The 57187-nt window shown below is 62.3% G+C and carries 57 protein-coding genes and 2 riboswitches (2 of these 59 only partly in view); of the genes, 35 read left to right on the top strand and 22 right to left on the bottom strand.

Annotation, left to right across the window (positions count from 1 at the left end; all coding sequences use genetic code 11):
* Positions 1 to 447, top strand: partial view of an AraC family transcriptional regulator gene (locus QM609_RS15720; protein ID WP_003940556.1) — the 3' end only. It extends 564 nt beyond the left edge of the window; 447 of the gene's 1011 nt are visible here — the last part of the coding sequence; its start codon lies beyond the left edge, outside the window; it ends in the stop codon at positions 445 to 447.
* Here QM609_RS15720 and QM609_RS15715 read toward each other — a convergent pair.
* Positions 444 to 869 carry a VOC family protein gene (locus QM609_RS15715; RefSeq protein ID WP_003940409.1) on the bottom strand — a complete coding sequence of 142 codons (426 nt, stop codon included), beginning with the start codon at positions 867 to 869 and terminating at the stop codon, positions 444 to 446. The two genes, QM609_RS15720 and QM609_RS15715, sit on opposite strands and share 4 nt — an antisense overlap.
* A 57-nt stretch (positions 870 to 926) precedes the next feature.
* The gene (locus QM609_RS15710) at positions 927 to 1367 is read right to left on the bottom strand and encodes an Lrp/AsnC family transcriptional regulator (protein WP_020970517.1); all 441 of its coding nucleotides are present in this window, start codon (positions 1365 to 1367) and stop codon (positions 927 to 929) included.
* A gap of 79 nt (positions 1368 to 1446) precedes the next feature.
* On the opposite strand from QM609_RS15710, the gene QM609_RS15705 reads away from it, so the two are divergent.
* The 3 genes from QM609_RS15705 to nicT all read left to right on the top strand — a co-directional run bounded on the left by QM609_RS15705 (position 1447) and on the right by nicT (position 3792).
* A complete protein-coding gene (locus QM609_RS15705; protein WP_003940360.1) occupies positions 1447 to 2184 on the top strand; it encodes an AzlC family ABC transporter permease in 738 nt (245 codons plus the stop codon).
* Positions 2177 to 2506 carry a branched-chain amino acid transporter permease gene (locus QM609_RS15700; RefSeq protein ID WP_003940007.1) on the top strand — a complete coding sequence of 110 codons (330 nt, stop codon included), beginning with the start codon at positions 2177 to 2179 and terminating at the stop codon, positions 2504 to 2506. Before QM609_RS15705 ends, QM609_RS15700 begins: the two co-directional genes overlap by 8 nt.
* Before the next feature lie 140 nt (positions 2507 to 2646).
* The gene (gene nicT, locus QM609_RS15695) at positions 2647 to 3792 is read left to right on the top strand and encodes a Nickel transporter NicT (RefSeq protein WP_082238952.1); all 1146 of its coding nucleotides are present in this window, start codon (positions 2647 to 2649) and stop codon (positions 3790 to 3792) included.
* A gap of 22 nt (positions 3793 to 3814) precedes the next feature.
* Here the strand turns inward: nicT and QM609_RS15690 are convergent, their stop codons facing one another.
* The gene (locus tag QM609_RS15690) at positions 3815 to 4183 is read right to left on the bottom strand and encodes a hypothetical protein (protein ID WP_050654738.1); all 369 of its coding nucleotides are present in this window, start codon (positions 4181 to 4183) and stop codon (positions 3815 to 3817) included.
* Between the two features lie 136 nt (positions 4184 to 4319).
* Here QM609_RS15690 and QM609_RS15685 point away from each other — a divergent pair, with 136 nt between their 5' ends.
* Positions 4320 to 4694, top strand: coding sequence for a hypothetical protein (locus tag QM609_RS15685; RefSeq protein ID WP_050654739.1), 375 nt, complete (start codon positions 4320 to 4322; stop codon positions 4692 to 4694).
* Positions 4695 to 4747: 53 nt separating this feature from the next.
* Here QM609_RS15685 and QM609_RS15680 read toward each other — a convergent pair whose 3' ends face one another.
* A complete protein-coding gene (locus tag QM609_RS15680) occupies positions 4748 to 5212 on the bottom strand; it encodes a hypothetical protein (protein ID WP_042921731.1) in 465 nt (154 codons plus the stop codon).
* Positions 5213 to 5295: 83 nt separating this feature from the next.
* Entirely contained in the window at positions 5296 to 6087 is a 792-nt protein-coding gene (locus QM609_RS15675; RefSeq protein WP_050654740.1) for a MerR family transcriptional regulator, read from the bottom strand.
* Between the two features lie 248 nt (positions 6088 to 6335).
* Between QM609_RS15675 and QM609_RS15670 the strand changes: the two genes are divergently transcribed.
* Positions 6336 to 6563, top strand: coding sequence for a hypothetical protein (locus QM609_RS15670; RefSeq protein WP_020970523.1), 228 nt, complete (start codon positions 6336 to 6338; stop codon positions 6561 to 6563).
* 94 nt (positions 6564 to 6657) lie between these two features.
* Here QM609_RS15670 and QM609_RS15665 read toward each other — a convergent pair whose 3' ends face one another.
* Positions 6658 to 7074 carry a DUF7144 family membrane protein gene (locus QM609_RS15665; RefSeq protein WP_007733561.1) on the bottom strand — a complete coding sequence of 139 codons (417 nt, stop codon included), beginning with the start codon at positions 7072 to 7074 and terminating at the stop codon, positions 6658 to 6660.
* 147 nt (positions 7075 to 7221) lie between these two features.
* Here QM609_RS15665 and QM609_RS15660 point away from each other — a divergent pair, with 147 nt between their 5' ends.
* Positions 7222 to 7854 carry an alpha-ketoglutarate-dependent dioxygenase AlkB gene (locus tag QM609_RS15660; RefSeq protein WP_029256052.1) on the top strand — a complete coding sequence of 211 codons (633 nt, stop codon included), beginning with the start codon at positions 7222 to 7224 and terminating at the stop codon, positions 7852 to 7854.
* Here QM609_RS15660 and QM609_RS15655 read toward each other — a convergent pair.
* Together QM609_RS15655 and QM609_RS15650 are read right to left on the bottom strand one after the other, a co-directional pair.
* Positions 7847 to 9385: an AMP-binding protein gene (locus QM609_RS15655; protein ID WP_050654741.1), complete on the bottom strand. Its 1539-nt coding sequence runs from the start codon at positions 9383 to 9385 to the stop codon at positions 7847 to 7849. The two genes, QM609_RS15660 and QM609_RS15655, sit on opposite strands and share 8 nt — an antisense overlap.
* Positions 9382 to 10209 (bottom strand): crotonase/enoyl-CoA hydratase family protein, encoded by an 828-nt coding sequence (locus QM609_RS15650; protein WP_050654742.1) that lies wholly within the window; start codon positions 10207 to 10209, stop codon positions 9382 to 9384. Before QM609_RS15650 ends, QM609_RS15655 begins: the two co-directional genes overlap by 4 nt.
* Before the next feature lie 105 nt (positions 10210 to 10314).
* Between QM609_RS15650 and QM609_RS15645 the strand changes: the two genes are divergently transcribed.
* Positions 10315 to 11088 (top strand): hypothetical protein, encoded by a 774-nt coding sequence (locus QM609_RS15645; RefSeq protein WP_050654743.1) that lies wholly within the window; start codon positions 10315 to 10317, stop codon positions 11086 to 11088.
* A 22-nt stretch (positions 11089 to 11110) separates the two neighbouring features.
* Here QM609_RS15645 and QM609_RS15640 read toward each other — a convergent pair whose 3' ends face one another.
* Positions 11111 to 11803: an SDR family NAD(P)-dependent oxidoreductase gene (locus QM609_RS15640; RefSeq protein ID WP_050654835.1), complete on the bottom strand. Its 693-nt coding sequence runs from the start codon at positions 11801 to 11803 to the stop codon at positions 11111 to 11113.
* 134 nt (positions 11804 to 11937) lie between these two features.
* Here QM609_RS15640 and QM609_RS15635 point away from each other — a divergent pair, with 134 nt between their 5' ends.
* The 8 genes from QM609_RS15635 (at position 11938) to QM609_RS15600 (ending at position 21758) form a co-directional block, all read left to right on the top strand.
* Complete coding sequence (locus QM609_RS15635; RefSeq protein ID WP_050654836.1) at positions 11938 to 12855, top strand: LysR family transcriptional regulator; 918 nt, start codon at positions 11938 to 11940, stop codon at positions 12853 to 12855.
* 139 nt (positions 12856 to 12994) lie between these two features.
* Complete coding sequence (locus QM609_RS15630; protein WP_047270985.1) at positions 12995 to 14371, top strand: MFS transporter; 1377 nt, start codon at positions 12995 to 12997, stop codon at positions 14369 to 14371.
* A 63-nt stretch (positions 14372 to 14434) separates the two neighbouring features.
* On the top strand, positions 14435 to 15316 hold the full coding sequence (locus tag QM609_RS15625) for a shikimate dehydrogenase (RefSeq protein WP_050654837.1): 882 nt from the start codon (positions 14435 to 14437) through the stop codon (positions 15314 to 15316).
* Positions 15317 to 15366: 50 nt separating this feature from the next.
* Positions 15367 to 17319, top strand: coding sequence for an oxidoreductase (locus QM609_RS15620; RefSeq protein WP_050654838.1), 1953 nt, complete (start codon positions 15367 to 15369; stop codon positions 17317 to 17319).
* Complete coding sequence (locus QM609_RS15615; protein WP_050654744.1) at positions 17316 to 18140, top strand: aldo/keto reductase; 825 nt, start codon at positions 17316 to 17318, stop codon at positions 18138 to 18140. Before QM609_RS15620 ends, QM609_RS15615 begins: the two co-directional genes overlap by 4 nt.
* Entirely contained in the window at positions 18140 to 19234 is a 1095-nt protein-coding gene (locus QM609_RS15610; protein ID WP_050654745.1) for a Gfo/Idh/MocA family protein, read from the top strand. Before QM609_RS15615 ends, QM609_RS15610 begins: the two co-directional genes overlap by 1 nt.
* Positions 19231 to 20958, top strand: coding sequence for an FAD-dependent oxidoreductase (locus tag QM609_RS15605; RefSeq protein WP_007733576.1), 1728 nt, complete (start codon positions 19231 to 19233; stop codon positions 20956 to 20958). The genes QM609_RS15610 and QM609_RS15605 overlap by 4 nt, the downstream gene beginning before the upstream one ends.
* Positions 20955 to 21758, top strand: coding sequence for a sugar phosphate isomerase/epimerase family protein (locus QM609_RS15600; RefSeq protein WP_050654746.1), 804 nt, complete (start codon positions 20955 to 20957; stop codon positions 21756 to 21758). Before QM609_RS15605 ends, QM609_RS15600 begins: the two co-directional genes overlap by 4 nt.
* A gap of 54 nt (positions 21759 to 21812) precedes the next feature.
* Here QM609_RS15600 and QM609_RS15595 read toward each other — a convergent pair whose 3' ends face one another.
* A complete protein-coding gene (locus QM609_RS15595) occupies positions 21813 to 22901 on the bottom strand; it encodes a 3-deoxy-7-phosphoheptulonate synthase (RefSeq protein WP_030535319.1) in 1089 nt (362 codons plus the stop codon).
* Between the two features lie 373 nt (positions 22902 to 23274).
* On the opposite strand from QM609_RS15595, the gene QM609_RS15590 reads away from it, so the two are divergent.
* The 3 genes from QM609_RS15590 (at position 23275) to QM609_RS15580 (ending at position 25278) form a co-directional block, all read left to right on the top strand.
* On the top strand, positions 23275 to 24324 hold the full coding sequence (locus tag QM609_RS15590) for an ABC transporter substrate-binding protein (RefSeq protein ID WP_050654839.1): 1050 nt from the start codon (positions 23275 to 23277) through the stop codon (positions 24322 to 24324).
* A gap of 166 nt (positions 24325 to 24490) precedes the next feature.
* Positions 24491 to 24781: a CD225/dispanin family protein gene (locus QM609_RS15585; protein ID WP_003940575.1), complete on the top strand. Its 291-nt coding sequence runs from the start codon at positions 24491 to 24493 to the stop codon at positions 24779 to 24781.
* Between the two features lie 50 nt (positions 24782 to 24831).
* Positions 24832 to 25278, top strand: coding sequence for a DUF2752 domain-containing protein (locus QM609_RS15580; protein WP_047270995.1), 447 nt, complete (start codon positions 24832 to 24834; stop codon positions 25276 to 25278).
* Positions 25279 to 25289: 11 nt separating this feature from the next.
* Here the strand turns inward: QM609_RS15580 and QM609_RS15575 are convergent, their stop codons facing one another.
* From QM609_RS15575 to QM609_RS15565, 3 genes are read right to left on the bottom strand one after another with little or no spacing between them, the layout of a single operon-like run.
* Positions 25290 to 26390 (bottom strand): DNA alkylation repair protein, encoded by a 1101-nt coding sequence (locus tag QM609_RS15575; protein ID WP_050654747.1) that lies wholly within the window; start codon positions 26388 to 26390, stop codon positions 25290 to 25292.
* Positions 26390 to 26707 (bottom strand): nuclear transport factor 2 family protein, encoded by a 318-nt coding sequence (locus QM609_RS15570; protein WP_007733586.1) that lies wholly within the window; start codon positions 26705 to 26707, stop codon positions 26390 to 26392. The genes QM609_RS15575 and QM609_RS15570 overlap by 1 nt, the downstream gene beginning before the upstream one ends.
* Complete coding sequence (locus QM609_RS15565; RefSeq protein WP_047270998.1) at positions 26704 to 28374, bottom strand: PucR family transcriptional regulator; 1671 nt, start codon at positions 28372 to 28374, stop codon at positions 26704 to 26706. Before QM609_RS15565 ends, QM609_RS15570 begins: the two co-directional genes overlap by 4 nt.
* A gap of 195 nt (positions 28375 to 28569) precedes the next feature.
* On the opposite strand from QM609_RS15565, the gene pruA reads away from it, so the two are divergent.
* Positions 28570 to 30231: an L-glutamate gamma-semialdehyde dehydrogenase gene (gene pruA, locus QM609_RS15560; protein WP_047271001.1), complete on the top strand. Its 1662-nt coding sequence runs from the start codon at positions 28570 to 28572 to the stop codon at positions 30229 to 30231.
* Entirely contained in the window at positions 30231 to 31196 is a 966-nt protein-coding gene (locus tag QM609_RS15555) for a proline dehydrogenase family protein (RefSeq protein ID WP_047271002.1), read from the top strand. Before pruA ends, QM609_RS15555 begins: the two co-directional genes overlap by 1 nt.
* Here QM609_RS15555 and QM609_RS15550 read toward each other — a convergent pair.
* Both QM609_RS15550 and QM609_RS15545 read right to left on the bottom strand, forming a co-directional pair.
* Positions 31193 to 32491: an NtaA/DmoA family FMN-dependent monooxygenase gene (locus QM609_RS15550; protein ID WP_050654749.1), complete on the bottom strand. Its 1299-nt coding sequence runs from the start codon at positions 32489 to 32491 to the stop codon at positions 31193 to 31195. The genes QM609_RS15555 and QM609_RS15550 overlap by 4 nt on opposite strands.
* 113 nt (positions 32492 to 32604) lie before the next feature.
* Positions 32605 to 33150, bottom strand: a complete 546-nt coding sequence (locus QM609_RS15545; RefSeq protein ID WP_003939872.1) for a CGNR zinc finger domain-containing protein — start codon at positions 33148 to 33150, stop codon at positions 32605 to 32607.
* Between the two features lie 68 nt (positions 33151 to 33218).
* On the opposite strand from QM609_RS15545, the gene QM609_RS15540 reads away from it, so the two are divergent.
* From QM609_RS15540 to metE, 7 genes are all read left to right on the top strand, one after another.
* Positions 33219 to 34166 carry an EamA family transporter gene (locus tag QM609_RS15540; protein ID WP_283337306.1) on the top strand — a complete coding sequence of 316 codons (948 nt, stop codon included), beginning with the start codon at positions 33219 to 33221 and terminating at the stop codon, positions 34164 to 34166.
* A gap of 45 nt (positions 34167 to 34211) precedes the next feature.
* The gene (locus QM609_RS15535) at positions 34212 to 35168 is read left to right on the top strand and encodes an ABC transporter ATP-binding protein (protein ID WP_283337305.1); all 957 of its coding nucleotides are present in this window, start codon (positions 34212 to 34214) and stop codon (positions 35166 to 35168) included.
* Positions 35168 to 35962: an ABC transporter permease gene (locus tag QM609_RS15530; RefSeq protein ID WP_019745005.1), complete on the top strand. Its 795-nt coding sequence runs from the start codon at positions 35168 to 35170 to the stop codon at positions 35960 to 35962. Before QM609_RS15535 ends, QM609_RS15530 begins: the two co-directional genes overlap by 1 nt.
* The gene (locus QM609_RS15525) at positions 35963 to 37087 is read left to right on the top strand and encodes a sensor histidine kinase (protein ID WP_050654751.1); all 1125 of its coding nucleotides are present in this window, start codon (positions 35963 to 35965) and stop codon (positions 37085 to 37087) included.
* The gene (locus QM609_RS15520; protein WP_003940330.1) at positions 37084 to 37713 is read left to right on the top strand and encodes a response regulator transcription factor; all 630 of its coding nucleotides are present in this window, start codon (positions 37084 to 37086) and stop codon (positions 37711 to 37713) included. Before QM609_RS15525 ends, QM609_RS15520 begins: the two co-directional genes overlap by 4 nt.
* 219 nt (positions 37714 to 37932) lie before the next feature.
* Positions 37933 to 38370, top strand: coding sequence for a helix-turn-helix domain-containing protein (locus QM609_RS15515; protein ID WP_030535308.1), 438 nt, complete (start codon positions 37933 to 37935; stop codon positions 38368 to 38370).
* A gap of 81 nt (positions 38371 to 38451) precedes the next feature.
* Positions 38452 to 38676, top strand: a riboswitch (cobalamin riboswitch).
* 159 nt (positions 38677 to 38835) lie between these two features.
* Entirely contained in the window at positions 38836 to 41100 is a 2265-nt protein-coding gene (metE, locus tag QM609_RS15510; RefSeq protein ID WP_047271199.1) for a 5-methyltetrahydropteroyltriglutamate--homocysteine S-methyltransferase, read from the top strand.
* Positions 41101 to 41158: 58 nt separating this feature from the next.
* Here metE and QM609_RS15505 read toward each other — a convergent pair whose 3' ends face one another.
* Both QM609_RS15505 and QM609_RS15500 read right to left on the bottom strand, forming a co-directional pair.
* Positions 41159 to 42757 (bottom strand): ABC transporter substrate-binding protein, encoded by a 1599-nt coding sequence (locus QM609_RS15505; protein ID WP_050654752.1) that lies wholly within the window; start codon positions 42755 to 42757, stop codon positions 41159 to 41161.
* 173 nt (positions 42758 to 42930) lie between these two features.
* A complete protein-coding gene (locus QM609_RS15500) occupies positions 42931 to 43545 on the bottom strand; it encodes a TetR/AcrR family transcriptional regulator (protein ID WP_003939912.1) in 615 nt (204 codons plus the stop codon).
* A gap of 104 nt (positions 43546 to 43649) precedes the next feature.
* On the opposite strand from QM609_RS15500, the gene QM609_RS15495 reads away from it, so the two are divergent.
* From QM609_RS15495 to QM609_RS15475, 5 genes are all read left to right on the top strand, one after another.
* A complete protein-coding gene (locus QM609_RS15495) occupies positions 43650 to 44201 on the top strand; it encodes a MarR family winged helix-turn-helix transcriptional regulator (RefSeq protein WP_007733603.1) in 552 nt (183 codons plus the stop codon).
* A gap of 108 nt (positions 44202 to 44309) precedes the next feature.
* Positions 44310 to 45509 (top strand): homogentisate 1,2-dioxygenase, encoded by a 1200-nt coding sequence (locus QM609_RS15490; RefSeq protein ID WP_050654753.1) that lies wholly within the window; start codon positions 44310 to 44312, stop codon positions 45507 to 45509.
* Positions 45506 to 46375: a hypothetical protein gene (locus QM609_RS15485; RefSeq protein ID WP_050654754.1), complete on the top strand. Its 870-nt coding sequence runs from the start codon at positions 45506 to 45508 to the stop codon at positions 46373 to 46375. The genes QM609_RS15490 and QM609_RS15485 overlap by 4 nt, the downstream gene beginning before the upstream one ends.
* The gene (gene fahA, locus QM609_RS15480; protein WP_283337304.1) at positions 46372 to 47562 is read left to right on the top strand and encodes a fumarylacetoacetase; all 1191 of its coding nucleotides are present in this window, start codon (positions 46372 to 46374) and stop codon (positions 47560 to 47562) included. Before QM609_RS15485 ends, fahA begins: the two co-directional genes overlap by 4 nt.
* 78 nt (positions 47563 to 47640) lie before the next feature.
* A riboswitch (SAM riboswitch) is annotated at positions 47641 to 47734 on the top strand.
* Between the two features lie 4 nt (positions 47735 to 47738).
* Positions 47739 to 49631, top strand: coding sequence for an FAD/NAD(P)-binding protein (locus QM609_RS15475; RefSeq protein ID WP_228232233.1), 1893 nt, complete (start codon positions 47739 to 47741; stop codon positions 49629 to 49631).
* 50 nt (positions 49632 to 49681) lie between these two features.
* On the opposite strand, the gene QM609_RS15470 is transcribed toward QM609_RS15475, so the two are convergent.
* The 4 genes from QM609_RS15470 to QM609_RS15455 form a co-directional block, all read right to left on the bottom strand.
* The gene (locus QM609_RS15470) at positions 49682 to 52105 is read right to left on the bottom strand and encodes an ATP-dependent Clp protease ATP-binding subunit (RefSeq protein ID WP_007733608.1); all 2424 of its coding nucleotides are present in this window, start codon (positions 52103 to 52105) and stop codon (positions 49682 to 49684) included.
* Between the two features lie 114 nt (positions 52106 to 52219).
* Entirely contained in the window at positions 52220 to 52735 is a 516-nt protein-coding gene (locus tag QM609_RS15465; RefSeq protein ID WP_037128543.1) for an Rv2253 family sensor-like surface protein, read from the bottom strand.
* 12 nt (positions 52736 to 52747) lie between these two features.
* A complete protein-coding gene (locus tag QM609_RS15460) occupies positions 52748 to 53947 on the bottom strand; it encodes an MFS transporter (RefSeq protein ID WP_050654756.1) in 1200 nt (399 codons plus the stop codon).
* Positions 53944 to 54846: an NAD(P)-dependent oxidoreductase gene (locus tag QM609_RS15455; protein ID WP_050654757.1), complete on the bottom strand. Its 903-nt coding sequence runs from the start codon at positions 54844 to 54846 to the stop codon at positions 53944 to 53946. Before QM609_RS15455 ends, QM609_RS15460 begins: the two co-directional genes overlap by 4 nt.
* Before the next feature lie 102 nt (positions 54847 to 54948).
* On the opposite strand from QM609_RS15455, the gene QM609_RS15450 reads away from it, so the two are divergent.
* Positions 54949 to 55533, top strand: coding sequence for a CGNR zinc finger domain-containing protein (locus tag QM609_RS15450; protein WP_076948419.1), 585 nt, complete (start codon positions 54949 to 54951; stop codon positions 55531 to 55533).
* Here QM609_RS15450 and QM609_RS15445 read toward each other — a convergent pair.
* Positions 55530 to 56159, bottom strand: coding sequence for a TMEM175 family protein (locus QM609_RS15445; RefSeq protein WP_003940262.1), 630 nt, complete (start codon positions 56157 to 56159; stop codon positions 55530 to 55532). The genes QM609_RS15450 and QM609_RS15445 overlap by 4 nt on opposite strands.
* A gap of 216 nt (positions 56160 to 56375) precedes the next feature.
* Here QM609_RS15445 and QM609_RS15440 point away from each other — a divergent pair, with 216 nt between their 5' ends.
* Positions 56376 to 57187, top strand: partial view of an MFS transporter gene (locus tag QM609_RS15440; RefSeq protein WP_047271024.1) — the 5' portion only. 439 nt of this gene lie beyond the right edge of the window; the window shows 812 of its 1251 coding nt (coding positions 1-812); its start codon is at positions 56376 to 56378; its stop codon lies beyond the right edge, outside the window.

Raw genomic sequence — 57187 nt, 5'->3', positions numbered from 1 at the left:
GCGCCGGTCACCTTCGGCGCGAAGCGCGCGGCACTGGAGTTCGACAACTCGGCCATGCGTGCACCGATCATCCAAACCGAGGAGACGTTGGAGGAGTACCTCCGAGAATCTCCGATTCAGCTCATGTCCGAACGTGATTACGACAGCACTGCGTCGGCGCAGGTACGACGGGTCCTGGAGCTCGGGGTGAAGGGGCGAACCTCCACTGCCGAGGAGATCGCCGAGATGCTTTCGATCAGCGTTCCCCATCTGCGTCGACTGCTGCGGCGTGACGGAACATCACTGAATCAACTGCGCGAGGAAGTGCTCCGCGACGTAGCCATCGCTGGTTTGCGGCGCGGAGAATCCGTCGAAGTACTCTCGGCGCGATTGGGGTTCTCCGAGCCCAGCGCCTTCCGTCGGGCCTTCAAACGATGGACCGGCGACACTCCGAGTTCGTACCGCTAGCTGACGCAGAACTCGTTTCCTTCGGGATCGGTCATCGTGATCCACACGCTCGGCCCCTGCGCTCCTCGGTGCAGGATCGTCGCCCCCACCGTCTCGAGGTGCGCTGCGACATCCTCGCGCTTGTCGCCCACTCGTATGTCGAAATGGAGCCGGTTCTTCACCGTCTTCGATTCCGGAACCAGTTGGAACAGAACGCGGGGACGTTCGGGATGCTCCGGATCGCTGATGGCCGCACCTTCGCGCCAGACGAGGACTCCCTCGAATGTCGTGGTGTCGGATTCCTTGGCGTGACCAGCGGCGACGAGGCCCCTGATGAAGTCTTCGTCGCTGGGCTCCGCTGCCCACCCGAGTGCTGCGGCCCACCACTTCGCCTGTTCGTGCGGATGTGCCGAATCTACTGTGACTTGAAATTCGTATCCCATGTTCCGACGTTAACGCCGACCACCGACACCTAGTGAAGGTTCAGCCGAGCCCGGGAGTCAGTCGACGCTCTTGATGGTCTTCATGGTGATCAGCGATGTCACCCGCGAGACAGCCGGAAGCCCGCTGAGCTTGGTGACCATGAAGTTCTCGTACGTCGCGAGATCTTTCACCGCGACGCGAATGAAGTAGTCGGGAATTCCGAACAACCGCCGACATTCGATCACTTCGTCGAAGGCGGCGACCTGGGATTCGAAGTCCTCGATGGTGGCCTGGTCGTTGACTCCGATCTCGGCGGTGACGATCACCTGAAATCCTCGACCGAGCGCTTCCTGACTGACGATCGCCCGGTACCCGGTAATGATTCCGTCGGCTTCGAGCTTCTTCACCCGACGCAGGCAAGGTGAGGGTGTCAGACCCACCAGATCCGCCAACTCGGTGTTGGTCAAACTCGAGTCCTGGCGTAGGTGAAACAAAATTGCGTCATCCATGGCATCCATCGCACTATTATTGCGCACTGTTCAATATGTGGGCATTCTGAGCAATCGATCACCTCGATCTTTGTTATAGATTTGCGTCGTGATCGAACCAGCATCGTCGACGGCCGCACCCGCCGTCGAACTCCCACCGCGAACCCCGGCGTGGCGGCACGCCTTCCAGCTGTCGCTACCGGTTGGATTCGGCCTGCTCCCACTCGGGATCGCACTTGGCGTTCTTGTGGTCCAACAAGGGCTCAGCCCTTGGTGGGCAGTCGCTTTCACCTCGCTGATCTACGCCGGATCGCTGGAGTTTCTCGCGGTCGGAATGGTCGCGGCCATGACACCGCTGCCGTACGTCGCTCTGACCGCACTGCTGGTCAACTTTCGACATGTGTTCTACGCCTTGAGTTTTCCGCTGGAAAAGATTCGCAACCCCTTCGCCCGCTTCTACAGCATGTTCGCGCTGACCGACGAGGCCTATGCGATGTCGGTAACTGCCGATCCCAAGGCACTCACCGGACGCGTCATCGTCTACTCCCAGCTGTACCTGCACGGCTACTGGATCGGTGGCGCGATCCTGGGCGCGACGGCAGGACAGTGGATTCCGGACTCGATCGTCGGCCTCGACTTCGCCCTGACGGCGTTGTTCGTCGTCCTCTCGATCGAAGCGATTCGCGCACAAAACGGATTCGCGGTGCCGGTCGCCGCGGTCACCTGCGCTCTGGTCGCCCGGCTCGCAGCGCCGGACCACATGCTGCCAATTGCGATGGGCGCCTTCGTGCTCTTCCTGATCGGGCGCTTTGTCTACGACTCACGAAAGGCGAAGATCGATGCCTGACACCTCGTACATCTTTGCGGCGGTCGCAGTCATGGCCGTGGTCACCTTCGCGCTGCGCGCAATCCCCTTCGCCGCGCTCATGCCGCTGCGCTCCTCCGCCCTGGTCGGCTACCTCGGCATCTACATGCCGGCAGGCGTCATGTTGATCCTCGTGATGTATTCACTCAAAGGGGTGTCGATCACCGCCCCTTCTCACGGCCTACCCGAACTGATTGCAGTGTGCGCCACGATCGCCGCGCACCTCTGGCGAAAGAATGCCGTCCTGAGCATCGTCGTCGGAACGACGATCTACGTCGCGCTGGTCAATACCGTGTTCGCCTGAGCATTTCCCATCCGGGAGCAAAGCAGTTTTACCCCCGGATGGGTGATTTGTAACCTCCAGGCGCTTATCTGAACAGTTGAACACTTATACGATTTCAGTAGCGTGGCCGCCGGCCGCGACTGAAGGATCGGTGAGGTTCGATGTCCACGACAATGACCACGACGGGCACTCGAATCGCCGGTGCTTGGCACAGTCTGGATCGAGGCCAGCGTCGAAGCATCATCGGGATGACCGTCACCGTCGTAGCGCTCAACGTCGTCGGGTGGGCAGTTCTTCTCGGCCTGGTTGTCCCCGGCCACTACACGATCGAAGGCAGTGTCTTCGGCGTCGGACTCGGCGTAACGGCGTACACGCTCGGCATGCGCCATGCTTTCGACGCCGATCACATCGCCGCTATCGACAACACCACTCGGAAGTTGGTGGCGGACGGCAAGAAACCGATGTCCGTCGGGTTCTGGTTTTCGCTCGGACACTCGACCATCGTCTTCGTACTCGTCGCCCTCTTGGCTTTGGGTGTGCGGCAACTGGCCACCAGCCTTTCCGACGACAACTCCGATCTGGAGAAGTGGACCGGCTTGTTCGGCACCACCATTTCCGGCACGTTCCTGATTTTGATCGGAATCTTGAACCTTGTCTCTCTCATCGGGATTCATCGGGTGTACACGAAGTACAAGGCCGGAACCTTCGACGAGGAACAACTCGAGAAGGAACTCGACAGCCGTGGCGCCCTGAACAAGATTCTGGGCCCGGTGATGAAGATGGTTCGCAAGCCCTGGCACATGTACCCGGTCGGCCTACTGTTCGGATTGGGATTCGACACCGTCACCGAAGTCGGGCTGTTGGTGATCGCCGGCGGCGCGGCGGCGACAGGGCTCCCGTGGTATTCGATCCTCGTTCTGCCGATCCTCTTCTGCGCCGGGATGTCGCTTTTCGACTCGATCGACGGATCGTTCATGAACTTCGCCTACGGTTGGGCATTTGCTCAGCCGGTCCGAAAGATCTACTACAACATGGTGATCACCGGACTCTCGGTGGCAGTGGCACTGCTGATCGGGTCCCAGGAAATCATCTCGATTTTCACCGACAAACTCGACATTCACGACGGGTTTCTCGGCACCATCGGGAACTTGGATCTCGGCGCGATGGGCTTCATCATCGTCGGACTCTTTGTCGCCACCTGGCTGATTGCTCTACTCGTGTGGCGGTACGGCCGCATCGAAGAACGGTGGCAGGCTCAGTCCGGTGCAGCAGTAGCACGACGAGCGACACCAGACGAAGCGATGTGAATTCGACTCGGTCTACGCAGAATCATGGGCCACCCGAAAGCGAATAGCTGATGTACGTCTCGCCCCATTTCAGGTACGCGCTCGACGTCGCCTGGCCGCGGATCTGGTCGTTCTGCCACTGGTAGACAGCGCGCCACGGAAATACGGAACTCACTTGTTCCAAGGTGTACTGCTCACGATGGCCCTGCGCGAATCGCTGTTCGAGATCTTCACGAGTGCGCGGCGGGAAATTGCTGATCAGGTAGGTCGGGCCGAGAGACTCGATGCGCCCTGGCGGCGCAAAGACATCAGCGCTGCGATAAGTGAAGGCCAGATACAGGTAGGCCGCCACCACAATCGTTGCCAGCGCTACCGCGCCGGTCTTGAATGCACGTCGAAGCAGGGTCGGCATGGCTCACAGTACAATCCAATTCTCCTGTCGAGCACATTCAGTGCGTTTCCCACATTTATCGAAAGACGCATCCCGCGGAGTTGGCGAGATGCAATAGTGGAGTTCGAACGGGGTGAGCCCCGGCTAGGAGAAAACGGTGCGGATACGTCATGCGGTAGTGGGTGTGGCAATCACGGGACTTGTTCTTGCAGTGGCAGGCTGCGGTAGCGGCGACGGCGAAGCTGCCGAAGGACCAGGCATTGCCGTGGCGGCGGAAACCAAGCAAGTTCCCGACCGGGTGACCGTGCATCGACCTGGCCTCATCGACACCAGCATTTCCCCGTTCGACGTGCCTGCATGGCCAGGGCCGCACCCCTCCGAATTCCTCGAGCCCAACCCGCCGTCGGGTGAGAGCGGTGAGATCGCCGGCGACCAAGCTGCGGCAACGTACGCGGCCTCGCTCGACAACCCCGATGCACTATGGAATGTCGGTGGCACGGTGCAGTGGCTGGTTGTCGAGCCGATTCCCTGAAGGTCTTCCATCTAGGTCTCCGCTCTGACCGACTCCAGACGATCTTTGCGAGTTCAGTCCCGCGACAACGCTGCACAGAATTCACCGGGTTGATCGACATGCAACCGCAACCCACCGATCAGAGTGGAGCGAGATCCCTTCGACAGCCGTTTCGGGAGCGTGACCGAGAGCGGCCGATCGAAGTCTATGTCCACGACAGTGCCGTCGGGCCCCGGCAGAACCAAGCGATCGTCGACAATCACATTTGCTGTCTCACCGAACCTTCGGACCATGCTCGCCCGCGAAATCCGTGATCGGTCCACCTCGACTCGAATGCCCGTGCCGGAACGAAACACCACCGTTCGAGCCGAGACGAGATGCGGGTGCACGACGCGTCCGGCAAGCCAACCGCCAATCGCAATCAGCGACAACACCGTTGCAACGAGCAGCACGACGCGAAGCCACTGCCACGGCACCAGGAAGTGAATCGCCACGGCCTCGATCACACTCGCCGCAACAAATGCCACCGGTATCGACATTGTCCCCCTCGCGTAGCCGAAAGTCGCTGTATCACTGGAACCTCCGTCTCTCCGACCCGTCGAGAGCAACCACAGTGATCGGATCACGCCGTACCGCCTGACATGAGACGTGTTGCGACGCACGCGACCACTTCACGTTGCGCTGAATCAGGCACCAGATCCGCGATCCCAACCGAGAATCCCACGCCTGCGGAGTCTCCGTCTGCGTACACATCGCCGAGCACCCCGTCCAGTGATTCCTCCAGTTCGTCCGACAAGTACGCGATCTCGTCTGCAACCTCGGCTACCTCGCGCCCAGCCAGAGCGGCGAAACGACGGTACAGATCGACAATTCTCTTCCGGTCGCCCTCGTCGGACAGCAATCGCGCAGCCGTGGAGAACAGTTCGTGTGGCGCTGCTCCCGAGATCGCCACCAATTCCCACATGTCGCGTTCGCGCTCGAACAAGCGTCGCACCGAACCCGTGGGGGACGACGCGATCAACTCGTCGAACGCCGACAGCAGCTCCATCGGAAGCGGCGAGACCACCCTCCCAGCACCTCGCGCCGTGAGCATTTCCTGGAGGCGCACTCGCTGGTCTGCGAGGACGCGCTGCTTCCGGTCTATCTCCGCGATCAGGGAGGAAAGATCTTCGGCGAAGTCGTCCGGTTCTCGTGCATCGATCGGCGTCGGTTCGATCATCGCGGCAATGGATCCGAGTGGAACGCCGGCGGCGGTGAGCCAACGAATGCGCATCAGCCTGACCAGATCGGGAAGTTCGTAAGTTCTGTAACCGTTGGACAGTCGTCTCGGCTCGGCCAGCAACCCCAGTCGGTGATAGTGCCGAACGGTCCGCGGAGTGGTGCCTGCCGCACTGGCCACGTCGCTGATTCGCATACGAACAGCATTAACTATGACGCTACGTCATAGTCAAGGCCCGGCATGTCGGGCCTTGAGGCATAAGGTCCTGTTCTTCCTGTGTGGAGTTTCGCAGACGAATTTCGCGGGTATTGATCACTTGCGGCGGCGATTTCCAGAGCGAGGGGTCAGCCGCGCAAGGTCTGCCCCCGGCTGTCACTCGCCGGGCGGCGGGCCGCCAAAACCAGCGGGCCGCCAGAAACTATCTGTGCCAGGCGATGATTTCGATGCAAACGACACGACTCGACACCATCCTGATTCTGATCGTCGGGACGGCAATCGGACTGAGCGTCTGGCTGGCTACGCAGGAACCATTCGCGTCGATCGGACTCGGAATCGCAACGGTAGTGATCTGCTGGATCTCTTGCTCGATGATCCATGGCTTCCCACACCGATCGACGAAGGACATGCGTCCGCGCGAGAACCAGGATCGCGAGTCACCGAAACGGCGCTGACGCCGCGTAGGGATGAGGCCAACCGTGGAGGCCCGGACACAGCGAAGTGAGTGGTTCACCTACCGCAGGTGAACCACTCACTTCGGTCAGAGGATCACACCTCGTCAGGTCGCCAGGTCGCGACGGCCCAGATCACAGCGACGTCGAGGGCGATGATCACGATCGACCACAGCGGGTAGTACGGCATCCACAGGAAATTCGCCACGATCGAAAGTGCCGCGATGACGAATGCCATCCCGCGGGCCCACGCCATGCCGACGAACAATCCCAGCGACACCGCGATGCCGATGATTCCGAGCACGATGTGGATCCAACCCCATGTCGTGACATCGAATTCGAAGGTGTAATTGACTCCGACGATCAGCAGATCGTTGTCCGCGAGAGCCGCGATGCCCTGCAGCAACGCGACGATTCCCGCGACGAAGAGCAGGCATGCTGCCGCCACCGTGGTCCCGATGGCAAAGCCTTGTCGGACAGGGTGGTTCGCATGAGATTGGTGCGGAGCAGTCATGACATCCCCTTCTTCGGCGAAATAGCGTGAGAACAGTATTCAAACGTTCACGCCGCCGGACATCACCCAGCAAGGATGAACAGCCGTCCAGCACTGCAATCAAATTTCATGGGAACATATGTTCGATTTCGGTGTACGGTGGAGTCTATGACCGCCACGATGCAACCGTCTCTGTTCGACAACGGTGACCTCGGCGTTTCTTTGGCCGATCTCGACGGCACGGTGCAGCGACGTATTCTCACCGCCGGCGCATGGGTCGACCATCGCCCGGCCTGGCTCACCGGATCGGAGGCCGTGTTCGACAATCTGGAAGCCACGGTGCCGTGGCGTTCCGAACGGCGTCAGATGTACGACCGCGTTGTCGACGTCCCTCGTCTGGTGTGTTTCTACGCAGAGAATCAACCACTGCCGGACGCACTTCTCACCGAAGCCAAAGACGCGCTGAGCAGTCACTACTTCGACGAACTCGGTGAACCATTCGCCACGTCGGGTCTGTGTTTCTATCGCGACGGTTCCGACAGCGTTGCCTGGCACGGGGACGATACGGGACGAAGTCGCACCGAGGACACGATGGTGGCCATCCTGTCTCTCGGTGCGGCTCGCCCGCTCCTATTGCGCCCTCGTGGGGGCGGCGAATCCATCCGCTTCAATCTCGGACACGGAGATCTACTCGTCATGGGCGGATCCTGCCAACGCACGTGGGAACACTGTGTCCCGAAGAGTGCGCGGGCCCTCGGGCCGAGAATCAGCGTTCAATTCCGCACTCGCGGAGTTAGATAGCGTCGCGAAGTTCGTCTCGCAGCGCCTTCCGATTGAGCTTGCCGACGGCCGTCTTCGGTATGGATTCTGCAAAAACAACCCGACGCGGCTTCTTGTACGACGCCAGTCGCTCGCCGACGTGCGCGACCAATGATGCTTGCAGTACGTCGTTTTCGACGGTCCCGTCCTCGAGTACCACCACAGCCGTGACCGCCTCCACCCACTTGGCGTCGGCGGTACCCACCACGGCGACCTCACGGACAGACGGATGCGTCAGGAGTGCATCCTCGACTTCACGGGGGTAGACGTTGTATCCGCCGCTGATGATCATGTCCGAAGCTCGGTCCTTCAAGAACAAGAATCCTTCGGCGTCGAACTGACCGATGTCACGGGTGTGAACCCAGCCGTCTTCGGTGAAGGTGTCCGCATTCAGTTCCGGTGCATTGAAGTATCCGGCGATCGCCGATGGCGAGCGGATCACGATTTCACCCGGTTCTCCCTGGGGCACTTCGTTTCCCTCGCCGTCGAGCAGCCTGATCTCGACGTCGATGGCCGGCTGACCACAGGACAGCAGGCGATCTTCCGTGTGATCTTCGGGCCGTAAGACTGCAATACACAGCGGTGCCTCGGTCTGCCCGTAGTACTGGAGAAAACGGTGTTGCCCCCACGCCTGCATCGCCCGTTCGATGGTGGCCAGCGGCATCGGCGACGCACCGTAGATCACGGATTTCAGACTCGAGATGTCTGCGCTCGCAAAATCAGGGCGTTCGAGGAGCATCTGAATCATCGTCGGCACCAGATTGATTGCCGTAGCCCGATGCTCGGTTATCGAGTCCAAGAAGGTCGACGGGTCGAAACCGGGGAGGATGACGGTCTTACCGCCACGGAGCCAGAATGGAAGCACGAAGACACCGCTGGCGTGAATCAGTGATGCTGCGTGCAACATCGTGTCGTCCTGAGTCGCCGGAAGCAGATTGAGCAGAACATTGCGGCAGATTCCGGCGTAGCTGCGCTGAGTGTGCTGCGCGGCCTTCAGCGTTCCCGTGGTCCCGGAAGTGAACAGCGTCAGGATCACGTCGTCGGGATCTACCTCGACGTCCGGAGTGGCCGAAGACATGCCCTGTGCTCGATCCAACAGCGAAAGCTGCCCCTCCGCACCTGTTTCCAGCCCGACGAACATCCGATCCGGGAACCTGGCGGACAGTTCAGCAGCTCGGCCGGCAAGGTCAGTACCGAAAACGACGTGCGAGGTGTCGGTGTCCTCGAGCATTCTCGCGTGCTCGTCGAGCGAGAGACGCGAGTTGAGCGGAACCCTGTTGATGCCGGCTTTGACACACGCAAAATCGACAGGCACGCTGGCAAGAGAGTTGTTGACCAGCAACGCAACCCGTGCGCCACGCCCGATACCGAGCGCGATGAATGTATGCGCCAATCGGCTGCTGAGTTCGTCCACTTCCGTGAACGTCATCGATCGATCGCCGAAGACGACGGCTGTTCGCGGTCCGTGCTGTCGCGCACCACGGGCGATCAGATCTCGGGTTACGGGCATCATGGTTCAGTTTCCTCGTTCGAATTCGGGTTGTTCTCGAATCGGCCGTGCCGGCCGGCGCCCGCGGCGAACGCAGCAGCGCCGCGCACACCTTCGGCGATGACAATGGGATTTCCTGCGACACCCTCGGCGCGCAGTGCTTCGGCAAGTGGTAGATCAAAAGATCGGTAGGCCGATGCGCGATCCGCGAGCATGCAGAGTTGTGGGAAAGCGGTCAACTGGTGCGCAAGCTCCTTGGCTACCTGGAGTGACTGCCCCACTGGAACAACACGATTGGCCAGTCCGAAGGCCAACGCCTCCGAAGCGTCGACCGGGCGACCGGTCAAGATCATGTCGAGCGCTCGCCCCTGCCCGACGATTCGCGGCAGTCGCACGGTCCCGCCGTCGATGAGAGGAACTCCCCAGCGCCGGCAGAAGACTCCGAACACGGAATCCTCCTCGCAGATCCTCAGGTCCGCGAGCAATGAAAGCTCGAGCCCTCCGGCCACTGCGTATCCACTGACGGCGGCGATCAACGGTTTGGACAACACCAACCGACTCGGCCCCATCGGGCCGGTGCCGCCGCCTTCCGGATGCAACTCGTGCACGCGCGCGGGGTCGGAGACTGCGGTCAAATCCGCACCGGCACAAAATGTGCCGCCCGCACCCCACAGAATTGCCACCTTCTGACTCTCGTCCGACTCGAATTCCAGGAAGGCATCACGCAACTGCGCCGCCATCGGCCCGTCCACCGCATTCTTGCGATCAGGGCGATTCATCACGATGACAGTGACGCCACCGTCACGCTCCACATAGACATCGCCACCTGGTCGATCGGAGTCGGTCACGATATTTCCTCACTGCTCGCGGATAAGGTTTCCCGGTACCAACCATGCCACTTGTAACAGAATTTGTCAGGAGTTGTTCAAAAGTTGTTACAAACTGATCGAGGAATGTCCGCAACCCGAGTTGTGCTGGACCTCGCAACAGCGAGCCCGGACACCGAGTTCAGCACCGCTGTGCTGACCCGGGCCGGCGAGATCGTCGGCGTCAGCGCATCGAGCATTCGCGTGGCAACGGGCCGCCTGTGCCGAGAGAACAAACTGCGTCGTACCGCTCGTGGAACGTACGTCCTCAACCCGGACGGCATCCCCACCTACAGCGAGGTCGAGGGGTGGCGAACTCGTACCGATCGCATACGCCCCTGGGACGGCACCTGGATCGCCGTCGAGCACTCGGGGCTCAAACGAAGCGACCGCACTGCCGCCCGCCGGCACGATCAAGCGCTGCGACTGGCGGGTTACGAGGAGTGGAAGCCCACACTCGCAGTCCGTCCGAACAATCTCCTCGGCGGCACGGACAGCGCCCGCCGCACTCTCCGCCGACTCGGCGCCGCCCCCGAATCGGCCGTCATGGAAATCGCTCACCTTGCCCCCGAGGATGATTCGACAATCCGCACACTCTGGAACTCGGAAGCACTGTTGGCCGACATCGCCGAGGCCCGTGAAGCACTCACACAGGCGCAAACACGCCTGGCGACAATCAGTCGCGAGGAGGCGGCCCGCGAATCACTTGCTCTGGGCAGCGCGGTGATCGCGGTCATCGTGCGCAATCCGCTCCTTCCGGAAGAACTCGAACCGACACAGCCACTGCGCGAACTGATCTCGCACATGCTCGAGTACCAGGACGCATCTCGCGAACTGTGGCAGTCACTGCTCGAGTTCTGATCGATTTCTCCCAGAAGGTAATTCAGTATGTTGCGCGGCCGCCGCTGGCGTCGTACACGGCGCCGGTCGAGTAACTCACCGCCGACGACGACAGCCAGGAGATCAGTTCGGCGATTTCGTCCGCCTTCCCCATCCGTGCCATCGGCGTCAAAGACTGCGAACGGGCGAGGATGGCCGGATCGGTGCCGGCATTCATAGGACTTTCCACCGCCGCCGGAGCTATCGCGTTGACCAGCACACCGGTGGTGGCGACCTCTTTGCCGAGTGATTTCGTCAGCGCGACGACGGCCGCTTTGGACGCGGAATATGCACTCTGATTCGGGTTTCCGTCCTTGGCCGCAATACTTGCGAGGTTGACGACCCTCCCCCACCCCGACGCAACCATCCCCGGCACGAACGCCCGGCACATCAGGAATGTCCCTTCGACGTTGATGCGGAACGTACGCTGCCAAGCCGCGAGGTCGACGTCGACGAGTGGCGCTGATGGTCCTACGATTCCCGCACTGTTGATCAAGATGTCGACTCTGCGGAGCCTGGTTCGAAGCGCATCGACTGCTGTCGGATCACTCACGTCGAGTTGTTCGTCCGCGCCTTCGGCAAGATCTGCCGTTACCACCCGAACTCCCCTCTCCGTCAACAGCTTTGCACTGGCGGCGCCGATTCCGCTCGCACCGCCGGTAACGAGCGCTGTGACACCCTCTGGGTAACCCTGCATCGCATTCACTCCTGAGTTTCTGTGCGCTACGCACTCAATTTATGTTGCAAACAGGCATAATTGCCGTCACACTGTGTAGAAATTCTGAATATATGGCGTTTGTTGTCAACGTCAAATACCTGGAGGCCTTGCCGATGGAAACCCGCTGGTTGCACGCGTTTGTCGCGGTTGCGGAAGAACTTCACTTCGGGCGGGCCGCATCACGGCTCCAGATGGCCCAGTCGCCGCTCAGCCAGATGATCCGAAAGCTCGAAAAGGACATCGGCGTCAAGTTGTTCGAACGAAGCACTCGCAGCGTCGCACTCACATCCGGCGGACATGCCTTTCTCCCCCACGCCTATCGCGTCATCGAGAACATGGAGACGGCACGACACGCTACGCGCGCGTCGTCGGGAGGCGTCTACGGACGAGTCACGATCGGGTTCACCGGAGTGCTCAACTATCAAGCACTTCCGCCACTGACACGCGCGTTGCGTCAGCGTTATCCGGAAGTCGAACTGACACTCCTCGGCCGGATCATGACGCGCGACGCGGTCATCCAACTCGAGAGCGGCGCCCTCGATCTCGCCTTCGTCGGACTACCCGTGGAATCCGCATCACTGTCTACCCGACTCATCCGACGGGAGGCATTCGGCGCTGTGCTTCCGATCGACCATCCCCTCGCAGAGAGAGACGCGATCGACCTCCGCGAATTGGCCGACGACGGATTCGTGACCACCCCGCTCTCGGCCGGCTCGGCCCTCCAGGAAACCGCGATGCGCGCCTGCATGAACGCAGACTTCAGGCCTCGCGTCGTCCAGGAGATCACCGATCCGTACATGATCCTGATGCTCGTTGCCGCCGGCGTTGGTGTAGCGCTGATGACGTCCGGCATGGCTGCTATCACCCCACCTGGCAGTGTGTTCGTCCCACTCACCGGCGAGCCGACGTTCATGAATCACGGAATTGCCTGGTCACCGCGGCACATGTCCGATGCGCTCGCCGTCGCATTGGAGACATCCGAGGAAATTCTGCCGACGCCGGAGATTGAGACCAAAAACGTCATTATCTGAGACTCATTTAGTGTTGGACGCGCCATAGTCCTTCGTGGCACTGTCGTCTCAGCCGCCGAAAGGTGAGAGACGTCACCGATGCGTGGTGCATCTCCAAACGTGCCGCCACGGCCGGCCCATCGGGACGAAAGGACTTCACATGGCACCTCCGATCACCTCCACCGGATCCACGAACTCGACCGAGGAACATCCGAATGCGAACGCGCGCCGCGCCGCCGTTTCGGGCTTCCTCGGCAGCACCCTCGAGTACTACGACTTCTTCATCTACGGCTCCGCGGCCGCGCTGGTGTTCCCCAAGATCTTCTTCCCCGGCGGCGGATCAACGGCAACCCTGCTCTCGATCAGCACCTTAGGTGTCGCCTACGTCGCCCGCCCGCTCGGCGCGGTGCTTTGGGGACACCTCGGCGATCGGTACGGACGCAAGAACGCGCTTCTCGCCTGCCTGCTCCTCATGGGTGTTGCGACGGTCATCGTCGGTTGCCTGCCGACCTACGACCAGATCGGCATCGCCGCGCCGATCATTCTCGTCTTGCTTCGCCTTCTTCAAGGGCTCTCTGCGGGCGGTGAATCACCCGGCTCTTCGGCACTGACGCTCGAACACGCACCTGATCACCGTCGTTCGTTCTTCACCTCGTTCACCATGAGCGGGATCATGTTCGGCATCGTCGTCTCCAGCCTGGTATTCATCCCAGTGGCGAGCCTGCCCGACGAAGACCTCTACTCGTGGGGTTGGCGAGTTCCCTTCTGGCTCAGCATCATCGTGACCGTCGTCGCGCTGTGGCTACGTCGCGCCCTGGATGAGCCGGAGGTATTCGAGGAACTCAAGGAACAGGACGAGACGGCCGGAATTCCCGTCGTCGAGATGTTCCGCTCGCACTGGCGCACCGTGATCCGTATCAGCATGAGCTCGACCTTCGCGATGATCAACACCATCGTCAACGTCTTCGCCCTGGCGTACGCCGTCGAATCCGGCTTCGAGCGCTCCACGATGCTGTGGGCAATCGCGACCGCCAATTTTGTTGCCGTACTGACTCAGCCGCTGTTCGGCATCCTCTCGGATCGCTACGGACGCAAGCCCATCTTCGTCGTCGGCGCGATCGGAGCCGGCCTGATGATCTTCGTCTTCTTCCATTCGATCGGAACCCAAAGCGTCCCCATGGTCTTCGCTTCGGGAATCGTCATGATCGGAATCTTCTACGCGATGCCCAACGGCACGTACCCGGCGTACTTCCCGGAGCAGTTCCCCGCGAAGGTCCGATACACCGGAATGGCCGTCAGCCTCATGCTCGGACTCCTTGTTGCCGGCTTCACACCGGCTATCGCTCAGGCGATTTCAGCCGGAGACAAGAGCAACTGGACACCGGTTGCCTGGATGTGCCTGGGCTTCGCCGTCGTCTCCGCCATCGCGGCAATGACCGGACCGGAAACGTACCGCACGCCCACAGCAGAACTGGGCCAACCGAAGCCGAGCCTGCCGATCAAGCAGGACTCGGAGCTCACCAGCAACAACGCTTGACCGGACCGGCCCCTCGCGCTGAATTGCCGCGAGGGGCCGTCCCCACTTATGCAGGAGAATGTCATGACCACCGAATACACACGTCACCGTATCGGCCTTGTCGGGTCGGGTATCGCCACCTCACTCTCGCCCGCGTTGCACGCACACGAAGCAGCAGCACTGGGACTCGACGATTACAGCTACGAACTGGTAGACCTCGAGAACCTGAACATCTCGGTCGAGAAAACCGGTGAGGTGGTGCGTGGCGCCGTCGCGGGCGATTTCACCGGACTGAACATCACCCACCCGTGCAAGCAGGTTGTCGTGGACGCGCTCGACGAGCTGTCCGGCAACGCGCGGTTGCTCGGTGCCGTCAACACGGTGGTCGTCCACAACGGCCGTTTGATCGGCCACAACACAGACCACAGCGGATTCCTCACAGCACTGCAGCGCGGTTTGCCCGACGCCGCCTTGGACCGAGTGGTGCTTGCCGGGGCAGGAGGGGCGGGTTCCGCTGTGGCATACGCACTCGCCGCCGCCGGCACCACGGATCTTCGCATCGCAGATATTGATCCCGCTCGCGCTGCCGATGTGTGTTCTCGCGTCGCCTCGGCCTTCCCTGGCACGCGCACAACGGCTTTGGCGATCGATGAGATCGCCGTCAACCTGACGACGTGCGACGGCGTCGTCAACGCATCTCCGATCGGGATGGTCGGCCATCCCGGAACTCCGTTCGACCCCGCGGCGCTCCACGCGGGCTTGTGGGTCGCGGACATCGTCTATCGGCCGATGCGCACCGAATTGCTCGACGCTGCAATTACTCTCGGATGTCGAGTCCTCGACGGTGGCCAGATGCTGGTGGCTCAAGCCTCTGACACCTTCACACTCCTGACGGGTGTCGAAGCCGATACGGATCGCATGCGCAGCCATCTGAGCGAGCTGCTCTCCGAGACGGCACGCGCATGAGCATGAGCACAACCGAACACCTACTTTCTCGCGAAGTACCAGGAGCACTGATGAACGTGACTGCGCCGTTCGCCGAACCCCTCGACATGGGCAGCGTCCGCCTCCGGAACCGGTTCGTGTCCGCCCCGATGGAACGCAACTACTGCGAAGTCGACGGCACCATGACGGACGAGTACATCGCGTACCTCGCCCGCCGCGCCGAAGGTGGTGCTGCACTGATCTTCACCGAAGCGAGCTACGTGCGTGCCGACGGCAAGGGACGCATCCGGCAGATGGGCGTCGACGTCGACGAACGGATTCCCGGCATCAAGAAGATGGCCGACGCGATCCACGCTCACGGCGCCCTCGTCGGAGTCGAACTCAACCACGGTGGACGTACGGCGCAAGGTTCTGTCAGCGGGTTTGTTCCCGTTGCCCCGACACCGATTCCGTGTTTGGTTGTCGGCGGCGAGATGCCAGAACAACTCGACGGCGACGACATCGAGCACATCATCGAATGTTTCGGTGAAGCCGCGGCACGCTGCCAGCAGGCCGGCGTCGACGTCATCTCCCTGCACGGTGGCCACGGGTATCTGATCCACCAGTTCCTCTCCCCTGCTTACAATCACCGCGACGACGAGTGGGCCGACCCCACCTTGTTCGTCAACAAGGTCATCGCCTCCGTCCACGAGCACGCACCGGGAATCACTCTGGGACTCCGATTCTCAGCCTTCGAAGGCATCGACGGCGGACTCGACGCCGAGATGACTCGCGCTCGCATCGGCGCCATCGACACCGACCGACTCGATTTCCTCGACGTCTCGGCCGGCAACTACGAAGCGGGACAGTGGATCATCCAGCCCGGTGAATGGTCGCGCGGTCTCCTCGCGCCGTACTCCGAGCAGTACCAGCGCGACTTCGACATCCCGGTGGGAGTGGCCGGACGCATCACGTCGCCGGAGATCGCTGCGCGGATCATCGAATCCGGGCAGGCGAACTTCGTCAGCATGGCTCGTACGCTGCACGCAGATCCGGACTTCCCGAATCGCGCCATCGACGGTGGCCGGTACCGCCCTTGCATTGCCTGCAACTACTGCATCGACAGCCTGGCCGCCGGCCCCATTCCCTGCTCCGTCAACCCGTGGGTCGGCCGCGAACTGGATCAGCCTACAAAGCCGGCTGATGCCACCGTGCGGGTCGCCGTCATCGGTGCCGGGCCGTCGGGAATGGCCGCTGCCCGCGACCTCGCACTTGCCGGTCACCGCGTCGACCTGTACGACGAGCGACCCAGCCTCGGTGGCGACTTCGCTCTGGCATCGAAGCTGCACGAGTATCCCGAATATGGACGGATCGTGGACTGGTACGCCGCGGAACTGGCTGAACTCGGGGTCCACTGCCACACCTCGACCCGGGCAGATGCTGCTTTGCTCTCCGGTGTCGATTTCGACGCCATAGTTCTTGCCGCCGGCGGCGTCGGCCCCGTGGTCGATCTCCCCGGAGCAGCAACCCGTACCGTTCGCGACGTCCGCGAATTCCTCGTCTCCGGCGATCCAGCTCCTGCCGCTGTCACCATCTTCGGCGCCGACCGTGAGGCTGCGGCCGTCGCCGACGATCTCCTTCAGAAGGGCACCCAGGTCGTGATGATCGGCCCGCAGGAAACCATCGCGCACGACGTCGGACGCCGCGGAAAGATCGTGCTGCTGCCGCGCCTGGCCGCAAGTGAGAACCTCACGACCTACCTCAGCTCGATCGTCACCACAGTCGCCGCTGACCGCGTCACGATTTCGACGGCCGGTGTGCTGAGCGAGGTCGATGCTCCGGGCGAACTGCTGATCTCGCAAGGCGTCGAGCCGCGTTCGGAACTTCTTGCCGAACTCCGTTCACTGGCACCACGACTCGGAGTACATACCGTCGGCGACGCGAGCGGTGACGGCGGGTCCATCCATGCCGCACTCGTGACCGCAGCCGACGTTGCCGTCGCGATCACCGCCGCCGCTGCGGCACGTCAGGAGGTTCACGCATGACCACACAGGCAGCCACACCCGTGGCAACTGCATTGCCGCCCATTGGACTCGGAACCTGGCCCCTGGTCGGTGCCGACGCCACGAACTCGGTTCTCTCCGGCATCGAGGCCGGGTACCGCCTCATCGACACCGCCGCGATCTACGGCAACGAGGGCGCCGTCGGTGTGGCGCTGGCGGAATCAGGTGTGCCGCGAGAAAAACTGTTCGTCACCACCAAACTTCGTGGCAACGACCAGGTTTCCGGCGACATTCGGGGCGCCCTCGAGCAGAGTCTGGAACTACTGGGACTCGACCAGCTGGATCTGTTCCTGATCCACTGGCCACTCCCGCGAATCGATCGCTATGTCGCGTCGTTCGAGTCGATGCTGGCCTGCCGCGACGCCGGACTGGTTCGGTACGTGGGTGTGTCGAACTTCCTGGAGCTCCACCTGCGCCGCGTCGTCGCCGAAACCGGCGAGGCACCGGCAGTCAACCAGATTCAGATGGACCCGTCGCTCGCTCGGATCCCGGTTCGCCGCGCAAACGACGAACTTGGCATCTTCACTCAGACGTGGAGTCCGCTCGGCCGGGGTGACGTGCTCGACAACGCCGTTGTGAGCGAGATCGCCGGTCGAATCGGTTGCACACCAGCTCAAGTGGTCCTCGCTTGGCACGTCGCGCAGGGTGTGGTTCCGGTCGCGCGATCAGCGAACCCGACGCGTCAGGCCGAGAACCTGGCAGCACTCGACGTCACCCTCACCAGCGAGGACATCGAAGCACTGAACAGTCTCGACCGCGGCGAGTCTGCCGCGCGGGACGTCGAAGCAGAGGAACATTTCTGATGACGTTGAAAGTCGGAATCGTCGGCTGCGGCAAGATCGCCGGCAACCATGCCCGCGCGCTGCAACAAGTCCCCGGTGTCGAGGTGATCGGCTGCTGCGATCCCGATCTCGGACGCGCCCAGGAGTTCGCGGCAGCGCACGGCATTCCCGCAGCCGTGAGTTCAGTGGAGAAACTTCTCGCCCTCGGACTCGACGCCTGCACCGTTTGCACGCCGCACCCGGTACATGAAGAGGTAGTCGTGGCCGCTACCGAAGCGGGTGTACATGTTTTGTGCGAGAAGCCCATCGCAGTCGATGTTGCTGCCGCCGACCGCATGATCGAGGCCGCCGACCGCGCCGGTATCACGTTCGGGGTGCTCTTCCAACGCCGATTCTGGCCGGCAGCACGTCGGATCCGCGACGCCATCGACGACGGGCGGATCGGACTACCCATGCTCGGTGAGGCGTCGGTGATCCTGCATCGCCCATCGAGTTACTACTCGGCCGACGCCTGGCGCGGACGCTGGGACACCGACGGCGGTGGCGTGCTCATGACACAGGCCGTGCACCAGATCGACATGCTGGCCTGGTTCATGGGCGAGGCCGTCTCGGTCAGCGGCTTCATCCGCACCCACACCCACGGTGAGCACATCGAGACCGAAGACAGAGCGTCAGCTGTGATCTCCTTTGCCTCGGGCGGCACCGCCACCGTCACCGCGACTACCGGTGCCAATCACAATCTGGGTAACCGCGTGACGGTGATCGGGCGCACCGGCGCCATTGCCAGCGTCCTCGAATTTCCTGAAGGGCACGAGGGTGTCAACGAAATCTGGACCGTGCCGGGCGAAGTCGAGTTCCAGTCGCCGTACTCCGCCGACATCGACGCCAATCTCGATGTGGGAGCGGTCAATGCGGCACTGACCGACTTCCACACCCTGCAGGTTCAGGACTTCGCCGACGCGGTCCTGACCGGGCGCGAACCCGCCGTCACCGGTCGAGACGCCCGCGCGTCACTTGCCATCATCGCCGCAATCTACGAATCGTCACGAACGGGCAAGGTTGTCGAGCTGACATCGACACCGACCCTCGCAACAACTGCCAAGGAGCAGAAATGAGTAGCAGTACCCCCCTCACCTACGACGTGGTTGTCGTGGGCTCCGGCGCAGGCGGGCTTTCCACAGCAATTGCCGCAGCACATGGCGGCGCGTCGGTACTCGTTGTCGAGAAGGCCGACACCTGCGGCGGCGCAACGGCCTGGTCGGGCGGGTGGATGTGGACCCCACGCAACATGTTTGCCATCGCCGACGGGGTTGTCGAGGATCGTTCGGCGCCGCGGACGTATCTGGAAAACCGACTCGGCGACAACTTCGACGCCGCCAAGGTCGATGCACTCCTCGACGGCGCCCCGGAGATGGTCGAGTTCTTCGAACGCACGACTGCTCTGAAGTTCGTGCCCGGAGCCAAGATCGCCGATATTCACGGTGACACACCGGGCGCCGGCACGGGTCACCGTTCCGTCGGACCGAAACCGGTGAGTCTGCGAAAGCTCGGACCAGATGTCGCGGCGCTACTGCGTCGGCAGCTGTACGAAACGTCGTTCCTCGGTATGGGCATCATGGCCGGGCCCGACCTGCAGGCTTTCCTGCACTCGACCCGCTCACCAAAAGCCTTTGTGCACTGTGGTGTTCGGGTGACTAAGCACATGTTCGATCTCGCCACCAAGCGTCGTGGCCAGCAACTCGTCAACGGCACCGCGCTTGTCGGCATGATGCTGCGCTCGGCACTCGATCTGGGCGTCGAGTTTCGGGTGAAGACGTCCGCGACCGCGTTGCAGACCGATGACGACGGCCGCGTTGTCGGCGTCCGCCTCGAAGGTCCGGATGGCGCGTACTCGGTAACTGCCACGCGCGGCGTCGTACTAGCCACCGGCGGCTTCGCCCAGGACATCGACCGCCGACGTGAACTGTTCCCCCGTACCCCCACCGGAAACGAGCACTGGTCACTCACTCCGAAGACAACCACCGGCGACGGCATCACCCTCGGCGAATCCGTGGGCGGCCGACTCGACCGCACCCTCGCCTCCCCCGTCGCGTACTGCCCCGTCTCCATCGTTCGCTACCGCAACGGCAAGGAAGGTGTGTTCCCGCACATCCTCGATCGCGGAAAGCCCGGTGTCATCGGAGTTCTCGCGAACGGCAAGCGGTTTGTCAACGAAGCACTCGGCTATCACGACTACACACTCGCGATGGTCGAGCAGGTTCCCGAGGGCGAAGAGGTGTGCTCGTGGTTGATTGCCGATCAACAGTATGTGCGATACCTCCCGCTGGGCATGGCGAAGCCCTTGCCGATCCCGATCCAGCCGTACCTGCGCTCGGGGTACCTCACGCGTGGGCGCACTCTTCGGGACTTGGCCGAGAAGATCGGCGTCGACCCCGTGCAGTTGGAGAAAACCGTCGCAGCTTTCAATATCGGGGCCGTGGCCGGTGAAGACCCCGAGTTCGGTCGCGGTACAACACCGTTCAACCGAGGTTCCGGAGATGCTTCCAATCCGTGGCCGAACCCGTCGCTCGCGCCCTTGCAGAAGGGCCCGTACTACGCGGTGAAAGTCGTGCCAGGGAGTTTCGGCACCTTCGCCGGACTGGTCACGGACTCGTCGTCGCATGTGCTCGACGACAACGACCGCCCCATCGAGGGGTTGCTCGCCGTCGGCGTCGATCAGGCGAGCGTGATGGGCGGGCACTACCCGTCCGGGGGCATCAACCTCGGACCGGCCATGACATTCGGTTACCTGGCCGGCCGGGAACTGGCCGGAGCCGAGACAGTTGGAGCGCACGCATGACACTCTCACTCGGACTGGCAGCCCTCACAGTGCTCGACACCGCACCGATGCAGCACGTCGACTTAGCTGAAAAGCACGGCTTCGACACCATCGGTATCCGTCTGATGCCCGCGGCACCAGGTACGACGGCCTACCCTCTGCACGAGGACAAGCAGTCGTTGGACGAACTGGTGCGTCGACTGGGCGATTCACCGGTCGAGGTATTCGACCTCGAAATCATCCGTCTTGCAGCCGACTTCGACCCCACCGACTACGCTCCGCTGCTCGAAGCCGGAGCACAGCTCGGAGCCAAAGCCGTTCTGGTGGGCGGCGACGACCGCGACCGCGCTCGGCTCACGGACTCCTATGCCCGCCTCGCTGAACTGTGCGCGAACTACGGCATCGTCGCCTCGCTCGAATTCATGCCGTGGACTGCGGTGCCCGATGCGCGTGCGGCCATCGAGATCGTCTCGGCGGCAGACGGTCCGGCTCGCAGTGTCCTCGTCGACGCATTGCACACCGACCGCTCGGCGACAACGCTCGAGGATCTTGCGTCCATCCCGCGCGAGTGGTTGCACTACGCCCAGATGTGCGACGGTTCGACCCCCGCTCCCACTGGGGACGCAGAGCTGATCCGTCAGGCCCGCGAGGAGCGTCTGGTGCCCGGCACCGGCGGCATAGCCCTGGCCGACATCTGGTCGACTTTGCCTGCCGGACTGCCGGTCAGCATCGAACTGCCCAACGAGCCACTGCGCCGCGCCGTCGGCACCGACGCCTGGCTGGAGCGCCTGGTCGAGGCCACGCGAGAAGTGTTGGCCTAGCGGCCCTGTGCGCCTTTTTGGTAGTTGGCGCTACCAGAAAGGCGCACGGGGGCGTCAGCCCCTCCGAGCCGCAACGGCCTGCGCCAGACGATCCAACTGCGCTGCGGTGGTGGACCAGTCGATGCACGCGTCGGTGATCGACTGGCCGTAGGTGAGCTCGTCCGCCTTGCCCAAGGTCAGGTCCTGACGGCCGGCCTCGATGAAACTCTCCAACATGACGCCGGCGATTCCCTGCTCGCCCTCGGTCAGACGTCGGGCAATGTCGTCGAGCACGATGACCTGACGCTCATGGTCCTTGCTGCTGTTACCGTGGCTCGCGTCGATGACCACGCGCTCGGGCAGGTTCGACTTACGCAGGCGGGCAAGGGTGTCCGCGACTGTCTCGGCATCGTAGTTCGGTCCGTCGCTACCGCCACGAAGAATGACATGGCAGTCGGGGTTGCCCGCGGTACGGATCAAGGCAGCCTGGCCGTCGAGGTCCGTTCCGGGGAACACGTGGCTCGCTGCCGCGGCGCGGGTGCCGTCGACGGCTACCTGCACATCACCTTCGGTGGAGTTCTTGATACCGACGGGCATGGACAGCGCGCTGCACAGCTGACGGTGAACCTGACTGGCGGCGGTCCGGGCGCCGATCGCACCGTAGCTGACCAGGTCGGCAATGTACTGAGGCATGATCGGATCAAGGAACTCGCAGCCGACAGGCAGGCCCAGGCTCGACACGTCGAGAAGCAACTTGCGGCCGATACCGAGCCCGGTGTTGATGTCGAACGTGCCGTCGAGGTGGGGATCGTTGAGCAGGCCCTTCCACCCGAGTGTGGTGCGCGGCTTTTCGAAGTAGACGCGCATGACGATGTGCAGATCGTCCCGCAGTTCGTCGGCCTTGGCGGCCAACCGGCGGGCGTAGTCCATCGCCGCTTCCGGATCGTGCACAGAGCACGGACCGACTACGACGATCAAACGATCGTCGTCACCGTTGAGGATGTTGATGGTGTCGGCCCGACCGGTGCGCACAGTGGCGGCGGCGACCTCGTCCGGAGCGTGCTGAGCACGAACAGTCGCCGGTGACACGAGCGGACTGATACTCACAGTGCGCTGATCGTCGAGGCTGTCCGAAGCTGTGGTGGTGTCGATGGTGACAGTCATGGGGTTTTCGGTTTCCTGTTCTCAGGCCGACCCCAGAGATGAAGAGAAACTCCAGCGAGCCGGTCTGTAGTCCGGCTCTTGGGTGGAGGTTGTCAGCGCGTGGTTACGCCGGCAGGCCCACCCGGGGCCGGCCTGCTAAACCAGAAATAGACGCGCTGCATGTCGGCCACGATACCTCGAGTTCGGATCAGATGGGCGCGCCCCTCCACGACGAGCCGAATCCGAGGGGAGCGTCCCGTGGCACGAATCCGTGACGAATGGCCAAATCCGCTGAGCGATTGGCGCTTTCGAGCAAGGCTCCGGCTACGGAATTCGAATACGTTGGTCAGGCACCTGCCAATGCCCGGAACATCAGATGGAGCTGCGCCTTCTCATGCCTGTGATCGAATCGACCGAAACCTTCCACCCGACGGTGTCCCCTTTTGCGACCGATACCCCCTTGCAGTCGACAAGAGATGTGGACGGCGAGTTCACCCGTCTGATCGATTCCTTGACACGACGCGGATTCCTGGCCGGTGCGGCGGCGCTCGGTACACTAGGCGCACTCTCTGCATGTTCGGGCGAATCCAGCGGCACCGAAGCCTCCGACGAGTGGGTCGACATCGTCGTCGCGGACCAGGCCTACCGCCTCCCGCGGGACCCCAAGCGCGTCGTGGTGCTCGAAGCTCGAGGCGCCCTCGATTTTGCACTACTTGCCGAGTACCCGATCGTCGCGACCAATTGGGATCCTAAGTCTCAACTCATGCGCCAGGTACCCGCCGGCGCGGCTCGCCTCGGTGGGACGAACAACGAACCGAATGCCGAATCGATACTGAGCCACGACCCCGATCTTTTGGTCGTCGGGAAAGGCTGGTGGAATTACTACCAGGACAAGGGCCTGCTCGGCACTGACATCGCACCGGTGCTCGTCGTCGACGAGGGCACGACGAGCTCGTCGTGGAAGCAGGCCATGACCGCGCAGCTCACGGCTCTCGATCGCCGCGAAGTCGCCGAACGCGTCATCGCCCGATACAACGCCGAACTTGCGCAAGCGCGGGCCAAGATCGGTGGTCTCCTCGAAGGCAAGTCGATTGCGATCGCCGGCGCAGACAGCGGTCAGATCTGGCTGCAGAACAACACGTTCGCCGTCTCGGTTGCGCAGGACCTCGGCTTGAACGTCTTGACCGACGCTGCCCATGCCGCACCTGATCGGAAGGATTCGACTTTCTACAGCCTCGAGGAGCTTGCGATCTTCGACCAGGCCGACTTCGTCTTGCTACAGAACCCCGACGCTGTGGAAGCCGAGTCGCCCACGTGGAAACGAGTCCGCGCTGTCCAGGACGGCCATGTCGGGCATCTGCGATACGACCTCAACAACGGCCTCGCTCTGACTGCGATGGCCCTGGCCGCTGACATCGCCGAGCAGGTACAGGTCATGCGCTGACGTCTTCGGGATCGCCTTCCGAATCAGAAATCAACCGGATTCTCTGTCATACGAACAGTCGATACTGACTCACTCGGAAACGGATTATGTTGTCACCTGCCCGTGCTCTTCGCACGTCAGAGGGTGTTTCTCCGAACGCCCTGTTTCTCCGAACGCTAGGTGACCAATGACGCAGAACCCGTACTACGGCCAGCAACAACCGGTCGGCCCTCCGCCGGACAACAATCTGGTCTGGGCGATTCTCGTGACAGTGTTCTGCTGCCTCCCGCTCGGCATCGTCTCGATCGTCAAATCAAGCCAGGTCAACACTTTGTGGGCGCAAGGTCAGTTCGACGCTGCGCGAAAATCAGCTGACGATGCCAAGAAGTTCGCCTTGTGGTCAGTCGGCGCAGGTGTTGCCGTCGCTGTTCTGTACTTCCTTTTTGTCGTCGTCCTTGCCGGATCGAGTTCCCTGTGACCGCCGACGCCGACCGGCGACACTGATCGACGGCCAAACACCGAACTGCAATGACACCGAATTGTGGTGACACCGAGAACGATGACATATCACGACTCGCCGCACTGAAGGCGCCAGCGGCAGTTGCGTTCACGGCAATTGCGCTGTGCGCCTTCATCTCCTGGAGTGACCCCACCACACCTGGTGGGGTCATTCCCGTTTGTCCGACCAAAGCGCTGTTCAACGTCAATTGTCCCGGTTGCGGTAGCACTCGGATGGTGTACAGCCTCATCCACGGCGATTTCGGTGCAGCGATGCGTTTCAATGCCTTTGGCCTCGTGATGCTGCTTGCACTGGCGTTCACGTACGTCTCGTGGACGACCGCCCGCACCCGTGGAAGACCCGTCATGCTCTGGCATCAGTTGCGCTGGTCACCGGCTGTGATCTTGACACTCGTGTTGATCTGGACGACGGTCCGCATAGCCCCGATCCCGATATTTGCCGGTCTCCGCGTCTAGGCCGGATCTCCTCACACGTCCAAACGGAATACACCTCGCACCTGGCGTACGCCGTTGATCTGCACCTCGACGGCATGTTCGCCGGCGTAGTACTTCCGGATGCTGATCGGTTTGAAGGAATGCCTCTTCGCGATACGGGCCGGCACCCCGGGTTCCAGCGTTCGTGTTGTCAGTTTGAAGACCTTGGGCGTCGTGGTCCCGTTGGCCTTCACGTGGTGGACGATGTAATCGATCACGACGGTGACGGACTCGCTGCCGTTGTTCGTGACGGCGAAGTCGAAGGTGAGTTCTCCACCCGCATGAACTGTTTCGCGGTCGATGACGAACCCCTCGAGCACGACGTCGGTGGGCGGCGAGAACCCCAAGAGGGACAGAGCATCTGGATCGCCGGCCTTGATCAACGTCCGCAATGCATGTTTGACGATTTTCAGTGTGTTGGAATCCGGTGTCTGCAGCCAACGCTTCGCAGTCGATACTGCGAGCGCAGCGTCAGCACGACTGAGATCGTTGAGATGGTTTGCGACCGAACGTCGTACATATTCCGAATCATCCCGATACAGCTCGTCGAGAATGACGATTGTCGACTCGGGACGCGCCGTCAATTCTTTCACTCGTCTTCCCCAGGGCAAACGAGTACGAGTGCCTTCGGTCGCCAAGCGCCGGACGTGTTCGTCTTCATGGCCGGTCCAGGTGAGTGCGATCGCCAGCGAACGGTCAAGGTTCGTTTCGAGAAATGAGCGAATTGCGAATTCGGCCGTCAGACGCGACGTCAACTCGGCAAGCAGAGCCATTCCCTCGTCGAAATCCGACTCGGAGCCACTTCGTGTCGCCGTGACGGCGACGGCTTCGGTCACCGGCCAGATCATCCAACCGGTGAAGGTCTCTTCTGAAAGCGCACGGCGGATGATCTCGGCGAAGGCCGGAAGATCCTGAGGCAGTTCGGCAGTCATCGCGTCCCGCACAACGCGCGTACGTTCGCCGAGACTCATACCGTCGAATTCGGATGTACTACCCCGAACGAGGGCGAGGCGTGTGTGACCGGAGGCTCGCTCTAGACAGCCTGCCAGATCGGCGACGACGGATTTCCCGAGCAGTTCGTCAGCGGTGGGCATCAGGGGCACACCGTGAGAGCGGAAATCCGATCACCGTCGAGAGTGAAATGGTGATGTAACTGGACGGGGCTTCCGGGAAAATCACCCTCGACCTTCACCGACACGACAACGGCCGAGCCTGGGGTGTTGACCGACTCGATCTTCTGGGTGAAGGTGAACGCCGTCGACACGGCCGACTTCCACGCCACGATTTCTTCGATCCCGACATACGTCCGGCCGTCGTCACGAACCACTGCGTCTTCGGTGAAAACGCCGCGGACGTCGCCGCCGTCGAAATACGCGCGCGCTGCGCCTGGCACCTTCGCTGAGTCGATCATTCGCGAAGAGTACTGCTGGGGTCCGACAGGTTCGGCGAACTCACTGCCCGAGCAGACGCCGCCAACTGAATCTCCATCAACAGCCTGGCCGACGGCTCGGAGAGGTCGGTATCCGTGATCTCCTCGACCCTCTTGATCCGATACCTGAGGGTGTTCGGGTGAATCCGAAGCTGCTCGGATGCACGTCGGACATCGCCCGAATGTGCGAGGTAAACGGAGATGCTTTCGCGCATGTTCGACCCGTTGCGTCTGTCGTAGACGTCCAGGGCGTCGACTCTCGGATCGTGCAGTTGCTCGTCGGCCGCAATGGTGTCCATGATTTCGCCCAGCAGCACCGGTGTGCGCGAGTCCGCGAGGGTGGTCACACGAACATCCCCCGACGTTCCGTCCAAGACCCGATCCACTTCGGCCCGAGCCTGGGCCACCTCCGCAAGCGTCGAAACCGGCGACGAGACCGCGGCCCGTAGCCCCGAAGGCGACACCTTGTCCAAACGCGCGACAACTTCGCGGGTCCACGAGACTGTGGATTTCACGGATTGGGTTCGCGGAAACAGCACATAGATCCGGGTGCCGACGGCACTCACCAGCGATTCACGCTGAAAGGCGCTGGCGTGCAGTCGCAAAGACGACACGAGTTCGCCCGAAGACGGCAGCCCACCGTTTCCGATACTCGCCACTCCGACCACCATCGCCGGTCCGGACATCGGGATGGTCAACGAGGCCGCGAGCGAAGGAACGTCGACACCGCCGCCGCGAACCCCGAGCAACCGCTGAATCTGTATCGCCTCGTTACTCGGCGCGTCTCGGATGCGCGAAATCAGCCGAGCAGCAACGGCCGCGGCACCGCGGAGCACGCTGTCGGCATCGCCGGCAATGGGAACCGGGCCTTCCTGCACCCAGATCGTGCCGAGAAGATCAGAGCTGAAACCGCTCTCCCCCTTGACATTGTCGGATATTCTCCGAATCGGAACCACCAACCGTCGCCTGATCGCAAGGTCGTCGTGAGCGGGCACCTCCACTACGTCGTCGCTTCGCCGCAGGCTCTCGAAGACGCCCCACTCCTGTAGCTTTCTGAGGTATTCGCGAGGTCCTTCGCGGCCGAGGATTGATTGCCGACGTAGCTCGTCCGCAGCATCTCCCGATGCCGAATAGGCCAAGACGTGGGAATGCTCGTCCTCGATGCTGACCATCCCCCGCGTGATTGCGGCGACGTTCTGCGCCAGCTCGAACAAGTCTGTGTCACTCCCGAATACGATGTCGTCCGAATCCTGTCGGGACACCGAATGATCGAGCACGCCCCGGATGGTCGTGAACAATCGATCCCAACGAGCATCCGGATGGACCGCTATCAAGGCGATCCCGGCGCGCTGTGCCGCCGCACGCACCGACGTGTCCGAGGCCTCCTTCGACATGACGGCCCGAGGCGCTGATCCCTTCTGATCGAGGCGGTTCAGCCAGGCCGCCAATTCGGCTGCGCCGATACCGACAGCGAGCCAGAGCTCAGAGGATTCGACGGCCGCGGTTCTGGGGCGCGTGAGGTCCCCGACCTCTGCGAACACCACGGAGTCGACGAAGACGTCATCACCTGACGGCGCGAGGACGAGCTCGACAAAAGCTCCGCCCAGCGCCCGAAGGACCGCGTCGAGCCTGACCCCACGGATAGACACGTACCACCCACTCTCCGGACCGTCGCAACGCCTCAACTTCGAGAATAGTGCATTTTCCTGCGAAAACGGTTCAGCCGATCGGACAAACACGGACACCGATGTTTGGCCGCTCAGCGGATTACTCGCCGACGTCTTTCGACTTGACTGGTTCACGACACGACAACTGCCCACTCCTGAGTCTGCCGAAGGATCGTCATGGACGCCGTTACCAATGTCCCCCACCCAGCCAACGAACCGGTGAACAATTACGCGCCGGGAAGCCCGGAACGATCGCGCCTCCGTACGAAACTGACCGAACTGGCCGAATCGCCGACCGACATCAGGCAGGTCATCGGCGGCATCCACCGAACTGCGGAAGGTAAGCGACAGAACGTAGTTCAACCACACCGTCACAGCTCGGTCATCGGATCGTTTGCGGGCGCAACGCACTCGGATGTTCGTGATGCCATCGACGCCGCTACACTCGCCGCCCCGGCCTGGCGCGACCTCTCGTTCGACGACCGCGCTGCGGTCTTCCTCCGCGCCGCCGATCTACTTTCCGGCCCGTGGCGCGAAACCATCGCCGCCGCAACAATGCTCGGCCAGTCGAAGACCGCATACCAGGCCGAGATCGACGCGCCCTGCGAACTGATCGACTTCTGGCGTTTCAACGTCGCGTTCGCACGTCAGATACTCGCCGACCAACCCGTTTCCGCTCCGGGAGTGTGGAATCGCGTCGAATATCGTCCACTCGAAGGTTTCGTCTACGCGATCACTCCCTTCAATTTCACCGCCATCGCCGGAAATCTCCCCACAGCACCGGCCCTGATGGGCAACACCGTGATCTGGAAGCCGTCACCAACGCAGGCCGTCGCGGCGTACCTGACGATGCAACTACTCGAAGCTGCCGGCCTCCCGCCCGGGGTGATCAATCTTGTTCTCGGCGACGGCCCCTTGGTGTCCGAGGTCGCGCTTGCCGACCCCCGACTGGCGGGTATCCACTTCACCGGATCCACCGCAACGTTCCAGCGTTTGTGGCGTGAGGTCGGAGCCAACATCTCGAACTACCGGACGTATCCGCGTCTCGTCGGCGAAACCGGCGGCAAGGATTTTGTACTCGCACACAGTTCCGCTGACCCGGACGTACTCACGACGGCATTGATTCGCGGGGCCTTCGACTACCAGGGCCAGAAATGTTCGGCCGCATCACGGGCGTTCATCCCGAAGTCGGTGTGGGCCAAGATGGGCGACAGGTTCATCGACACTGTGTCGTCGCTGAAGTACGGAGACGTCACCGACCTGACGAACTTCGGCGGCGCCGTCATCGACCAACGTTCGTTCGACCGAAACGCCGCCGCGATCGTCCGCGCCAAGTCGACCAGCAGCCTCACCATCGCAGCAGGCGGCGACTACGACGACCGTGAAGGATTCTTCATCTCACCGACGGTCCTACTCGGTGACGACCCGAGCGACGAAGCCTTCAGCACCGAGTACTTCGGTCCCATCCTTTCGCTTCACGTCTACGACGACTCCGCACCCAATGCCTACGCCGACATCCTCGCGCGCGTCGACAGCGGATCCGCTTACGCCCTGACCGGCGCCGTGATCGCCACCGACCGTGCGGCCGTCGATCAAGCTCATCATGGCCTGCGGTTCGCCGCCGGAAACTTCTACGTCAACGACAAGCCGACGGGAGCGGTTGTCGGACAACAACCCTTCGGAGGTGCGCGGGCTTCGGGTACCAACGACAAGGCCGGTTCGCCGCAGAATCTGCTCCGTTGGGCGTCGACACGCACCGTCAAGGAAACCTTCGTTCCTCCCACCGATCATCGTTACCCCCACCAAGACGTCGATCCAGCCGAGAGCGAGAACCGTTGATGAGTGCCGTCTCGCTGAGCAACCCACTGCGCCCGGTGCTCCTCGCGGCGGCACGCTCGTCGCGACTGGAGAAGACAGTCTCCGGGATGACCTTGACCCGCAAGCTTGTAGACAGGTTCGTCGCCGGGGACGCGGAACCCGCAGCGATGTCAGCGGTGCGCGACATCCTCACCAGTGGCCGGTTCGTGACGGTCGACTACCTCGGCGAGGACACCACCGATCCGGCTCAGGCAACAGCTACCGTCGATGCCTATCTCTCCCTTCTCCGCTCGTACGCAACGCTTTCCGAGATTGCCGGGACGCAACACTCCCTGGAGGTTTCGCTCAAGCTCTCCGCGTTGGGGCAGTCGCTTCCCGGTGACGGCGAGAAGATCGCCCTGGCGAACGCTCACCGAATCGTCACAGCGGCAGACGAAGTGGGCGCGTGGGTCACCGTCGATGCGGAGGATCACACCACCACCGACTCGACACTGTCCATCGTCGAAGAGTTGCGCCGCGACTTCCCGACGCTCGGCACGGTCCTGCAGGCGTACCTACACCGCACCGAGGCCGACTGCCGGCACTTCTCCGGATCAGGTTCACGAATTCGGCTGTGCAAGGGTGCATACAAGGAACCGGCCGGCGTCGCGTTCCAAAAGGCCGCCGAAGTCGACGCGTCGTACGTGCGTTGCCTGAAGGTCTTGATGGAGGGTGACGGATACCCGATGGTGGCCTCCCACGATCCCACCATGATCGACGCCGCCCTCGGACTCGCCACACTGACCGAGCGGACAGCCGAGGATTTCGAGTTCCAGATGCTCTTCGGCATCCGCGACGGCGAACAACGCAGATTGGTAGCCGAAGGCAATCACCTGCGGGTCTACGTTCCCTACGGCAGCCAGTGGTACGGCTACTTCATGCGTCGCCTCGCGGAAAGACCGGCCAACCTCATGTTCTTCATGCGCTCACTCGCTTCCAACAACTAGACACCGGAAACCGGTGGCAGCGGTGGCAACTCGAGGTTCTCGCGAAAGGTATCGCCGACGTAGTCGGATCCCACGATTCCGCGCTTGCGCAGCTCCGGCAGCAGCCCGTTCGTGACGAAATCGCGTGTACGCGGATCGGCAAGGTCACCGAGCGTGATGACGTCGAGTACGCCCGCGTCGTATCGTTCCTCGATCGCGTCCGCGAGCTGTTCCGGGGTGCCCGCCGCTGCCCAGTGGCCGGTGTCCTTGGACGCGATGATCAACTCACGCAGAGTCTTTCCTTGTGATGCGAGCTTGCCGAAGATCTCGACCCGGCCCCGTCGTCGATTCACCGACGACGGGTCCGGCAACAACGACTCCGGGATCGGCCGATCCAGCGGCAATTCCGAGAAATCCACGCCGCCGCCGAACATGTCGGCAAGCCTGGTGCGTCCGGCGTCGAAGTCCGTCGATTCCTCGGCTTCTCTGACCAATCGTTCGACTTCGGCTTCGGTAGCGCCGTACGTTGCGTGGAACGAGCTGAAAATCAGTGGCAGTTCGTCCCCACGCCCCAACTCTGCCGCCCTGGCGCGGATCGTCTTCGTGTAGGTGACCGCGTCCTCGAAGGTTGCGAGAGAAGTGAATACGACCTCGGCGAAGCGAGCACCCAGTTCGATACCTCCGGCAGATTGGCCTGCCTGGAATTGGACCGGACGACGCTGCGGCAGGGATGGAATGTTCAACGGCCCCTGCACGGTGAAGTACTTGCCTCGGTGCTCGATGGGGACCACCCTCGACGGATCCAGCACCGCAGAGCCCTCTCCCCGGATCAAGGCGCCGGGCTTCCAGCTGTCGAAGAGCGCGTTGACCACCTCGAGCGATTCGGCCGCTCGGGCGTACCGCTCCTCCGGACTCGGCAGGTCCAGGTCGCTGTAGTTCTCTTCTCCGAGTGAGGAAGTGACGGCATTCCATGCGGCTCGACCATTGCTGACGTGGTCCAGGGTGCCGAACAACCGTGCCAGGTTGAATGGGTGATGAAACGTCGTCGTGACGGTGGCGATGAGCCCCACATGGGTGGTGACCGCACTCAGCGCGGCAAGGAAGATCAACGGCTCCTGCGCACCGATCGCGCCCTGCGCACCGAAACTCAGCAGGTCGGCGGCAAACAGTCCGTCGATCTTGTTCGCCTCGGCCGTCTTTGCGACGTCGATCGCGGACGCGACCGTCGAAGTCGTCGGATCGATCGCGGCGTCGTAGATACTCACCGCCCCGCTGACACCGGTCACCGTCTTGAGTGGACGCCTACGATCGGCCACCGACCATCCTCCTGGCTTCGCGAAATCTGTTCCGAATTCACAACGCTAGACCGATCCTGGCTCCCGACAAGGTATTCACTCAGCCTGGTTCTATCCCTCCGAACGCCGCTTGGTCACGCCCCGGATTTACGGGCACGATAGGCGGCGACGTGCGCCCTGTTCCCACAGTTCCCGGTGTCGCAGTATCGCTTCGAACGATTGCGCGACAAATCCACGAAGACCGCTTCGCAGTCCGGGGCCTCGCACCATCGCAACCTCGAGAATTCGTCGGTTCGGATCAGATCGAGCACACCCATCGCCGCTTCTGCGGCCATCCGGTCCACCAGTGGCGAATCGTCAGCGGTGACGTGCAGGTGCCAGCCGAGGTCGTCGTGCCTGGTGAGCCGCGGCCTCGCGCCCGATTCGAGTAGCAGTGTGTTCACCACCTCGACGGCGTCGTCCACTCCCGCGGCTTCCCAGAACTTTCGCAGTCGTGGACGCAGCGCACGAACCGCCGTCAATTCCTCCGGTGTGCCGTCCCGCCTGCCGGTCCAGCGATCCGCGTCGAGAAACCGTGTCAGCTCCTCTTGATCCGGAAGCAGTTCGGCCCCGCCGCGGGCCGTGTTGACCAACGACGCGGCGAAGACGAGCGCCGATTCCGTGTCACCAGCAAAATGCACTTTGACTCCTGAGCCGTATCAACCTAATGTCAGCATCGTAATCGCTTTTACTCCTGACGGGTGACGACGTGAACTCTCGCAACGGCTTGATCTTCGCCCTGCTGTCCGCGGCAACGTTCGGCGTATCGGGCCCGTTCGCGAAATCTCTCATCGAATCAGGGTGGTCCCCCGGCGGCGCAGTGTTCGCGCGCGTTGCCGCCGGCGCACTGGTGATGATGGTGATCGCCGTAGCCACCCAATGGCCTCGCCTACGACAGGCGAGCACCCACACGCGAACGGTACTGCTGTACGGGGTGTTCGCGATCTCGGGCGTTCAACTGTGCTTCTTCAATGCCGTGCAACATCTTTCGGTCGGCGTCGCATTGCTTCTCGAGTACCTTGCACCGATCATCGTCATCGGGTGGGTGTGGATAACCAAGGGCGCACGTCCGAGCGTGCAGACGCTTCTCGGTGCGGCGGTGGCCTTGATCGGCGCCGCCGTGGTGATCGACGTCTTCGGATCGGCAGAGATCAGTGCCGTCGGAGTCGCCTGGGGACTGGCCGCCGCGGCATGCCTTGCAGTCTATTTCGTCATTTCCGAACGTGCGGACGGTGATCTCCATCCAGTTGTTCTCGCGGCATCGGGGCTCACGGTCAGTGCAGTGGTCATCGGCGCGCTCGGACTCGTAGGCGTCCTCCCCCTCCAGTTCTCGGCCTCGAACGCCGTCGTGGCAGACCATTCGGTGAACGTGTGGCTGCCGGTGGTGGTCCTGGTCCTGGTCAGCACTGTCATTGCCTATCTCACCGGCATCGCCGCGATCACGCTGCTGGGGCCGACAATCGGGTCTCTGGTAGCGCTGACCGAAGTGCTGTGCGCGGTCGTCGCCGCGTGGATCCTGGTCGGGGAATCCGTCACCGCACTCCAAGCTGTAGGTGGCGCAGCAATCATCGCGGGGTTGGTCCTCGCGCGCCTCGGCCAGGTTGCACCGAAACAGATACCGGCCGACCCGATGACAAATGTCATGGCAGAAGAATGACGGACGGACGAGGGATCACGACCTCGAAGCGAGCAGATTCTATGTATGACCTCAACACAGGCACGGCATTCACCACAGGCACTGCACACACTCACTGAAGGATCGGCACACGACGCCGTCCGGTTGACCGGACTTCGCAAGAGTTTCGGAACCGTCGACGCCGTCAAAGGTATCGACCTGAGCATCCGCCCCGGCGAGATCGTCGCGTTCCTCGGCCCGAACGGCGCAGGCAAGACGACAACCATCGACATGATCCTCGGCCTGTCCCGGCCGACGTCAGGCGAGGTGAGCGTCTTCGGAATGTCACCTCGATCGGCGATTGCCCGCGGACTCGTCTCGGCAGTCATGCAGACCGGCGGACTACTGAAAGAGCTGACGGTTGCCGAGACTGTGCAGCTGACCGCCAGCCTGTACTCCCAATCCCGTCCGGTCGACGAAGTGCTGGGGAGAGCCGGAATCCTCGACATCTCCGATCGCCTGGTCAGCAAATGCTCAGGCGGACAACAACAGCGGTTGCGATTTGCGATGGCGTTGCTGTCGAACCCGCAATTGCTCATTCTCGACGAGCCCACCACCGGTATGGACGTCGAAGGGCGTCGGGACTTTTGGTCCGCCATCCGCGCCGACGCAGATCACGGTCGCACTGTGCTTTTTGCGACGCACTACCTCGAAGAGGCCGATGTCCACGCCGACCGCATCATCCTGGTCAGGCAAGGCACCGTGGTCGCAGACGGGACCACCGCCGAGGTCAAGGCGATGGCGTCCGGGCGCACCCTGCGCGCGACTGTTCCAGGCATCACCGACGAACTCCTGCGAGCCATACCGAACTCCGACGCCGTCGAGGTGCGCGGTGAGTCGCTGCTCGTGCACTCGGGCGACACCGATGCCGTTGCACGGTTCCTGTTGACCAATACGCAGGCTCGCGATCTCGAAATCGTCTCGCGTGGCCTCGAAGACGCATTCATCGCACTCACGTCGAACAACTCCGAAGGACAGAAGTGATGACCACTGCAACCGAAGCGAATACCTACGGAGCCGAGCGAACCGTCGTACCTCTCGGCGGATTCAACACGACGCTACTGCGACTGGAATTTCGTCGCCTGACTCGCAACCGGCGCACGATGATCTTCACGCTCGTCATGCCGGTTGTCTTCTTCCTCGTCTTCGGTCTCGGTCAAGGCGACGACGACCACGGGATCGGGCACGGCAATGTCGCCGCGTACATCATGATCAGCATGGCCCTGTACGGCGCGATGCTGGCCACCACCAGCGGCGGCGCGATGGTCTCGATCGAACGAGCGTCCGGGTGGAGCCGACAACTTCGGCTGACTCCCCTGACCCCGGTCGCCTACATCGCCGTCAAACTGATCATGGCGATGCTGCTCGGTCTCGTCTCGATTCTCGTGGTCTACGTCGTCGGCGCGTTCACCTCGGCGCAGATGGACGGATCACTCTGGTTCACAACGGCATTGATCGCCTGGCTGGGATCGTCGATCTTCGCGGCCTTCGGCCTGTTCATGGGGTACCTACTCCCCAGTGAGAACGTCATGCAGTTGCTCGGACCGGGACTGGCTCTGCTCGCATTCGGCGGCGGACTCTTCGTACCACTCACCGACGGTTCCGTATGGGCGACCATCGCACAGTTCACCCCGATGTTCGGCATCAACGCCCTCGCCCACGCACCGTTGACGGGCAATAGCATTCACTGGACCTGGATCGTCAATATCCTGGTGTGGTTCGCCATCTTCGCCGGCGGAGCGATCTGGCGGTTCCAACGAGATACGGAGCGTGTGTAGTTGTCGCAAACGACTGACCGAGAAGATTCCGTCGCGCTCCCGCGGCGGAATCGTTTCGGCGTTCTCTTCGCGGCGGTCTGGATGGTATTTCTCGGCGGGCCGCTGATCGAGGGATGGAATCTGCGCGACGAACTGCGCGGCTGGACAGGGATTCTCGCGACCGTCGCCTTCAGTGCGCTCTATCTCTACACGTTCGCCACAACGCAGCAGCGGCGTCGAATGACAATGACTCGGCCGACGATTCGCGAAGCTGCACTGGCTTTGGCCGCCTTGACCGCGTTGGCCGCCGTGATGATCGTGAGCGTCGGGCCGACAGGTTTGGCAGCAGCACCGTACCTCGCGGTGACAGCGGTGACACTGTTGCCGACCGTCGCCGGCGGCATTCTCGCCTTGGTGTTCGCGGCCTCCGTGGAGATAGTCAGCCTCTCGTCCGGATGGGGGAACTACTCCGGACTCTCACTCGGAGTCTGCGCGGCCGCGTTCGCGACCTGGGGAATCATGTCCCTGATCAGCCGCAACTTCGCCATACTCCATGAACGCGAAGAGCAGGAGCAGCGGGCAATCATGGAGGAGCGAACGAGGATGGCGCGCGATCTGCACGACATCCTCGGGCACTCGCTGACCGTCATCACGATCAAAGCCGAACTGGCCAATCGCCTACTCGATGTCGATATCGAACGTGCACGCAGCGAACTCGACGACCTCGAAAGACTTTCTCGTGACGCGTTGGCAGACGTGCGCTCGGCCGTCGAAGGATTTCGTGGGATTTCGCTACCCGTCGAGATAGCCCGAGCGCGAGAGGCTTTGCGTGCGGCAGGTATCGAAGACGACGTGCCGAGCAGCACCGACATGGTTCCCACGCGTCTTCGGGAACTCTTTGCATGGACGATCCGTGAGGGCGTCACCAACGTCGTTCGACACAGCGGTGCGACCCACTGCCGGATCACGGTCGACGAGAATAGTGCGTCGGTCGTCGACGACGGACGAGGGGCCGAGTCGACGTCTTCCGGAAACGGTCTGATCGGATTGCGCGAGCGCGCCGGAGCGTCGGGCGCACGAGTGATCATCACTCATCCCCAGCCGCAGGGGTTTGCACTTCAGGTAGTCGAACAGGAGACAGAGTGAACAGCCAGGGCGATCGAGCAACCATACGGCTGCTCTTGGCGGACGATCAGGCGCTCGTGCGAGGAGCTTTGGCCGCGCTGCTCGATCTGGAATCCGACCTGTCCGTGGTGGCCGAGGTCGGTCGCGGCGACGAGGTGGTGTCCGCCGTTCTCGAACACCGCCCGGACGTCGCGCTTCTGGACGTCGAGATGCCCGGCATGGACGGAATCGCCGCGACGGCGGCCCTTCGCGAGGCAGCGCCCGACACCCGGGTTCTGATCGTCACCACGTTCGGCCGTCCCGGATTTCTTCGTAAAGCCCTGCACGCCGGGGCCGGCGGGTTCGTCGTCAAGGACACCCCCGCCAGGCAGCTTGCCGACGCGGTCAGGCGTGTCCACGCCGGACTGCGCGTCGTCGATCCCACCCTTGCGGCCGACAGCCTCGTCAGCGGCGAGTCGCCCCTGACGGAGCGTGAGACCCAAGTACTGCGCGCCGCTCACGACGGCGCACCCGTGGCAGCCATCGCAGGGGCGCTCTTCCTGTCTGCCGGGACAGTTCGAAATCATCTGTCATCCGCGATGGGTAAGACGGGTGCGTCGACGCGCGCGGAAGCCGTCAGAATCGCCGAGTCGAACGGCTGGCTCTGATCCGCGCGTCTGGAATAGCCTTCCCCGGCAAATAGTTCGCCGTTCGATTCGTGATGGCGATTTGTCCAGATCACTCAAAGTAGGGACCTTCTACCCTAGGGATTTTCCCTGCAAACGACCGCTTCGCGAGAATCCGAAACAGCTAATCGTTCGATACCTGGCTATGATGCAGTTAATTGAATCGACGGAGCCTGTGCGTAGCGGGGGAAGGGACGTCTCATGTCGAACCAGTTCAACGATCGCTTGAACTCGCTGTTCGAGACTGCCGACTTTCACGTCACCAACGCGATGGTCGTTCGCGGCATGACCGAGTTCGGCTGCCGTATCTCCACGCCGTACCTGTCGCAACTGCGCACCGGCGTCCGAACCAATCCGTCACCCGAAGTGGTTGCCGCCCTCGCCCACTTCTTCAACGTCCATCCGGACTACTTCTACGCCCCGTCCGATCACACTCCGCCCGCGATCTCAGGTGGCGAGGCAGACCTCTCCCTCCTCGAACAGCTGCACAACGTGCGCCTGCGGAACCTCACCTCCCGTGTCGTCGACCTCTCACCGTCTTCACAGGATCTGCTTGTCGAAATGGCGGAGAATCTACGTTCCTCCGAAAATCTTCCGCGTGTACCACCGGACTCGAATTCCTACATGTCACGCGCATAGCGCCCTTCGCCGACTCTCCTTGACTGCTCAGGGAGGGTTGGCCTTATGCTGGTCGATGCAGCTGGTTCGCCCGGCACGGTCATGAGGAGCCCCGAAGACCGGTCCCGGCGTCGAAGCTCCGTCAGCGCAAGCTGTCGGGGTGAGAGGGAACCCGGTGAAAATCCGGGACTGTCCCGCAGCGGTAAGCAGGAACGACCGCCGTTCATGTGCACTGGGCATCCGCCTGGGAAGCGACGGCCAGTAGGTTCGATCCAACTCGATCGAGTGCCCGCGAGTCCGAAGACCTGCCGACTGTGTCGGGCACGCCGTGCCCGACGGTCCACCGCCTCGTGGAATGGGCGTGTAGATCTCCATCGGACCTCGTGTGCGGTGCGGGCAGTGCTGCCCGCTGAAACTCGGGGTCTCGTGAGGTGTACCCGTCTGCCGGCAGTGGCCATCAGTGCATTGGCAATCTGGAGAAACTCCGTGACAACAACATTCACTTCGACCGTGCTGGGCTCACCGCGCATCGGTCCTCATCGAGAACTCAAGCGGGCAACCGAAAGCTACTGGGCAGGGCGCATCGACGCCGACGCCCTGCAGGCTGTCGCCCGTGACCTCCGTCGGCAGGGCTTGGCCGACCTCCGTGACCTGGGCCTCGACTCCGTCCCGGTCAATACCTTCTCCTTCTACGACCAGATGCTCGACACCGCAGTTCTTCTCGGCGCGCTGCCCGACCGCGTCGCGTCGGTCGCCGATCCGTTGGACCGCTACTTTGCCGCTGCCCGTGGGACGGACACCATCGCGCCGCTCGAAATGACGAAGTGGTTCGACACCAACTACCACTACCTGGTGCCGGAGATCTCGCCGTCCACCACGTTCGCACTCGACCCGTCCAAGGTCTTGTCCGAACTGGCAGAAGCACTTTCCGACGGCATTGCAGCCCGCCCGGTCGTCATCGGACCGGTCACCTTCCTGCTGCTCTCGAAGGCTGTCGGCACTGACGAGCCGCTGCTCTCGCGACTCGACGAACTACTCCCCCTCTACGCGGATCTACTCGGTCGGCTCGCGAAGGCCGGTGCGAGCTGGGTTCAGCTCGACGAACCGGCCCTCGTGGGCGATCGCACCGATGAGGAAATCGAAGCGGCACGCGCTGCGTACGAACAGCTTTCAGCGCTGTCCGAGCGGCCGTCGATCCTGTTGGCGTCGTACTTCGGTTCGCTGCGTGACGCGTTGCCCGCGCTTGCGTCCACCGGCGTCGAAGGATTTGCCGTCGACCTGGTGGCCGGTCAGGATTCGATCGGCTCCGTACCTGAACTCGCCCGCAAACTAATCGTCGCCGGAGTGGTCGACGGACGAAACATCTGGCGGTCGGATCTGGATTCGGCACTGAGCACGTTGGGTGCTCTGTTGGGCAGCGTGGATACTCTTGCCGTCTCCACATCGTGCTCCCTGCTGCATGTTCCGTACACTCTCGACGCAGAGGCCGATGTCGACAAGGCCCTGCGCTCGTGGCTCGCGTTCGGCACCGAGAAGGTCAAGGAAGTAGTAACTCTCGCAACCGCTCTCACACAGGGCCGAGAGTCGGTGGAGGACGAGTTCGCTCTGGCACGAGCGGCCGCGTCGACCCGCAAGGACGATCGCAGACTCAATGATGCGAGTGTTCGGGGACGCCTGGCCGCCGTGCTGAACTCGGCGACCGGTCGCGCGCCCGCCGCCGAACGTCGCGCTGCCCAGGACGAACTGCTTTCTCTGCCGCCGCTGCCCACGACGACTATCGGTTCGTACCCGCAAACCTCGAAGATCCGCATCGCTCGCGCAGCACTGCGCAAGGGCGAGATCGACGAAGCCGAGTACGTCAACCGTATGCGCGCCGAAGTTGCCGAAGTTGTTGCGCTCCAGGAAAAGCTGGACCTGGACGTTCTTGTTCACGGTGAGCCGGAACGCAACGACATGGTCCAGTACTTCGCGGAGCAGTTGGACGGATTCTTCGCCACCGCCAACGGTTGGGTCCAGTCGTACGGCACCCGCTGCGTGCGTCCGCCGATTCTGTACGGCGACGTCTCCCGCCCGAAACAGATGACCGTCGACTGGATCACGTACGCGCAGTCCCTGACCGACAAGCCGGTCAAGGGCATGCTCACCGGACCCGTCACCATTCTGGCCTGGTCGTTCGTCCGCGACGACCAACCCCTCGCCGACTCGGCAAATCAAGTCGCACTGGCCATTCGAGACGAGACCGTCGACCTGCAGGCCGCCGGAATCGGAATCATCCAGGTTGACGAACCGGCTCTACGAGAACTACTCCCACTGCGTGCCGAGGATCAGCGCGCCTACCTGGACTGGTCGGTCGGCGCCTTCCGGTTGGCTACCTCGGGCGTCGCGGATTCCACCGCGATCCACACGCACCTGTGCTACTCCGAGTTCGGAGCGGTGATCGGCGCCATCGCCGGCCTCGACGCGGACGTCACGTCCATCGAGGCGGCGCGCTCACACATGGAGGTCCTCGACGATCTCAGTTCGGTCGGGTTCGACCTCGGCGTCGGCCCGGGTGTCTACGACATCCACTCGCCGCGGGTGCCGAGCGTCGACGAGATTGCCGAATCCCTGCGTGAGGCACTCAAAGCTGTTCCTGTCGAGCGGTTGTGGGTCAACCCGGACTGCGGTTTGAAGACCCGCGGTTCCGTCGAGGTCGAGGCGTCACTGCGTAACCTCGTCGAAGCCGCGAAGTTGGTACGAGCGGAGCTATAGGGGCAAAGCCCCGGTGCGCCTTTTTGGTAGTGGGCACTACCAAAAAGGCGCACGGGGGTCAGCTCAACCACGTGTTGCCGAAGAGCAGAATCCCGTCCGCACTCGGGGTCACTCCGTGGACGTTCTCGCGCCACGGGATGAAGACCTTGCCGGAGTTGACCACGGCCATCGGCGCCGTCTCGTTGACCACGGTCTGAATATCGTCGATGACGGCTCGCCGCTCATCCTCGCCCGACGCTGTTTGCAGCTTGCCGAGCAACTCGTCCATCCGAGCGTTCTTGTAACCGAGGATGTTCGACGGCGATTCGCTGAACAGGTTGCCGTACATACGCACGAACGGTGACTCTTCCAGCACGTTGAACGCGAAGTAGGACACGTCGTAGTCGTGCTTTGCGTACAGCATGGAAATCAGATCGTTGATGCTGGTTGCGTAGGTGATGTCGACCGTGAAACCCACTGCCTGCAAGAGCGACTGAAACGTCAGTGCGCTGCGCTGCGTCGCCGGATCGTTCATCCCGACGTACGTCAGTTTTCCGTCGTAACCGTCCGCCTTCGCCTCGGCGAGATACTTCTTGGCCGCCTCGGGGTCGAAGCCGTTCCCGGCCACCGATCCGTGCCACTGCGACCACGACGCGAACATGTCGGTGCCGGGTTCGCCGAAGCCGCCCTGAACTCGCTCGTTGAACGTATTCGGGTCCACCGCAGCGACAATCGCCTTACGCACGCGCTCGTCCTTCGCTGCCCGATCGTCGCGCTGATTGATTGCCAGAACTCCGGCCATGCTGGCCGAGTACACAAATCCGGGATCACCGGCTTCGAAAGCCTCGTGAATGAAGTCGGGAGACTTCAGATAGGCAACCTGGATTCCGTCGGTGTGCAATCCTTCCAGTTTGCTCTTCTCGTTGACGATTGCGGGAAAGCGCAACTTCTCGAGGTACGGCGCCCCGTCCCAGTACGTCGGACGGGCAGCGAGCACCAATTCGTCCTGGGAGGCGAACTTCTCGACGGTGAACGGGCCTGCCCCGATCGGGGTGAACGTGCCGGTAGCCATCGACGAGGGCGCGACGATCATGCCGGGACCGGTGGTGAACATGATCGGGAACTCGTCCCACGGCTGCGCCAATGTAAAGACGACCGTTCTCGGATCCGGTGAATTCGTCTCGCGCACAGCGGTCTTCCACACCAGCGCGTGAGTTCCCTTCTTCTGCAGATAGTGATCGATGCTCCACAGGACTGCCGCACTGTCCATCGGAGTGCCGTCGCTGAAGGTGACGCCGTCGCGCAATTTCAGTGTCCACACCGTGTTGTCGCCGTTGGCCGACAAGGACTGCGCCAAGTGGGGGACGTATTCGCCCGCCGCCGTATCGAAGCGCATGAGAAGGTCGTAGATGGCTGCCATTTCGCTACCACCGGTAGCGCCGCCGTCCTGACGGTCAGCCGGATCGAGACTGCTGATCCCGTTGTAGGTGGCAAACGACACGGTGCCACCCGATCGCGGCTCTCCCCCGTTGTTCTGGTCACCGACAACTCCGACCGTCACGTCCGATGCATCCGTGGTCGTACCTTGGCTGCTACCGGCGCACCCCGTCACCACCAGCGTCGCCGACGCCAGGACAACCATCCAGATTCGAGCGCGGACTCGGTACGAGCGCTTCATTGCGACTCACTTTCACAGTTCACGGATACGTCGATCCCTGGATCGGACACCCGACATATTTGTAAGTGAATTCTAGGTAAGGTCTCGTCCTGCGTCTTCGTTTTCACAAAGCCGAAGCGATAATTCGCATTCATGACAGCAGAAACAAGAACTGAATTCTAGGTTGCAACCGTTCAGCGAATTACCAGTCCGATGACGTCTTCGACGTTCCGCTGGGCCTCTGCGAATCCGATCCGGCCACTGGTCCACAGCGCAAGGGCCGTCAACATCGTGCCGCCTATTGCCACGGCCGCAACCCTCGCCGTCTCGGCCGGGACGCCGTCCATCAACTCGAACAGCATTCTCCGATGTGCCGCTGCGCGCAGATCCAACGACTCGATCACGAACTGATCCGAGGACGAATGGAGTTCGATCTCCAACCGAGCGAAGTAGGGCCTACGCTCGAATGCCTTCATCTCGCGACGATGAAGTGCCAGAACCCGCTCGTACGCGTTGTTCTCACCACCGTCTGCCCGCAACTTCTCAGGACGACGGACCGATTCGAGACCGCTCCACGCCGTCATCGCCGCAGCCAGAAGTTGCTGTTTGGTCGGAAAGTAGCGATACAGCGTTCCGAGTGCGACGCCTGAACGCTCCGAGACGTCTTTCATCTGGATTCGATCCGACGGCATCTCGGCCAGCATCTCGACCACCGCCGTGGTCAGTCGTCCTCTCCGCTCGAGTTGCCCCACCGACATGAGGTCGACGTCCAAGGGAAACTCGTCGCTGCGCGCAGTCACGCGCGTCACGATAGTTCAGAATCCTGACCGCAGTGCCGGGTTGCGAAGTTTCATCGTAACCCCGAGATCTAATACACGGATTAATCAACTGCAGATCGCGCTAGGGTTAGTCCATGACTGACCGGACAACCGATGACCAGCCAACCGTCGGCGTGCTGAACTTCTGGTCGTTCATCGAACTGGCCAACAAGCGACTGGCCACCGAACACGGCTTTCGCGACCAGCTGGCCACCGAGGTACTACTGACACTCAATCGGGCTTCCAACGTGGTCACCTACGATCTCGAGTCGTCGATCCACCGCCCTCGCGGCTGGTCATGGTCCTCCTTCAGGCTGTTGTTCGTCACCTGGCTGGCCGGTCCGATCGAGCCGAAGGCTGCCGCCGAGCTCACCGGCATGAGTAGGGCAGCGGTCTCCAATCTGTCCAAGTCGCTGCTGGCAGACGGATTGATCGATCGTCGGCCCACCGAGAACGACGGCCGTTCCGTCCAGCTGTACCTGACCGCCAAGGGCCGAGAAGCCATGGTCGAAGCCTTTCGCGAGCAGAACGAACGCGAACACGCCTGGGTAAGCGTCCTGAGCGAGGCCGAACAGCGAATTCTTGTCATGCTCCTGGACAAACTGATCACCAACCGCAGCCAGTTCGACGTACGCGGACGTAACTGACATAGACCCGAACCCCTTGGAGGGTTGCGCTCATCACATCATTTTAGTTAATGTGTTTACTATCTGGTGGAGGTGAGCCAGGCAGAACAGCACAGAAGGAGCCCCGTCATGGCGTTCTATCGACAACTCGGCAACATCCCACCGAAGCGTCACACCCAACACCGTGACGAGTCCGGCAACCTCTACTACGAAGAGCTGATGGGAGAGGAAGGTTTCTCCTCGGATTCTTCGTTGCTGTACCACCGCGAGATCCCGTCGGCCATCGTCGACGCAACGGTCTGGGAACTGCGCGATCAGAGCACAACCCCCAACCATCCCCTCAAACCGCGCCATCTGAAACTCCACACGCTGTTTCCCGAAAGCACCTGGAACGAGACCGACGTGGTAACCGGCCGTCGTCTCATCCTCGGAAATGCCGACGTGCGATTGTCCTACGTCGTTGCGGCAGCGCCATCTCCCCTGTATCGCAACGCAATCGGCGACGAGATGGTCTACATCGAATCTGGCGAGGCGACCGTCGAGACCGTCTTCGGTGCACTCGAGGCCAGTGAAGGTGACTACGTCCTGATCCCGATGTCCACAACGCATCGATGGATCCCCAAGGGTGACAAGCCACTTCGTGCCTACGCCATCGAGGCGAACAGTCACATCGTCCCGCCCAAGCGCTATCTTTCCCGCTTCGGCCAGCTGCTCGAGAACGCACCGTTCTGTGAACGAGACCTGCACGGACCGATCGCGCCCATGATCGCCGAAGGAACCGACGTCGAGGTACTGGTCAAGCACCGAACGTCGGCGGGCATCGTCGGCACCCGAATAGTTTATCCCACGCACCCTTTCGATGTCGTCGGCTGGGACGGCTGCCTGTACCCGTACACCTTCAACATCTCCGACTACGAGCCGATCACGGGCCGTGTTCACCAACCGCCGCCGGCCCACCAGGCGTTCGAGGGAAACAACTTCGTGATCTGCAACTTCGTTCCGCGCAAGGTCGACTACCACCCCCTGTCGATCCCGGTGCCGTACTACCACTCGAACGTCGACTCGGACGAGATCATGTTCTACTGCGGCGGTGACTACGAGGCACGCAAGGGTTCCGGCATCGGACAGGGTTCGATATCTATTCATCCCGGCGGCCACGCCCACGGCCCACAACCCGGCGCCTACGAGCGGAGCATCGGCGCCGAGTTCTTCGACGAGCTGGCCGTCATGGTCGATACGTTCCGGCCCCTCGAATTGGGTGAGGGAGCCCTTGCCTGCGAGGACGAAGCGTACGCCTGGAGTTGGGCAGGGCGGGGGCCTAGGCAATGACGATCATCTCCCCACTCCTGCGCGGCCTGTGCGACGACGCAGCACTTTTCCCACCCGGCAATGCTTCTCTCGCCGAAGCAATTCCGGCCCACGCCGCCTACCTGCAGGCGGACTACGACGCACTGGTCGGGCCTTTCGTTTTTCCCGCGCCTCGACTGAGCGAACTGGCTGCGTACGTTTCAGCGGACAGCCCGGTGACGCTGAGTCTGACCGTGCCGGCCGGCCCATCCGATACGGCGGCCGCACTCTCGAACGCGCGAGCCATCCCTGGTGTTCACGTCGCCGCCGTCGAGGTGGGAATTCCAGACGGGTTGGACGCCGATGCGGCCTTCGAGGAAATCGCTCGTGTCCATGCCGCTCATCCCGACGTCGACATTTTTGTCGAGGTGCCTCGAGGTGATCGGCGCGCGGGCTATCTGGCAGCTCTCGAAACTGCCGGGCATTCCGCAAAGTTTCGCACCGGCGGGATTGTCGCCGAGGCGTACCCGAACGAGGAAGAGCTCGCCGATGCGGTGATATCCGTTGTCCGAGCCAATATCCCGTTCAAGGCGACTGCGGGACTGCACCACGGCGTGCGCAACACCGATCCGGAAACAGGCTTCGAGCAACACGGCTTCCTCAACATCATGGTGGCCGTCGACGCGGCGAGGCGGGGCGCCGATCGTTCGGAAATTGTTGCTGCACTGTCTCAGCGCGATGGAAAATCGATCGCGCAAGCCCTGGCCGACCTCACCGAGGACGAGGCCGGCGAGGTGCGTCGCCGATTCCTCTCGTTCGGTACCTGCAGCATCTCGGACCCTCTGACCGAGCTGGAAGGCCTCGGGTTGATCGTCCGCTCCGACAAAACCGAAGGAACTCTCGTATGACTGTCACGACCATCGACATTCCCGCCGACTCACTGTTCGGTCTCGACAATCTGCCGTACGGGGTCTTCTCCCCCGCGGGAGGGTTACCGCGTGTCGGTGTGCGCGTCGCCGAATCGGTGGTCGATCTCGCAGCGACACTAGGTGATTCCGTCTTCTCCGAACCGACTCTGAACGCGTTCATGGCTCAGGGACGAGATCAGTGGGTATCGGTGCGAAACCGGATCACGGAGCTCGTGACTAGCGAAATAGACTCGAATGCAGTGTTTTCCGTTGATTCGGTGACAATGCATTTGCCGATCGCAGTGGCCGATTACGTCGACTTCTACGCCTCGGAGAATCACGCAACCAACCTCGGGCGGTTGTTCCGCCCGGACGCAGCCCCCTTGATGCCGAACTGGAAGCATCTTCCCGTCGGATACCACGGGCGCTCGAGCACCATCGTCGTCTCCGGCACCGACATCGTTCGTCCCTGCGGACAGCGGAAGGCACCCGATCAGGAAAGCCCGGACTTCGGACCGTCCCGGCGCCTCGACATCGAAGCCGAGATGGGGTTCATCGTCGGAACTCCCTCGAAGATGGGCGATTCCATCACCCCGGACGAATTTGCCGAGTACGTCTTCGGCGCCGTGGTCGTGAACGACTGGTCTGCCCGAGACATCCAGGCGTGGGAGTACGTGCCCCTCGGTCCGAACCTGGGGAAGAGTTTCGCGACCTCCATCTCACCGTGGGTCGTACCCTTGCTCGCTCTCGAAGCAGCCCGAATCGACGCTCCGGTGCAGGATCCCGAACCGCTTTCCTATCTGCGTGGTGAAGAGAAGTGGGGGCTGGACATCGACCTGGCCGTCGAGTGGAACGGTCACGTCGTCTCCCGGCCGCCCTACGCCCAGATGTACTGGTCGCCTGCGCAGATGCTCGCGCACACCACCATCAACGGCGCAGCAGCGAGCACCGGCGATCTCTTCGCGTCCGGAACCATTTCCGGACCGGACAAAGATCAGCGCGGCGCCTTCATCGAGTTGACGTGGGGCGGCAAGGAACCCGTAGCTGTGGGCTCCGAGACCCGTACCTTTCTCGAAGACGGCGACACCATCGCCATCTCAGCCACCGCTCCCGGCGTCGGCGGATCACGAATCGGCTTCGGGGATGTTCACGCTCGGATCCTGCCTGCAACGCAAACCGAAAGATAGTGATTGACAACTGTTTGATTCACGCTGATCTGATGTCCGGAATTCCTTGCCTCACGATTCTCCGAAGATAAGCTGGACTAACCATCCAGAGCGATCGAGAGTCCTGGCTCCGTGACGTCGCAGCAACCCCCTCTGCTGAGGTGCGGGTGCTTTCTGCCAGGTCCGATGGAGGACTCGTGCCAGGCGATCGACCCCGTACCTCAGTGGGGACAGCAGCTGTCATCGTGATCGTGGGTGGTGGACCCCGCGGGACCGGCGTACTCGAGCGGATCCTCGCTCACGAATCGGTGAACGCCGATCCCACACCGATCGACATTCACGTTGTCGACCCGTATCCGGCAGGCGCCGGCCGTATTTGGCGAGGCAGCCAGGCGCCGCTTCTGTGGATGAATTCGACAACCGCGGACGTCACGATGTTCACCGACGAGACCACCGCCGTGATCGGCCCGGTGCTGCCGGGTCCGACCCTCGCGGAATGGGTCGCCGAGCGCTCGGCTGAGCTTGCCGAGTTCCCAGAAATCGCAGCAGAAGTTCCGACGCTCACCCCGTCGTCGTTTGCATCGAGGTCACTGCAGAGCCGATACCTGAACTGGGTGTTCGAGACTGCAGTCGACTCCGCGCCAGCGCACGTCGACGTTCGAGTTCATCGACGATCCGTGGTCGACATCGTGAACGTCGGCGAGACACAGACAGTTCATCTGGACGACGGAGCTGTCATCGACGCGACGACCGTCCTTCTCGCACAGGGGCACCCCGATGCGTTGCCTGCCCCACGCGAAACCGCGCTGACCAGCTTCGCGTCCGATCACGGGTTGACGTATGTGGGTCCGGGCTACACTGCCGATCTCGACGCCGATGTCATTCCCGAAGGCGAACCGGTTCTGATCGCCGGACTCGGGCTGGCTTTCATCGACTGGATGGTTCTCCTCGCCGAGAGCCGTGGCGGCATCTTCGAACGCGGTGAAGACGGCGTCCTCACTTACGCTCCCTCGGGTCGGGAACCCCTGTTGTATGCCGGATCTCGTCGCGGAGTGCCGTATCATTCCAAGATTTCGTACTCGATCGCTGACGCGCGGCCACCGCTACCGCGGTTCTTCACCGCTGATCTCGTTCCCGGCGACGGACCGTTGGATTTCCGAAACCACATCTGGCCCTTGGCGTCGAAAGAACTGGCAGGCGCCCACTATTACGAGCTGTTCGCATCTCATCCGGATCGGACAGTGGGCACCTGGGAGGAGTTCGACGCCGAATTCGCCTCGCTGGCTTGGGGATCGCCTCGATTGCAGGAACTGGTCGAGAACGCAGTCCCGAAGCCGGAAGACCGTATCGATCTCGAGCGGCTGAACCGCCCACTCGGCGGTGAGCGCTACGACGGGCTTGCCGAGGTCCAGTCCCGGATCACCGAATACATCTCGGCAGATGTCGCGCGGAGGTCGGACCCGTATTTCAGCGCCGACGCGGCTGTCTTCTCAGCGCTGCTGTCGACGTACATGACCGTCGGAGAATTGTTGCGGCGCGGCAGAATCCCGGCCGAATCCGTCGCCAAGGACGTCGAGGGTTGGCTTCATTCGTTCTTCAGCTTCATCGCCAGTGGTCCGCCGCCCGAGCGTTTGGAACAGTTGGTCGCCCTCAACGAGGCGGGCATCGTCCAGTTCCTCGGGCCGGATTCGGTGTTCTCCACCGAGATCGACCCGGCAACGGGGGCTGGGATCTTTGTCGCGCGCAGTGCGTCGCACACCGACATCGTGGCCGCGAACACCCTCGTCGAAGCACGCTTGCCGGTTGCTTCCATCAGCGCGAGCGGTGACTTGCTCCTGCGGACGCTTCACCGTCGGGGCGAGGCAGTCGAACTTCGTGCGACCGTGGACAGTTCGGCGAAGCTCGCCGTCGACGGTACTTCACGAATTCTCGACCAGAACAACACTGCTCATCCCCGCCGCTTCGCCGCAGGGCCGTGGGTTGCAGGCCATAACTGGTCGGCGGCTTTCCCTCGTCCCCGTACCAATGCAGGGTTCTTCCGGCATAACGATGCCCTGGCGGCGGAGATTTTGGGTGCTACGCGCCTGTGAGCGGTTAGGGAGTCCTGGGACTCCCTAACCGCTCACAGGGGGCTGTGCCCCTAGCTGAACACCAACTCACCCTCGTCAACCGCGACGGTGATACTGCCGCCCTCTTCGAGGAGATCGTCGAGCAGCATGTCGGCGATCTTGTCGTCGACCACACGCTGAATCGAACGACGCAACGGGCGAGCCCCGAACTCGGGTTGATGCCCGTGCTCGGCGATCCAGTCCACCGCGTCGGCAGTGAACTCGATCTCGATGCCCTTGGACTGCAGCCGCTTCCGGCTGTCGTCGAGCAGCAGATCAGTAATCCGGTGCAGTTGCTCGGTGTCGAGCTTGCGGAAGATCACGATCTCGTCGATACGGTTGAGGAACTCCGGCCGCATCGATTCGCGCAACCTGGCCATCACGCGGTCGCGCAGTGGCTTCTCCGCCGACTCTGCGTCACCCGTGGTGAAGCCGAGTCCACCGGACTTGCTCGAGATGATGTCCGAGCCGAGGTTGCTGGTCATGATCACGACGGTGTTCTTGAAGTCCACCGTCCGACCCTGACCGTCGGTCAGACGCCCGTCGTCGAGCACCTGGAGCAAGGTGTTGAACACGTCCGGGTGTGCCTTCTCGATCTCGTCGAGCAGGATCACCGAGTACGGGTTACGACGCACCTGTTCCGTGAGCTGTCCGGCCTCGCCGTAGCCGACGTATCCGGGAGGAGCACCGACCAATCGGCTGACCGTGTGCCTCTCACCGAACTCACTCATGTCGAAGCGCAGCATCTTGTTCTCGTCTCCGAAGAGTGTGGCAGCCAGAGCTTTTGCGAGCTCCGTCTTGCCGACGCCAGTGGGTCCGAGGAACAGGAAGCTACCGACGGGACGATCCGGATCGCTCATACCGGTACGGCTACGACGCACGGCACGCGCGATTGCGCGAACGGCGTCATCTTGCCCGATGACACGACCGTGCAGTTCCTCTTCCAGACGGCGCAGGCGATCTTTCTCTGCCTGAGTCATCTGGCTTGCCGGAATACCCGTTGCGCGAGCGACAACTTCGGCGATTTGTTCAGCGGTCACGTCCGGCGTTTCCTCGGAAGGAACCGAGGATCCTGCCTTCTCGAGACGCTTTGCGACGCCGTTGATCTCGTCACGCAGGGTCGACGCCTTCTCGTACAACTCGTCGGCGACGGCTTTTTCCTTGTCGCTCTCGAGCTGCTCGAGACGCTGCTGCAGCGCAGCGGTGTCTACCGTGGCCGTCTTCAAGCGAAGCCTGGCGCCGGCCTGGTCGATCAGGTCGATTGCCTTGTCCGGCAAGAACCTGTCGCCGATGTAACGTGCCGACAGCTCTACCGCAGCGGTGATCGCCTCGTCGGTGTAATGGACCTTGTGGTGATCCTCGTACCGACTGCGCAGGCCGCTCAAGATGGCGATCGCGTCCTCGATCGACGGCTCTCCGACCTGTACGGGCTGGAAGCGCCGCTCGAGCGCGGGATCCTTCTCGATGTTCTTACGGTATTCGTCGAGCGTGGTGGCGCCGACGATGTGCAGTTCACCGCGAGCGAGCTTGGGCTTGAGGATGTTTCCGGCATCCATCGCACCGTCTGCGCCGCCTCCGGCACCGGCGATGGTGTGCATCTCGTCGATGAAGACGATCAGCTCGTCCTTGTGTGCGGTGATCTCGTCGATCACCTTGGTCAGCCGTTCCTCGAAGTCTCCGCGGTAACGGGTACCCGAGACCATGCTCGAGAGTTCGAGCTGGACGATCTTCTTGCCCACCAACGATTCCGGGACATCCCCGTCGACGATGCGTTGGGCGAGACCTTCGACGATGGCAGTCTTGCCGACGCCGGCCTCACCCACCAGGACCGGGTTGTTCTTGGTGCGGCGGGAGAGGATCTCGATGGTCTGTTCGATCTCGTCGGCGCGGCCGATCACCGGATCGACGCCGCCGTTGCGGGCGCGATCGGTGAGATCGATGCCGTACTTGTCGAGCGTCGGTGTGGTGGACTCGTCTTCGACTGGACCGGCTGCGGGATTCTGAACCGCTGCCTGCAGCTTCTCCGGCGTGATGCCGGCCGAAGCGAGCAGACGACCCGGAACATGATCGGGGTCACCGGCCAGGGCGATGAAGAGATGTTCGGGGTCGATGTACGTCGATCCCAGGGCTCGGGCCAGTTGATGAGCCTCGAGTAGAGCGGTTTTCACGGCACTGCTGAGCGCAGGAGCAGAGTAGGCCCCCTGCTCACGGCCTTGTGGCAGCCGCAGGTCGACGGCGTCGACCACGGATTTCGGGTCGGCTCCGGCGCGCTGCATGAGCGTGCGGACCGGATCCTGCTCCGCCATGACGCGGAGAACGTGCAGTGCATCGAGATCCGAATCACCGCGAGCAGCCGCTACACGTGCAGCGTCAGCCATGAGTTGCTGGGTGGCCCTGCTCATGAGCCGGGAAATATCGATGCGACCGGGACCCTCGGGCCCGAAGAATGCTGGCATTCCGAAGCCTCCTTGCAGAAAGTTGAGCGTTACTGACTCAATTAACGTGCATGGGGCTCGATCAATTCCCGCGGGCTCAGATTTGTTTCAACACCATCCAGTCGCCGATCGTTCTCAACTACCGAAAGATCCGGTAGACCGACCGACCGGGTACGCCTCGACGCGCATGATCACCGATCCCGCGCAGGGACCACTCTTGATGTCGGTACGCCACGAACCTTTCAGACTGCCATCGGGCTGAGGTGTGTAATACGCCTCCGAGTGCGCCGGTGCCCACACCTTGGGCACGCCCTCCCCCTGGTAGCAATCCCACTCCCAGTCATAGGGGTGCACCCAACTGGTTCCGTCCCAGGTGTATCGAGCAGGCTGCGGCAACGTCGGATTGGCGGGAGCCGGACCGCCGACCACTGTGGCGATACAGACTCCGCTCGAGCAATCCGTCTCGAACGTGTATGTATCGGAGAAATCCGGCTCCCACTGGCTGGCGGCCAGACTTGTGCCCGTCTTGGTCGCGGCGAAACGCTTGAGCGAGTAATCACCGGACCAATTCGCATCCGCAGCCCCCGCGGGCATCGCTCCGGCGACAAACCACGTAGCAACGAGCGCAACCACCAGCAATGACTTTCGCATGCGTGAAGTGAATCACAAGCTATGTCCGAATTGTCGGATACTGGCCACAAGAACACCGACGACGATCAGCACCAGCGAAACCAACGGCAACGCTCCCGCACCCCTGTCCGCCAAGATCAGCCCGCCCACGACGCCACCCGCTGCGATCGCCGCATTGAAGATCGTCACGAAAACCGATTGCGCCGTGTCCACAGCGTCGCCCGTCGTATCCGCGAGCGCCGTCTGAAGGAGAGTGGGAGCGCCTCCAAATGCCACGCCCCATACCGCAACGCTGAGTGCGATCACTGCGAAGCTGTCACCGCCGACGCCCAACGCCGTCAAAGCTGCGGCAAAGACCACCAAGCTCAGCACGGTGAGACTTCGAAGGGCCCGGTCGACAAACACCCCGACCACACCGATGCCCACGAAGGCGAAAAGTCCGAACACGAACAAGACGATTCCCAACCGATCGCCGAAACCGATGCGATCCAGAAACGCCGCCAGATACGTGTACACGATGTTGTGCGCGAGGATCCACAAGAACGCGACAAACAGAATAGGTCGTACGCCAGGCAGGACCAGGACTTTCCGCACCGGCAGCTGCCGATCCGCTTGTTGCCCGGGAAAGTCCGGCATCACCGTGAGTATCCACGCGACCAGAAGTAGCGCAGCAACCGACATCACGGCGAAGACGACGCGCCAATCGGCCAGGGTCCCGAGCCACGCCCCCATCGGAACGCCGATTGCCAACGCGATCGGCTGTCCGACGGAGGCAACCGCAATGGCCCGCCCCTGCAGGTGAGGGGGCGACATCCTGCGTGCGTACCCGGCAAGCAACCCCCACACCACACCTGCCGCCATACCGGCCAGAAACCGAACACCCAAGGTGAGAACCGGATTCGACGAAAGCGCTGTCACCAGATTGAAGACACCGAACCCCAGAATCGCCGACACCAGGACAGCACGCCGTCGCAATCCTCGGGTCAATGCGATCAGTGGTACCGCCCCGACGACGGAACCCAATGCGTATGCGGTGACCAATTGCCCTGCGCCGGAGACCGATACGGACAACCCTGACCCGATCTGCACCAGTAGTCCGGCCGGCATGGTTTCGGTTGTGATCGCTATGAAGCCTGCCATTGCGAGTGCCGACAACCCGGCCAGCGGTAGTGTCCGGACGAAATCGGTCTCCGCCAGTGCCGAAGTCGCCGTCCCGTCCGAGTTCGAGCTCACCTCGTCGGTGTTTCGGGACTGCCTTCACCCGACTGGCCGGAACGGACCAGTTCTGCAATAGACGCCCAGTCCATCTCGCCCTGACCGTTCGCCAGAGCCTGAGCGAGCACGCCTCGAAGTACGCCACCGAACGGCAAATCCAGATCGACGCTGTCGGCGGCGTCGAGCGCAAGCCTCAAATCCTTGAGGCCCAGAGCTGTGGTGAATCCTGCAGGCTCGTACTGACGCGTCGCGACGAGGTTTCCGTAGCTGGAGTAGACCGGCCCCGGGAAGATCGTCGAGGTCAGCAGTTCTACGAGTTGGCTTCCGTCCACACCGGACCTCTCCCCCAATGTGATTGCCTCGCCCAAGGATTGAATCGCGGCGAGGATGAGGTAATTGCCGATGATCTTGACGATGTTGGCCTGCTCCGGACGCTCACCTTGTGGCCACGTGCGAGCACCGATGACGTCGAGGAAGGGTTGCACTCGCTCGAGGAGGGAACTGTCGCCGGCGGCGATGATGTTCAACTGGCCAGCCTGAGCAACAGAAACGCGTCCGAACACCGGCGCCGCGATGTACCCGATGCCGTACTCGGCGTGCAGTGCGGCGGCGCGCTTGGCAAGGTCGACGCTGACGGTGGCCATGTTGACGTGCACGGTTCCACTCGGAACGGATGCGAGGACGGCGGGATCCAGAATGGCCGAAAACACGGCCGAATCATCTGCCAACATCGACAGCACAACACCGGACTGGAATGCCTCGGCAACGGTTTTCGCGCCGATCGCCCCTTCCTCGACCAGTTCGGCTACCGCTTCAGGGCTGCGATTCCACACCGTCACGTCGAAGCCTGCGCCCAGTAGATTTCGAGCGATGGGACGACCCATCGCGCCCAAGCCGACCACGGAAACAGAAGTCATGGATTTCCCTCTCGAAAGTGCTGAACCATCTAAGATGGTTCAAGACTCTCACACGGGTACAGTTGCTGTCGAACCGGTTGAGATGGTTCGCCACGAAGGAGGATGAAAGTGAACGAAGCAGGAGCTGATCAATCCGCTCGGGACGTGTTTCGACTCGACAACGACACGCTCGCCTTCCGCTTCACCGCCACCCTCACCAATCGGAACGGCTCGAGGTTCGAACGACTCACGAGCCCGCAGCGACTCGAATTATGGTTACGCGCCAACGATCTGATGGACGCCCCCGCAACCGCGACAGAAGACGACCTCCGCGGCGCGCAGGATTTACGTGAGGCCATTCATCGCATCGGAACCGCCGTATGCGAGGACCGCCGCGTCTCACGCGCCGATGTCGGGATCGTCAACACCGCATCCGAGCTCGGTGATGCCCACCTCGTCCTCGAGAGTGGCCGGGCCCTCTGGAAATCAGCCGGAGACAATCCGATCCGCGACGCTTTGTCGATAGTGGCTGCCGACGCGATCGCGGTGCTCGGTGGACCCGACCGGGACCGCGTCAAAGCCTGCCAGGGCGACGGGTGCACCGGCCTCTACGTCGACACCAGTCGCGGCAACAACCGACGCTGGTGCTCGATGAACATCTGCGGAAACAAAGCCAAGAAATCCGCGATGACCGCTCGCGCCGACTAGCTCATCTCACCTTCACCGCGACTCCATTTCGCCGCCACTCGGTTCCACAGCTTCTCGATCGGCGTCGACAGCAGGAGAAGAAACAGCGGGAAGTACGACGTCACCGGAACGAGCACACTGACGAGCAGCGCCACCACCATGATCAGGAAAGTGACGATTTCAGCGGTGAAATGCGGCTTCGCATTCTCTTCACTCAACGAAGGGTTGCGAACCAGACCCCACGCGACCACCGCCAGGCACGCAGCACTGGCTGCCATTGTCCCGATGTAGAGAGCCCTGGTCCCGAGATCCTGCGACGGCGCCGCAACGAGCGCTGTCGGGAAGGGCAGGAACACGATGGTCATCACCCACAACCCCAGCCCACGAACGACCACCTTGTCTCCGTCGACCACAAAACGAAGCAACCGATGCTGCGACCACCAGAGCCGGAAGATCACCAGAAAGCTCAGGGCGAACGAATAGAACTGCGCAGCGTGATCGCGCAGGAGTTCCGACGTGGTGCCGTGGTGGTCACTGGTGAGTTCGACCAGCGGCAGGACGAGCAGCGTGATCGCAATGGCGACAATCGCGTCGATGAAAGTGACGTAGCGCTCGAAGTAGCGGGTGCGTTCCGCAATCTCAGCCATTGCGGAAGCATAAGCCTCACAACAGGAAACAGACCGGCGACGCCACTTTACGGAAGCACGTATCCGGAAACATACAATTAACGAATCAAATTCGTTAGATCTCTTGACCGTGGCGGAGCCCATCCCCATACTTAACGAATCACATTCATTAAGTGACTCGCATCACGCCACCAGGGGTCGGTTCAGCCACCCCCTTCAGGACATGGGGTTGCCCTAGTGCCGATCAACGCTTCGACGAATACGCAGTCCGACCGGGTTCCACTCACCGCCAACCGCGGTATTGCCGTCTTCAGTATCGGCGTCATGGGGTTCATCACCGCGAACCTCATCCCCCTGATGATCGTGGCAATGGTCGAGGACCTTGGTGTCACCGAATCCGCTGCCGGTGCCGTTCTGACCGCATCGCTGCTGGTCTGCGCCGTCACCTGCCTCGCCACCACCCGAATCGCCTCGGGCCGGCATCGCCATCTCCTCGGCCGCGTCAGCCTGATCGCGATGGCAGCCGCATTCGGCGTTGCGGCCATCGCACCGTCCACGACGATCGCATGCGCCGCGATCATCGTCGGCGGTATCGGCGCTGGTGGATCCGCATCCGTTGGCGGAGCGGCACTGGCCGCGCTCACGAACCCGGACCGGGCGTCAAGCATCAGCGGCCTCGTGAACCGTGTCGTCGTCACAGCCGTCCTCGCTCTCATACCCATCCTCGGCACACACATGACCAACGCATTCGGCATCGTCGCAGTCCTGGCACTGGCTACCGCAGCAACGGTCACCTGGTTGCCGTCGTCCCCGGTGAAAGAGTCGCCGGAGATGGCGAAGTCCGCCAATACGACCACAGCTCTCCCCGCCGGGGTCAGCGCGAAACGTCTCACTTTTGCCGGAACCGCATTTCTCGCGATGCTTGCAGTCTGGGCGATCAGCGAGGACTCGTTGTGGGCAGTACTCGGCATCATGGGTTCCGAGCACGCCGGGCTCTCGGATCAACAAATGAGTCTCGCACTGAGCGCATCAACGGCGGGTGGTGTGCT

Origin of the sequence: Rhodococcus sp. IEGM 1302 (genome assembly GCF_030056935.1) — a bacterium.
Lineage (GTDB): Bacteria > Actinomycetota > Actinomycetes > Mycobacteriales > Mycobacteriaceae > Rhodococcus_F > Rhodococcus_F qingshengii.
The sequence above is the reverse complement of the archived record's forward strand: the minus strand, read 5'-3'. Positions and strand labels throughout refer to the sequence as shown.

Bases quoted from the DNA above. Each gene is read 5' to 3' on its own strand.
- QM609_RS15715 (WP_003940409.1), bottom strand. From the start codon at position 869: ATGGGATACGAATTTCAAGTCACAGTAGATTCGGCACATCCGCACGAA.
- QM609_RS15710 (WP_020970517.1), bottom strand. From the start codon at position 1,367: ATGGATGCCATGGATGACGCAATTTTGTTTCACCTACGCCAGGACTCG.
- QM609_RS15700 (WP_003940007.1), top strand. From the start codon at position 2,177: ATGCCTGACACCTCGTACATCTTTGCGGCGGTCGCAGTCATGGCCGTG.
- nicT (WP_082238952.1), top strand. From the start codon at position 2,647: ATGTCCACGACAATGACCACGACGGGCACTCGAATCGCCGGTGCTTGG.
- QM609_RS15690 (WP_050654738.1), bottom strand. From the start codon at position 4,183: ATGCCGACCCTGCTTCGACGTGCATTCAAGACCGGCGCGGTAGCGCTG.
- QM609_RS15680 (WP_042921731.1), bottom strand. From the start codon at position 5,212: ATGTCGATACCGGTGGCATTTGTTGCGGCGAGTGTGATCGAGGCCGTG.
- QM609_RS15675 (WP_050654740.1), bottom strand. From the start codon at position 6,087: ATGCGAATCAGCGACGTGGCCAGTGCGGCAGGCACCACTCCGCGGACC.
- QM609_RS15670 (WP_020970523.1), top strand. From the start codon at position 6,336: ATGCAAACGACACGACTCGACACCATCCTGATTCTGATCGTCGGGACG.
- QM609_RS15665 (WP_007733561.1), bottom strand. From the start codon at position 7,074: ATGACTGCTCCGCACCAATCTCATGCGAACCACCCTGTCCGACAAGGC.
- QM609_RS15660 (WP_029256052.1), top strand. From the start codon at position 7,222: ATGACCGCCACGATGCAACCGTCTCTGTTCGACAACGGTGACCTCGGC.
- QM609_RS15655 (WP_050654741.1), bottom strand. From the start codon at position 9,385: ATGATGCCCGTAACCCGAGATCTGATCGCCCGTGGTGCGCGACAGCAC.
- QM609_RS15645 (WP_050654743.1), top strand. From the start codon at position 10,315: ATGTCCGCAACCCGAGTTGTGCTGGACCTCGCAACAGCGAGCCCGGAC.
- QM609_RS15640 (WP_050654835.1), bottom strand. From the start codon at position 11,803: ATGCAGGGTTACCCAGAGGGTGTCACAGCGCTCGTTACCGGCGGTGCG.
- QM609_RS15635 (WP_050654836.1), top strand. From the start codon at position 11,938: ATGGAAACCCGCTGGTTGCACGCGTTTGTCGCGGTTGCGGAAGAACTT.
- QM609_RS15630 (WP_047270985.1), top strand. From the start codon at position 12,995: ATGGCACCTCCGATCACCTCCACCGGATCCACGAACTCGACCGAGGAA.
- QM609_RS15625 (WP_050654837.1), top strand. From the start codon at position 14,435: ATGACCACCGAATACACACGTCACCGTATCGGCCTTGTCGGGTCGGGT.
- QM609_RS15620 (WP_050654838.1), top strand. From the start codon at position 15,367: ATGAACGTGACTGCGCCGTTCGCCGAACCCCTCGACATGGGCAGCGTC.
- QM609_RS15615 (WP_050654744.1), top strand. From the start codon at position 17,316: ATGACCACACAGGCAGCCACACCCGTGGCAACTGCATTGCCGCCCATT.
- QM609_RS15610 (WP_050654745.1), top strand. From the start codon at position 18,140: ATGACGTTGAAAGTCGGAATCGTCGGCTGCGGCAAGATCGCCGGCAAC.
- QM609_RS15605 (WP_007733576.1), top strand. From the start codon at position 19,231: ATGAGTAGCAGTACCCCCCTCACCTACGACGTGGTTGTCGTGGGCTCC.
- QM609_RS15600 (WP_050654746.1), top strand. From the start codon at position 20,955: ATGACACTCTCACTCGGACTGGCAGCCCTCACAGTGCTCGACACCGCA.
- QM609_RS15595 (WP_030535319.1), bottom strand. From the start codon at position 22,901: ATGACTGTCACCATCGACACCACCACAGCTTCGGACAGCCTCGACGAT.
- QM609_RS15590 (WP_050654839.1), top strand. From the start codon at position 23,275: ATGCCTGTGATCGAATCGACCGAAACCTTCCACCCGACGGTGTCCCCT.
- QM609_RS15585 (WP_003940575.1), top strand. From the start codon at position 24,491: ATGACGCAGAACCCGTACTACGGCCAGCAACAACCGGTCGGCCCTCCG.
- QM609_RS15580 (WP_047270995.1), top strand. From the start codon at position 24,832: ATGACACCGAATTGTGGTGACACCGAGAACGATGACATATCACGACTC.
- QM609_RS15575 (WP_050654747.1), bottom strand. From the start codon at position 26,390: ATGCCCACCGCTGACGAACTGCTCGGGAAATCCGTCGTCGCCGATCTG.
- QM609_RS15570 (WP_007733586.1), bottom strand. From the start codon at position 26,707: ATGATCGACTCAGCGAAGGTGCCAGGCGCAGCGCGCGCGTATTTCGAC.
- pruA (WP_047271001.1), top strand. From the start codon at position 28,570: ATGGACGCCGTTACCAATGTCCCCCACCCAGCCAACGAACCGGTGAAC.
- QM609_RS15555 (WP_047271002.1), top strand. From the start codon at position 30,231: ATGAGTGCCGTCTCGCTGAGCAACCCACTGCGCCCGGTGCTCCTCGCG.
- QM609_RS15535 (WP_283337305.1), top strand. From the start codon at position 34,212: ATGACCTCAACACAGGCACGGCATTCACCACAGGCACTGCACACACTC.
- QM609_RS15530 (WP_019745005.1), top strand. From the start codon at position 35,168: ATGACCACTGCAACCGAAGCGAATACCTACGGAGCCGAGCGAACCGTC.
- QM609_RS15515 (WP_030535308.1), top strand. From the start codon at position 37,933: ATGTCGAACCAGTTCAACGATCGCTTGAACTCGCTGTTCGAGACTGCC.
- QM609_RS15505 (WP_050654752.1), bottom strand. From the start codon at position 42,757: ATGAAGCGCTCGTACCGAGTCCGCGCTCGAATCTGGATGGTTGTCCTG.
- QM609_RS15495 (WP_007733603.1), top strand. From the start codon at position 43,650: ATGACTGACCGGACAACCGATGACCAGCCAACCGTCGGCGTGCTGAAC.
- QM609_RS15490 (WP_050654753.1), top strand. From the start codon at position 44,310: ATGGCGTTCTATCGACAACTCGGCAACATCCCACCGAAGCGTCACACC.
- QM609_RS15485 (WP_050654754.1), top strand. From the start codon at position 45,506: ATGACGATCATCTCCCCACTCCTGCGCGGCCTGTGCGACGACGCAGCA.
- fahA (WP_283337304.1), top strand. From the start codon at position 46,372: ATGACTGTCACGACCATCGACATTCCCGCCGACTCACTGTTCGGTCTC.
- QM609_RS15470 (WP_007733608.1), bottom strand. From the start codon at position 52,105: ATGCCAGCATTCTTCGGGCCCGAGGGTCCCGGTCGCATCGATATTTCC.
- QM609_RS15465 (WP_037128543.1), bottom strand. From the start codon at position 52,735: ATGCGAAAGTCATTGCTGGTGGTTGCGCTCGTTGCTACGTGGTTTGTC.
- QM609_RS15455 (WP_050654757.1), bottom strand. From the start codon at position 54,846: ATGACTTCTGTTTCCGTGGTCGGCTTGGGCGCGATGGGTCGTCCCATC.
- QM609_RS15450 (WP_076948419.1), top strand. From the start codon at position 54,949: ATGAAAGTGAACGAAGCAGGAGCTGATCAATCCGCTCGGGACGTGTTT.
- QM609_RS15445 (WP_003940262.1), bottom strand. From the start codon at position 56,159: ATGGCTGAGATTGCGGAACGCACCCGCTACTTCGAGCGCTACGTCACT.